This window comes from Roseicella sp. DB1501, assembly GCF_013112485.1.
Lineage (GTDB): Bacteria > Pseudomonadota > Alphaproteobacteria > Acetobacterales > Acetobacteraceae > Paracraurococcus.
Genome location: NZ_JABFHG010000002.1, coordinates 54,598 through 110,207, shown reverse-complemented (window position 1 = coordinate 110,207; position 55,610 = coordinate 54,598). Strand labels below are relative to the sequence as shown.

Sequence of the window (55,610 nt, the reverse complement as noted above, 5' to 3'; positions counted from 1 at the left end):
CATGCGCCGCCGCACAATCGGCGAGGGGATAGCTGCCGGCGATGCGGTGCAGCCGCGGCGCCTCGGCGGCCCAGCGCGTGACCTCCTCCATCGCCTGGCGCCGCGCTGCCGCCGGGGCGCTGTTCAGCACCACGCCGCGCAGGTTGACGTTCTTGCGCATCAGCACCGCCGAGACCGGCACCGCCGGCGCCAGCCCGCCGCGGCTGGCATAGCCGATGACGCTGCCGTTCAGGGCGATGGCGGCGCCCCAGATGGCCAGGTTGCCGCCGACATCCACCTCGACGATGCGGTCGACGCCGGCGCCACCGGTCGCCGCCAGGATGCGCCCGACGCAGTCCGGCGCGCGGTAGTCGAAGACCTGCTCCGCCCCGGCGGCGGCGGCGTCCTCGCTCTTCCAGCCGCCGCTCGCCGTCGCCAGGACCTGCGCCGCGCCGCCCCAGCGGGCGAGCTGGATCGCGTAGTTGCCGACCGCGCCGCCGCCGCCCGAGACCAGCACCCGCAGGCCGCGCACCGGGCCATCGGCGAAGAGGCAGCGATGCGCGGTCATGGCCGGGATGCCGAGGCAGGCGCCGATCTCGAAGGGGAGGGTCGCGGGCAGGGGGTGGACGCAATCCGCCGGCACGCAGCTATACTCGGCGGCGGTGCCGAAGGGCCGGCCGCGCTGGGCGTTGTAAAGCCAGACCCGCTGGCCGAGCAGCGCCGGATCGGCGCCCGCGCCGAGCGCCTCGACGAGGCCGGCGCCGTCGCTGTTCGGGATGATCAGCGGCCATTCATTGGCATAGGCGGTGCCGGCACGGCGGTAGATATCGGCCGGGTTCACGCCCGAGGCGAGCAGCCGGACGCGGACCTCGCCGGGGGCGGGCTCGGGCCGCGGCCGCTCGCCGAATTGCAGGACCTCCCGGGCCGGCCCCGGGCGCTCGTACCAGATGGCGCGCATGGCGTCGTCTCCATTCCCCGTCCAGTCTGCCGGCGGTGGATGGGTTTGACATCCCCTTCGCGGCGCGGCTTGCTTGTGGCCTGAAGGAGGAAGGGTCATGTCGCTCTCGGTTGAGCAATTCGCCAAACACTGCCGCGAGGCGCTGCTGGCCGATCCCGGCCCGGCCGGGCGCGTGCACGTGGTCGAGCTGGTGCAGGAGGCGCTGAAGGATCCCGGCTTCGTCGCCGCCGCCATCCCCCAGGGCACGCCCGAGCGCAAGGTGCTCTACGAGGATCCCGATCTCGGCTTCACCATCCTCGCCCATGCCTATGAAGGGGCGAAGAACAGCAGGCCGCATGATCACGGGCCGTCCTGGGCGATCTATGGCCAGGCGGCGGGCGAGACGGTGATGACGGATTACGAATGCCTCGCCAGGCCCGAGGGCGAGACGCCCGGCAAGGCCAAGCCGGTGCGCGACTACACGCTGAAGCCGGGCGATGCCTATCTCTACGAGCCCGGCGTGCTGCACTCGCCGCGCCGCGACGGCGCGACGCGCCTGCTGCGGATCGAGGGGCTCAACATGGACAAGGTGAAGCGGCTTCCCTACGACCTGGTGGCCTAGGCCGCCACGGGCATCCGCCCTTCCGCGGCACCGACCGCGGAAGGGCAGGGGACCCGCCGCTCAGACGGCGCTGCGGACCAGGCGGCCGGGCAGGGCGCCGGTCGCCTCGCCGTGGCGATAGGTGACGGCGCCGGCGACGATGGTCGCGTCGTAGCCGCGGGCCTTCTGCATCAGCCGCCGGCCGCCGCCGGGCAGGTCGAACAGCATGCCCGGCCGCTCCAGCGCCAGGGCGTCCCAGTCGATGACGTTGATGTCGGCGCGCAGCCCGGGCTTCAGCAGCCCTCGATCCGGCAGGCCCGCCGCTCGCGCCGTGTCGCTGGTCTGGCGGCGGATCAGCTCCTCGACCGGCAGGCCGCGCTGCTTGCCCCAATAGGCCAGGACGAAGCTCGGGAAGCTGCCGTCCGAGATGAAGCCAACATGCGCGCCGCCATCCGAAAGGCCGATGATGGTGTTCGGATGCCGCAGCAGCTCGGCGCTCGCATCCAGCGTGTAGTCGGCATAGTTGGTGAGCGCGCAGAAGATGAAGCTGTTGCCGTCATCGGCGAGCAGCATGTCGTAGGCGACCTCCTCCGGCCGTCGCCCCTCGCGCGCCGCCTGGGCGGCGATGCTGCTCTCTTTCGACGGCGTGTAGTTGGGCGGGTCGCCGAAGGGGAACATGCGCTCGAAGGAGAGGCGGGCGAGCAGCGGGAAATTGCTGCCGGCGAAGCGATCCTCGGAGAGAATGCGGGCGCGGGTCTCCGGCTCGCGCATCGCCGCCACCCGTTGGTCGAGCGGCAGATGGGCGATCGCCTTGTAGCTCGACGCGCCGCTGAAGGGGTTCTGGCTGCCGAGCAGGCCCATCAGGATGCCGATGGGCCGCGGCGGGAAGACCGGACGGATCGGCACCCCCTCGCGCGCCGCCTGGTTGGAGAGGGCGAGCAGCTCCTTCCAGGCCTCGGTGCGGTCGTGCCGCGCGGTGAGCGAGAAGACCGCTGGCCGGCCGCTGCGCTCGACGACGCGGCGGATCAGGCCGAACTCGGTCGCCGGATCGGGCTGGTTGAAGTCGGAGACGAACTCCATGAAGCCCTTGCCGACGGCGCGCAGCCCCTCGGCGATGCCGGCGAGCTCCTCCTCCTGCGCCCGTAGGGTCGGGGTGAAGTCGCCCTTCAGCGTCTTGTGGCTGATGGTGCGGCTGGTGGAGAAGCCGAAGGCGCCGGCCTCCACCGCCTCCGCCACGATGCGGCGCATCTCGGCGATGTCGCCCTGGTTGGCGCTCTCAAGCGCCAGCGCCCGCTCGCCCATGACATAGACGCGGACGGCGGCGTGCGGGACCAGGGCGCAGATGTCGATGTCGCGCGGCTTCTGGTCGAGCGCCGCCATGTATTCGGCGAAGCTCTCCCAGCGGAAGTCGAGGCCCTGGGAGAGGACCGGGGCGGGGATGTCCTCCACCCCCTCCATCAGCTCGATGAGCTTGTCCTCGGTGCCGGGGCGGACGGGGGCGAAGCCGACGCCGCAATTGCCCATCACCGCCGTGGTCACGCCATGGATGGCCGAGGGGGCGAGGTGGCTGTCCCAGACCGCCTGGCCGTCGTAATGGGTGTGGATGTCGACGAAGCCGGGGGTGACGAGCTTGCCGGAGGCGTCGATCTCCTCGCGCCCGCGGGGCAGGCCCTCGCCGATGGCGGCGATGCGGCCGCCCTCGATCGCCACATCCGCCACGCGCCCGGGGGCGCCGCTGCCGTCGATCACCGTGCCGCCACGGATGACGAGATCGGCCATGGATCCGCTTCCTTCCTGCTTTGCGTAGCAAGCTAGGGGTTTTCGGCCGGGGTTCCAAGCCCGGTTTCGCCGGGATAGAGCAAGCTCTGGAGAGCGGGGACCGGGCCGCGGCGGCGCCGCATCGCCATCCGACGGACCGCTCGCCCCCAGATCGTGAGGACACCGCCATGCCGCCAGCCGCGCTCGACCGCGCCTTCGAGACCCTGCTCGTGCAGGAGCCCAGCCCGCACATCCTGCAGGTCACGCTCAACCGGCCGGAGCGCGCCAATGCCTTCACCACCCAGATGGGGCGCGAGCTGGTCGAGGTCTTCCAGGCGCTGGAGGCGGCGCCCGGCGCCTATCGCTGCGTGGTGCTGACCGGGGCGGGAGAGCGGGCCTTCTGCGCCGGGGCCGACCTGAAGGAGCGCAACGGCATGACCGACGCGCAATTCGCCGAGCAGCACTACCTGTTCGAGCGCATGGCGCGGGCCGTGCTGGCCTGTCCGGCGCCGCTGCTCGGCGCCCTCAACGGCGCCGCCTTCGCCGGCGGGCTGGAACTCGCCCTCTGCTGCGACTTCGCCTATGCCAGCGAGACGGCGCGCTTCGCGCTGACCGAGGTGACGCTCGGCATCATGCCGGGGGCCGGCGGCACGCAGAACCTGCCGCGCACCATCGGCGAGCGGCGGGCGAAGGAGGTGATCCTGACCGGCCGCCCCTTCAGCGCTCAGGATGCGCTGGCCTGGGGCATGGTGAACCGGCTCTGCCCGCCCGGGGAGGTGCTGGGCGCAGTGCTGGAGACGGCGCGCACCATCGCCGGCAACGCGCCGCTCTCGGTGCGGCAGGCCAAGAAGTCGATCACCCAGGGCCTGCAGATGGACCGTGCCTCGGGCATGCTGTTCGAGATCGAGGCCTATTACCAGCTCATCGGCACCGAGGACCGGATCGAGGGCATCCGCGCCTTCAACGAGAAGCGCAAGCCCGACTTCAAGGGCCGCTGACGCCGACATGGTCCCGGGAACGGCGCCATTGCCATATGGCGCCGCCTTTCCTAGAGATCCGAGGATGATCAGCCGACGCGCCATGATGGGGGCCGCCGCCCTGTCCGCTTCTGTCTTACCGGTGGCCCGGAGCCAGACGCCCGATTTCCCGACCCGGCCGGTTCGCATCCTGGTGCCCTACGCTCCCGGAGGGGCGGTCGATCTGACGGGGCGGTTCCTGGCCGAGCACCTCCAGCCCATCCTCGGGCAGAACGTGCTGGTGGACAACCGCGGCGGCGCTGGCGGAAACCTTGGCGCCGACGTCGTCGCCAAGGGGGAGAAGGACGGCTACACCCTGCTGCTCGGCTCGGCCTCCATCCTCTGCGCGAACAAGTTCCTGTATCGCCGCTCCATGCCGCTCGACCCGATCCGCGATCTGGCGCCCGTGACCCGGGTGACCACCGGGACGGTGCTGCTGATCGTGAACTCCGACCGCCCGTGGAAGACCTTCGCCGAGTTGATGGCCGCGGCGAAGCGCGATCCGGGCAAGCTCACCATGGGCTCCTCCGGCACCGGCACGGTCAGCCATCTTGCCATCGAATCGCTGAAGCGCGCGGCAGGGGTGGACATCACCCATGTGCCCTATCGCGGCGGCGGGCCGGCCTTCCAGGATCTGTATGCGGGCAACATCGACATGATGTTCGATGTGATCCCCGCCGCCATGCCGAATGTGCGGGAAGGCAAGTTCCGCCCGCTGGCGGTCGGCAGCGCCGAGCGGGTCACCTACGTGCCGGAGCTGCGCGACGTGCCCGGGATGAAGGAGCTGCTGCCCAACGCCAACATCGACATGCAAAGCTGGTACGCCATCAACGTGCCGGCCGGTACGCCCGAGAGCCGCGTCGCCATACTGCATCGCGCCATCACGCAGGTCGTCCGATCCGACGCCTTCCGGCAGCGCATGGAGCCGATCGGCTTCGCTCCGGTCGCCGATGAGTCCCCTGCGACCTACGGGGCCTATATGCGCGAGCAGGAGAAGGTCTGGCAGAAATTGGTGGAGATCTCGGGGGCAACACTCGACTGATCCAGGCGTGGCCCTGCTGATCGGCCAGGGTGGCATGCAGGGCCAACAGATGGCCGAGGGATCGGGTTGGCGTCCCTCGGTCAGCCGCTACAGCGGATTGCGTTCAATCCTGAACCTTGCTCCGCTGCAGCCTGTTGCTTTCAGAGCAGAGTCGCGCGTCCGGGCGGTCTAGCTCTCCCGCGACCCGCTCAATCCGGCATCGCCGCCTGCTCGAAGCCGACCGGCACCAGGCCGGCAGCGAGGCCGAGGGCGCTGCGGAGCTGGTTCAGCATCGCCAGCGCGGCATCGCCGAGCTCCTCCTCCGGCCCCGCAACATCCTCCACCGTCGCCATCGCCCGGCGCCGGTCGGCGAGCTTCGGCAGCAGCTTCGGCAGGGCGGCCAGCGCCTCGGCCGGCGCCATGCTGGCGATGACCGTCTGCTCGCGGATCAGCGCCTGCCGGGCGCTCGCCGTCATCTCGCTGAAGGGCGGTTCCTTCTGCATCACCGCATTGGAGCGGACGAGGCGCGAGCGGCGCACGCTGCCGCGCGCCTGGGCGAGCAGGATCATCATGCGGACCACCGCCTCGGCATAGCCGCCGGCGGTGATGCGGGCGAGCGCCTGGCGCACCTCCGGCGCATCGGCGAGCGCCGAGGCCGAGCCCGGCTCCTCCGGCGTCTCGCCGCCGGCGACGCCGACCGCGGCGAGCATGCCGTAGACCCCGTGGAAGGCGATCTCGGTCCAGGCATCGCGCCAGTCGCGCCAGGTGTCGATGCTGCGCTCGACGCTGTCGGCCCAGAGCCGCTCCCAGGCGAGGAAGGGGTTGTCCTGCCGCGCCGGGGCGCGATGCGTGCGCACCTGCTCGGCCAGCGCCTCGACCGACGCCATCGCCGGGTTGCGGTCGCTGATCAGCGTGCGGCGCAGGCGCAGCGGATGCATCTGGCGGCGCAGCTCGGCGCTCTCCTCCGTCGTCACCTGCCGGATCATCGGCGCGGCGAAGAGGTCGTAGAGCGACTGGTTCAGCGCCGAGATCCGGGCCACCGCCGGGAAGGCCTCGTTCTTGGCCTCGCCGCTGCGGGCGCGGATATCGGCGATCGTCCGCTCCTTCAGCTCGACCTGCCAGGCATTGCTGCCCGGCTCGCGGGTGATCAGCATCTCGTAGAGGCCGGGCGCGACGCTGTCGATCAGGGTCAGCAGCTCGGCGATCTCGCTGTGCTCCTTCAACGCCACGGCGCCGGAGACGAAGATGCCGAGATGCCCGATCTCGTCATGCATCAGGTAGACGATGGTCTGGCCGAGCGCCTTGATCTCCTGCTCGTCGCGGTAGACATCGGCGATCCAGCGCAGCGCCTGGCCGGGCGGGGTGATGTTGTCGCCGGCCGAGGCGAAGACGACGACCGGCGAGCGGACGGCGCGCATGTTGAAGGTGGCGCCGCCGCCGGCCGAGATCTCGCCGCGGGCGAAGCGGTCGCCGATAAACAGATTCTCGACGATCCAGCGGATCTCGTCGCGGTTCATCAGGAAGTAGCCGCCCCACCAGCGTTCGAATTCCAGGAAGCGCGGCGCCTCCGTGTCGGCGTTGGCGAAGAGGTTGTAGTACTTCTTGAACCAGGTGTTGCCCGGCGACAGGCTCTCGAAGTTCAGCACCAGGTTGGCGCCGTCGAACTTGCCGTTGCCGAGATCGGCCAGCATCGCCGCCGGCCAGGAGCCGCCGGCGAGGCCGCCGAGATAGCGCATCGGGTTGCGGCCGCGCTCGCCCGCCCAGTAGGAGAGCGGCGCGCCGTTCAGCACCAGCGCCCCGGTCAGCTCGGGCTGGCTGGCGCCGAGCATCATCACCGCCCAGCCGCCCTGGCAGTTGCCGATCACCACCGGCTTCGGCGCCGTCGGATGCGCCTCGGCCACCTTGCGCAGGAAGATGCCCTCCGCCTGGGTGATGTCGAGGATGGTCTGCCCCGGCTCGGGGTCGCGGAAGAAGATGACGAAATAGACCGGATGGCCACGGCGCAACGCGACGCCGACCTGGCTGTCCGACTTGAAGCCGCCGATGCCGGCGCCGTGGCCGGCGCGCGGGTCGATGATGACGAAGGGCCGCAGGCTGGAATCGGTGGGCGGGCAGCCCGCCGGCACCGTGATCCGGACGAGGGCGTAGTTGCAGGGGCGCGAGAGGTTGCGGCCATCGACCACCATCTCGTGCTCGAAGAACAGCACCGGCGGGCAGCCGGCGAGCTCGTGCTCGGTGAAGGTGTTGCCGGCCTGGCGCATGGTGTCCCAGAACAGGACGGCGCGCTGCGCCGCATCCACCGCGTATTCGGCGGCGTCGCGGGCGAGGGTGAAGGGGTCGCTCGGCGCCGGGGGCAGCCGCGGCGCCACGAAATCCGGCCGCAGCGCCTCGGCCTGCCGGCGCGTGACATCGGCCAGGGCCCTGGCCTGGTCCATCACGCGCGACATGGTCTCGGCGCCGCGGAGCATCAGCTCGCGTGCCGGCAGGGGGGTGACCACGGTCATCGGGCTGGGTTTCCTTATCGTGGGCTTATGTTGCATTGCAGCATAGCGCTGGTCCAGGCATTCGGGCAGGCGGCGATTGCGGCGTCGTGTCGCAACGCAACATTCGGCGGATGGCTCCGTCCAGCCCCCTGTGCCTCATCGTCGGATGATATGCCAGCTCACCGTCAGGTCGACGACGGCGCCATTGGGATCAACCGGGCCGGTAAAGGCGGGCAGCACCGCATTGCGGAACGGTCCTTCGAGCCCAGCATCCAGCCAGACCGAGCCGGAGCGCCGCACCAGCCGGAAGGCCGTCACCCGGCCATCGGCGGCGACGCGCACCTCGATGCGGTTCACGCCCTCGTCGCCGACCACGGCCGCACTCTGCGGATAGCGGATGTTCTCGTCGAGCCAACGCCGGAAGGCCCGCTCCCAGTCGGTGCCGACCTGGGCGCCGCGGACGCTCACCTGCGGCGCGGTGGGCGCCGCCCGGCCCATCACCGCGAGCGAGCCGAGCGAGAGATCGAGCGGCCGCCGGTTCCCCATCTGCTGCCGAGGCGCCGGGGCCAGCCGCGCCGCATCGGGCAGCCAGAGGCCGGGCAGGCGCTCATGCGGGGGCTGCGAGGGCCGCGGCGGCGCGATCACCGCCGCCTCCTGCTGCGGCGGCTGCGGCTGGGGCGCCGGCGGGGCGGGCGGCGGCAGGGGCAGGGCATCGGCGAGCGGCGAGGGGGCGGGCGGCGTCGGCGCCGGGCTCGGCGTGGCCAGCCGGGTATTGGCCGGGGGTGGCGCCGGCGGCGCCTGCGGCCGCGGCGGCGCGGCGGGCGGCGGCGGCACCGCCTCGCGCGGCAGCTCGGCCTGGGGCGTCGGCGGGCGAGGCGGGGTGGGGGGCACCGGCTGCGGCTCGGGTGCCGGGGGCGCGGGCGGGACCGGCTGACCCTGCGGCGCCGGCGGCTCCTCCTGGCCCACCTCGCCCTCGCGATAAACCAGGTCGTAGCTGAGGGGGGAGGGCGGCTCGGGCGGCTTCGGCCGCATCAGCGCCGCCAGCACCACCAGCGCCGCGAGGCCGCCATGCAGCAGCAGCGAGGCGACGAGGCCCGGCCGCAGGCTGCGGCGCCGCAGCGGCCGGAAGCGGGCGCGCACCGCCGGATCGGCGACCAATCCGGGCGCGGCGGCAGGGCGCTGCCCCCAATCGGCAGGCCGGAGCAGCAGCGGCGGCGGATCGGAGAGACGCACGCCGCCGGGTCAGCCCTTGCCGGACCTGCCGCCGGACGCGCCGGAACCTGACATGCCAGAGCCTGACATGCCGGAGCCTGGGGTGAACATGCGGAACATGGCCGCCATGGCCTCGCGCATCTGCTCGGGCGTCTGCGGCGCGAGGGGCATCCAGGTCTTCAACAGCGTCTCGGGCGAGAGGGCGTCCACCGCGTCCAGCATCTGCTGCTGGACCTTGGCCATCACCGCATCCTGCATCGGCCGCAGATCGGGCAGGCCGAGGAAGCGACGGGCCTCCTCCGGGGTGCAATCGATCTCGACATTCACCTTCATGTTCCGCGCTCTCCGCGCCGCTGCGGCCGATGCGCCCATATGGGGCCATGGGGCCCGCAACGCCAGCGCGACGTCGGGACGGGCCTGGCCACCGGCTGCTCGTCGGCGACCCGGAGAGGCTTGAGACGGGCGCCGCCGGGAGGCGGTGCGGCGCGTCGGCCCGGGCTTGGCGGGGCCGTCTCGGGGCAACCTCCGGTGGGGCCGTCAGTCGTGGAGGGCCGTCGCCCGCCGGGCCAGCAGGTCAGGCCGGCGTCTTGCCCGGCGCGTGGCCGCCATGGCTGTGCTGCCCGCCCTTGCGGCCGGCCTCGGCCGCCTTCTGGCGGTTGTTGGCGAAATTACCTGGATTGTTCGCCTTGCCCTGATGCGTGCCGCCGGCGCGCCCCGCCTCGCGGGCCTTCTCGCGGTTATTGGCGAAATTGCCGGGATTCTTGTGGCCGCCGCCGCCGTTCGACTGCTCCATGGCCATGGTCGTTTCCGTTCGTCTTGCTTGTATGGAACCGCCGCCATGACGGCTCCATGCGCCGGAACGCGCGGTGCCGCCGGCGTTTCCCCTTCTCCCGGCAAAATGCCGACGGTACTAGAACGGTTCTGGCGACGGCGGCCCTACCGGGCCGAGCCGATTCACGCCTGCGGGCGATACCTCCCTCCGGCGATCGGCGCGGCTACGCCGCCCTGTCTGGATCGAGCCGATTCACGCCTGCGGGCGATACCGCCCTCCGGCGATCGGCTCTAGGCTACCCGCCTTCACAGGAGGGATGAATGGCCGAGCCGACGCCGCGCGAGATCCTCGACGCACTCTGGCAGGGGGCAGGCCTCGCCGGTGCGGCGCCGGCGCGGCTCACCGGGGCGGAGCCGGCCCTGCCATCCTCCTTCCGGATCGGTGCCGTGGCCCAGGCCAGCATCGCGGCGGCAACCGCCGCGGTGGCCGAGCTCCATCGCCGCCGCGGCGGCCCGGCGCAGCAGGCCGAGATCGACATGCGCCATGCCGCGCTGGAATTCAGCTCGGAGCGCTACCTGCGGCTCGATGGCGAAGCGTCCCCCGCGCGCTGGGACAGCGTCGCCGGGGCCTATCGCTGCGGCGACGGGCGCTTCGTGCGGCTGCACACCAACTTCCCGCACCACCGCGCCGGCGTGCTGCGCCTGCTTGGCTGCGACGGCACGCGCGAGGCGGTGTGCGCGGCGCTGCGCGACTGGGAGGGCTTCGCCTTCGAGCAGGCCGCGGCCGAGGCCGGGCTCTGCGTCGCCGCCATGCGCAGCCAGGCGGAATGGGACGCGCATCCCCAGGGCCAGGCGGTCGCCGCCCTGCCGCCGCTCCGCATCGAGCGCATCGGCGAGGCGCCGCCGACGCCCCTGCCGCCGCTCGCCGCGCGGCCGCTTCAGGGGCTGCGGGTGCTCGATCTCACCCGCGTCATCGCCGGGCCGGTCTGCGGCCGCACCCTCGCCGCACATGGCGCCGACGTGCTGCATGTCAGCGCCGCGCATCTGCCGAGCTTCGACGACCTGCTGCCCGATACCGGCCGCGGCAAGCGGAGCGCCGCGCTCGACCTGCGCGACGAGGCCGGGCGGGCGGCGCTGCGGGGGCTGGCGGCGGAGGCGGATGTCTTCCTGCAGGGCTACCGGCCCGGCGCGATCGCGCAGCACGGCTTCGCGCCGCAGGATCTGGCGGCGCTGCGGCCCGGCATCGTCTGCACCTCGCTCTCGGCCTATGGCGAGGCGGGGCCCTGGGGCGGGCGGCGCGGCTTCGACTCGCTGGTGCAGACGGCGAGCGGCTTCAACCATGCCGAGGCTGTGGCCGCCGGCGCCGATCCCGCCGAGGCCGCGCCCCGCGTGCTGCCCTGCCAGGCGCTCGACCACGCCTCCGGCTTCCTGCTCGCCTTCGGGACACTGGCGGCACTGCTGCGGCGGGCGGAGGAGGGCGGCTCCTGGCTGGTGCGGGTCTCGCTGGCCGGCACCGGGCACTGGCTGCGCCGGCTCGGCCGTGTCCAGGGCGCCTTCGGCCTGCCGGTGCCGGAGATGGCGGCGCTCGAGGACCTGCTGGAGGAGGGGCCGAGCGGCTTCGGCCGCCTGACCGCGCTCCGCCATGCCGGGCATCTGCCGGCGACGCCGCCGCATTGGGCGCTGCCGGCGGTGCCGCTCGGGACGCATGCCGCGGCCTGGGTGTGAGGCGCGCCCCGGCCCGCCGGGGCGGTAGGCACCGGCGGCTCGTGCCGCTATCGTGACGGTCGGACCGTTGCCGCGCCGCGGCCGGCCCCAAGCCGGGAGGAACCCCATGCTCCGTCATCTCGTCCCGGGCCTGCTGGCCCTGTTGCTCGGCGTCGCGCCCGCCGCCGCGCAATCCCCGCCGCCCGCCTGGCCGGACCGGCCGCTGCGCCTCGTCGTGCCCTATTCCGCCGGCGGCGCCACCGATGTCGGCGCGCGGGTGCTGGCCGAGGCGCTGGGCCAGGTGCTGCCGCAGCCGGTGCTGGTGGAGAACCGGGTCGGCGGCGCCGGCATGATCGCCGCCGAATTCGTCGCCCGCGCCCCGGCCGACGGCCATACCATCCTGTTCAACAACACCAGCCACGCCGTGCTGCGCGTCGTCGTGCCGAATGCGGCGATCGACCCGATCCGCCAGCTCGCGCCGGTCGCCATCCTCTCCGAGATGCCGATGGTCATGCTGGTCGGCAACGCCTTCCCGGCGGCGGATGGCAAGGCCTTCCTCGAGCGCATCCGCGCCGAGCCGGGGCGCCATGACTATGGCAGCACCGGCGGCGGCGGCACGCTCGGCATGGCGGCGCTGCTGTTCCTCAAGACCACCGGCCTCTCGATGAACGAGATCCCCTATCGCGGCGGCGCGCCGGCGACGCTCGACCTCGCGGCCGGGCGGATCGCCCTCGTCTTCGACATCGCGCTCACCGGGCTGCAGACCGCCAAGGGCGGGCAGGCGCGCGCCTTCGCCGTCACCTCGCCGCAGCGCAGCGCCGCGGCGCCGGAGGTGCCGACCTGGCGCGAGATCGGCGTTGATGCCGAGATGGTGGTCTGGCAGGCGGTCTTCGTGCCGAGCGCCACCCCGGCCCCGGTGCAGGCGGCGCTGCATGCCGCGATCGCCCGGGTGCAGCAGACCGAGGCGATCCGGCGCAAATGGACCGAGCTCGGCGTCGACCGCGTCCTCGCCCTGCCACCGGCCGAGGCCGTGCCCTATGTCGCCCGCGACGTGGAGCGCTGGGAGGGGCTGATGGCCTCGGCGCAGCCGCCCCGCTGACCCGGCGCGTCGCCGCTCACTCCGCCCGGATCCGGGCCGTCCCGACCAGCACCTGCATCGCGGCGCGTTCCCGCTGCAGGAAGGCGCGGAACTCCTCAGGCGTACCGAGGATGCTCGCGGCGCCGCTGGCCGCGAGGCGCCGTTGCATCTCGGCGGTCCCGAGCGCCTCCCGGCAGGCGGCGTTCAGCGCCCCGATGGCCGCCGCCGACAGCCCCGCCGGGCCGAAGAGGCCGCTCCAGGAGGACTGGTCGTAGCCGGGGAAACCCTGCTCCGCCACGGTCGGCACGGCGGGCAGCACCGGCGAGCGCGCGGCGGTCGAGATGGCGAGGGCTCGCAGCCGCCCCTGGCGCAGCGGCGCCAGCGCGGCGGCCAGGATGGCGAAGCCGAAATCCGCCTCGCCGGACAGGATCGCCTGCAGCGCCGGCGCGCCGCCGCGGAACGGGCTGTGGGTGACGCTGACCCCGGCCCGGCTCGCCAGCAGCGCTGCCGCGACATGGTTGGCGACGGCATTGCCGGAGGAGGCGTAGCTGAAGCGGCCGGGCTGCATCCTGGCCCGGTCGAGCAGCGCGGCGAGGCTGTCGAAGCGGGACTCCGCGCGGAGGACGAGAAGCAGCGGCGTCAGGACGAGCCGGCTGATCGGGGCGAAGGCGTCGCGGTAGTCGAGCCCGGCCTGGCGCAGCAGGAAGGGGGCCGTCACCTGGTTGGCGCCATCGACCAGCAGGGTGGTGCCGTCCGGCGCCGCCCGCGCCACGATGCCGGCGCCGAGCGTGCCGGAGGCGCCGGAGTGGTTCTCCACCATGACCGGCTGGCCAAGCGCCGCGCCGAGGCCGGGCGCGATGAGGCGGGCGGCGCGGTCGTTGCCGCCGCCGGCGGCGAAGGGAACGATGAGGCGGATGCGGTCTGCGGGCGCCCAGTCCGCCGGCATCGCCGCCGATCCGGTGGCTTGCCCGGCCATCGGGAGGAGCGCCCCGCTCGCGGCGAGGAGGCTGCGGCGTCGCAGCGGGCGTCCTGGACGGGCCATCATCCCCTCCACATCGCCGGGTAACGCGCCAGCCGCGGGATGGGTCGCGCCGCCGGCGATTATCGGCCGAGCCGCCGGTCCAGCATCTCGAGCAGCATGGCGTTGAAGGCAGCCGCCGCCTCATAGGCCACCCAATGGCCGGCGCCCGGGATGATGCCGGACCAGGCCTCAGGCTGCACCTCGCGCAGCGCCTGGAAGCGCAGCTCCACCTCCGGCCAGGCGATGGCGTCGCGCTCGCCATAGAGCAGCGCGACCGGGCAGCGGGCACGCGCGATCGAGTCGCGGAGCGAGGTGCTGCTGGCGAAGCCGCGGCTCTGGAAGCGGGCGCGCCGCGTGTTCCATTCCTGGATCGCCAGGGCGAGCGGGTCGATGTTGCGCGGCTCGGCGAACATCAGCGCGGCGAGATTGTGCCGGTGCGCCGCGACCCGCGCCTCGCCCTCCAGGCTGCGGACCTTGGTGAGCTCCGTCACCTGCCGCTTCGGGCCGAGCGCGCCGGCCCCGACCAGGGTGACGCTGCGCAGCTCGCCGCCGGATTGCGCCGCGACATGGCCGGAGAGCAGGGCGCCGAAGGAGAAGCCGCAAAGATCGTAAGCGCGGGGGCCGCCCCGGGGCCCGCCCGCGCCGGCGCCGAGGATGGCGAGCAGCCCCTCCCGGACGATGGCGGCGACCGAGGCCGGGTCGGCGGCCGGCGGCGGCATGGCGCTCTCGCCGAGGCCGGGCAGGTCGGGGCAGATCACGCGGCGGCGCTGGGCGAGGGTCTCGACATTGCGCGCCCAATGCCGCCAGGAGCCGCTGCCGCCATGCAGGAGCACCAGCGGCTCGGCCGCCTCATCGCCCCAGATGTGCCAGACCATGCGGCCCTCGCCGCAGGGCGTCTCGACGCGCCGCGCCGCGCCCTCCAGCCGCGCCAGCACCGCCTCCGGCGCCTCCCCGCCCGCCTGCATCACCTGCGACGCCGCCATGCCATGCCGTCCACCTTGCCTGCCCGCCCATTTCTCGGCGCAGGCGCCGAAGCGGGCAAGGGGGGCGGGCAAGGGGGCAGGCGGTCAGCCGTGGCGGTTGGTGAAGCAGGCATTGCCGAGGCCGGTGCCGATGGTCAGCACGCCCCAGTGCTTCACCTCGGTCATCCAGGGCACCTGGCTCAGCCCCTGCACCACCGCGTCGTTGTGCATGACGACGATGGTCTCATGCCCGTCGATCTCCGGCAGGATCTCGCGCAGCCGGCGCGGCAGGTTGAAGCGGCTGCTCTCCCAATTGCCGGGCAGGTTCTGCGCCCCCTTGGCGATGCTGCCATCCGCCTCGATATGGCCGGGGCAGCCGACGCCGATGAAGGGCGCGAGATGCAGGCCGCGCTTCTCCGCCTTGCGCACCAGGTCGCTGACCATCTCGCCCAACCGGTCGATCGCCGCCTCGCGCGCCGGCCGCTCCTCGCGGTGCTGCCAGATCTCGCTCTCCCAGATGCAGGCGGCGGAGAGGTCGGAGGCCTTCTTCAGATGTGGCCGCACCAGGCCAGCGCGCATGTTGGAGCCGCCGATATCGATGCCGATCAGCGCGTCATGCCCCTTGAAGATCCAGGGCGGGGCGAGCTGCACCGCGCCGATCATCCCCGCCTCGTCCGGGTCGTGGCGGATCGGGTGCAGCGTGACCGGGATATCCTCGGCCTTGAGCAGCATCCCGGCGCGGCCGATCGCCAGCTCGCCGATGCGGCTGCCGCGCATGCCGCCGCCGACCACGATGCGTTCGGTGCGGCGCCATTCCTTCAGCTTCAGCAGCGCGCGCACCACCTCGGCGAGGGACTGGGCGAACTCCTCGACCGCGCCATGCACCAGCGCCGCGGCCTCGCTGTCGCCGCTCTCGATCATGGCGTCGAGCTCCTTGCGCGAGATGTCCTTGGTCGGCGCCGGGCCGAGCGGATCCTCCTCGCCCTCGGTGCGCACCTGCTTGCGCCACCAGTCGAGGATCGCCTTGAAGGCGCGGCTGCTGGCGCGGTCGCCGAGGAAGCCCTCCGGCGTGCGCAGCTCGGCATTGTAGGCATCGACGGTCACGGCCGGCAGCACGGCCGAGCCATGATCCTGGAAGTGCGGGGGCAGGGGGCGGGCGACCGGTTCGCTCATGATACGGGCAACGCAGCGACAGCGTTGCCGTTGCCGGCGGTCGGACGCATCGCCGGGGCGGCGAGGTCACGCTTCCGGATAGCGGATCGCCAGCACCTCGATGCTCTCGGTGCCCTGCGGCCGGCGCAGCCGCACCAGGTCGCCTATGCGGGCGCCGAGCAGGGCGCGGGCCACCGGCGAGACCCAGGATATGCGGCCGGCGCCGCTCTCGGCCTCGTCCACGCCGACGATCGTCACCATGACCTCGCTGTCATCCTCGCGGGCATAGGTGACGGTGGCGCCGAAGAAGACCTGGTCGCGCCTTGTCTGCGCCACCGGGTCGACGACCTGCACCCGTTCCAGGCGCTTGCGCAGGAAGCGGACGCGGCGGTCGATCTCGCGCAGGCGGCGCTTGCCGTACTGGTAGTCGGCATTCTCCGAGCGGTCGCCGAGCCCGGCGGCCCAGGAGACCACCTCGACCACCTTCGGCCGCTCCTCGCTCCAGAGGCGGCGCAGCTCGGCGGCGAGCGCGGCCTGGCCGGCGGGGGTCATGTAGAAGGGGGTGCCCGGCGGCAGGCCCGGCGGGCCGGCCTCGTCCTCGTCGTCATCGGCTGCCATCGCGGCGGTGTAGCGCGGATGCAGCCAGGGCTGAACGGGCCAGGGTCGAATGGGCCAGGGTTGAATGAGCCAGGGTTGAATGGGCCAGGGTTGAACGGTTGGGGTGCTCAGGCGTCGAGCCGGGTGCGGCCATCGGCGATCCGCTCCAGCGCCTCGGGGCCGAGGGCGACGGACAGGTCGGGCGCGGCGGCCCGGGGCAGGCGGAGGTCCTGCCCGGACCACCGCCCCGGGGCGGTGCCCGCCTCCGCGCCGAGCGCCTGGATGCGCAACGTCACATGCCGGGCGATCGCCGCATGCGTCGGGGCGCTCAGCCCCTCGCCGCGGCGGGGCATCGGCAGGCCAGCCACCGCCGCCCAGGCGCGCTCCGGCGCCGCCGCGAGGCCGTCCGGGCGGTCAGCCGGCCGGACATGCGCCAGCAGGGCGGGCACCAGGCCGCACAGCGCCATGCAGGCGGCGAGCAGGGCGAGATCCCATTCCACGGTCCAGGTCCACATCGGTCTATCCTCCGGTGACGTGCCGAAGGCCGGTATGGCAGGCCGTGCCTGAACCCGTGCTGAACCCCTCGTTCAGCCAGGGTTCAGGTGGCGCGCATTAGGGAGTTCGGATGTTACGGACGCTGCGACCCCTGACCTTCCTCGGCCTTGCCCTGCTGCCGCTCGCCGGCGCTCCGGCGCTCGCCCGCGACGAGGACGACCACGATCGGGCGCGCGCCGCCATGCAGGCGGGGCAGATCCGCCCGCTCGCCGAGCTGCTCGCCATCGTCGAGAAGCGCTATGTCGGGCAGGTGGTGGAGACCGAGCTTGATCATGACGACGGCCGCTGGACCTATGAGTTCAAGCTGATGCCGCCGACCGGACGCATGTACAAGATCGAGCTCGACGCGGCGACGGCCGAGGTGGTGGACACCGACGGGCCGGTTCAGGAACGCCGCTGATGCGCGTCCTCCTCGTCGAGGACCATGCGGCGCTCGCCGGCCAGCTCGCCGAGGCGCTGCAGGCGGCGCATTTCGTGGTGGACCGCGCGGCGGATGGCGAGGAGGGGCTCTTCCTCGGCGAGACCGAGCCCTATGACGCGGTGGTGCTCGATCTCGGCCTGCCGCGTCTCGACGGGCTCTCGGTGCTGCGCCGCTGGCGCGCCGGCGGCCGCCGCATGCCGGTGCTGATCCTCACCGCGCGCGACGCCTGGACCGAGAAGGTCGAGGGGCTGAATGCCGGCGCCGACGACTACCTCGCCAAGCCCTTCGCCATGGGCGAGCTGATCGCCCGGCTGCAGGCGCTGATCCGCCGGGCGCACGGGCTGGCGCGGCCGGAGATCGCGCTCGGCCGGCTGGTGATCGACACCGCCGCGGCGCGGGCGATGCTGGACGGCGCGCCGGTGCGACTGACGGGGCTGGAATTCCGCCTGCTCGCCTATCTGGCGCATCGCCGCGGCGAGGTGGTCTCGAAGACCGAGCTGACCGAGCATCTCTACGGCCAGGATTTCGACCGCGACAGCAACACGCTGGAGGTCGTCATCGGCCGGCTGCGCCGCAAGCTGGGCGAGGGGCTGATCGAGACGCTGCGCGGCCAGGGCTACCGGCTGGTCGACCCGCTGCCCGCCGCCGGCGGATGATCCGCGCGGCGCGCGCCTCGCTCACCCTCCGCCTCGCCCTGGCGAGCGCGCTCTGGGTCGCCGGCGGGCTGACGCTGGTCGGCTGGTACGTGACCGATCTCGTCATCGACCAGGTGGAGGCGGCCTTCGATGCCCGCACCGCCGGGCTGCTCGACGCCGTGGCCGCGGCGACCGGCCTCGATGCCGATGGCCGGCCGCGGCTGGCCCGGCCGCTGCCCGACCCCGATCTCGAGCGGCCGTTGTCCGGCCGCTACTGGCAGCTCACCGGGCCGGACGGCGCCACGGCGCGCTCCCGCTCGCTCTGGGATTCCGGCCTGCCCGCGCCGCAGGATGGCGGGGAGGCCGGCGCGGTCGCCGTCTCCGACATCCTCGGCCCGCGCGGCGAGCGGCTGCGGCTGGTGCAGCGGGAGGTGGTGCCGCTGCGGGCCAGCGCGCCGGTGCATGTGCAGGTGGCGGTGGCGCGCGGGCCGGTGGATGCCGAGCTGGCGCATCTCCGGCGCAACCTGGTGCTGGCCTTCGCCCTGTTTGGCCTCGGCCTGGTCGGGCTGGTGGTCGGGCAGGTGGTGCTCGGCCTGGCGCCGCTGCGCCGGCTGCGCCAGGCCCTGGCCGAGGTGCGGGCCGGCCGGCGCGACCGGCTGGGCGAGGTGCCGGCGCCGGCCGAGGTGGCGCCGCTGGTCGCCGAGATCGACGCGTTGGTGGCGCAGAACCATGCCACGGTGGAGCGGGCGCGGGCGCATCTCGGCAATCTCGCGCATGCGCTGAAGACGCCGATCGCGGTGCTGCGCAACGCCCTCGGCCCCGAGGCGAGCGGGCCGGTGGCGGCGCCGGAGGAGGCGCGGCGGCAGTCCGAGGCGCTCGACCGGCTGGTGCGGCATCATCTGGCGCGCGCCCGGGCCAGCGCCGCGCCCGGCCCGGCGCGCGGCGCCGAGGTGGCGCCGCTCGAGGTGGCGGAGGAGATCGCCCGCGCCCTGGCCCGCCTCTTCGCCGAGGATGGCGTCGCCATCGAGGCCGGCGGCGACGCCGCGGCGCGGGTGCGGATGGACCGCCAGGACCTCGCCGAGATGCTCGGCAACCTGCTGGAGAATGCCTGCAAATGGGCGACCCGGCGGGTGACGGTCACGGTCGGCGCCGAGGCGGGCCAAGTGGTGATCGAGGTCGGGGATGACGGGCCGGGCGTGCCGGAGGCGAGCCGCGCCGCGGCGCTCGGCCGCGGGGTACGGCTGGACGAGGCGGCGCCGGGCACCGGCCTCGGCCTCGCCATCGTCGCCGACCTGGCGGGGCTGCATGGCGGGGCGCTGACCCTCGGGCGCAGTCGGGAGGGCGGGCTGCTGGCGCGGCTGGCACTGCCTGGGCGGGGGAGCTCGGCGCGAGGCTGAGGTCCCCGGCCTGCGTCTCAGGCGACCGGGACCGGCAGCACGGCGGGGGCGGGCGCTGGCGTCGCGGCAGGGGCCTCGCCGGCGGCCAGCGCCGCATGCAGCGCCAGCACGCGCTCGGCCGAGGCGCCCCAGGTCGCCACCCGCTCCATGCTGGTCACCGGCCAGGTCAGCGCCGCGGCGAGTTGCTGGAAGGCCTGCGCCCCCTGCATCAGCCCGCCGAGCGAGACCACGCCCTGGAAGTAGCCCGGCAACCCGGCGAGGATCGGGAACGTGGTGGTCAGCCTGCCATGCCCGGCATTGTAGCCCGAGAGCCGCCCCATGCTGCGCGTCTGGCCATCCCAGGTGCGGGCGATGCCGGCGAAGAGCGGCCGCAGCCGGGCCAGCCCGCCATGCCGCTCCGCCGGCCGGCTGTCCCGCAGATGCACCAGCGCGACGCGGAACTCCGCCTCCGCCGCCTGCCGCCGGTCGGTCGCCGGCACCAGCGGCCGGCCGAGCACGAAGGCGGCGACGCCGCTGACCAGGGCGTAGAGCAGGGCCAGCCAGACCATGTAGCCGGCGATGCGGACATCCTGGCCGAGGATGTGGAAGCTCGGGCTGCCGGAGATCTCCCAGAGCAGCCCGCCGAAGACGATCAGCAGCAGCGTCGCCTGCCAGAGCGAGCCGCAGAGCTCCACCGCCTCCTCGGTCGCGATGCGGATGTCCTCGGCGATGCGGCCGTCGATATTGGCCGCGCCGGCATGGCCCTCGACCGCCTCGGCGCGGTGCAGCCAAGCGCCGGCGACGCGCTCGGTCAGCCAGCCGCGCCAGCGGAGCTGCAGCGCCCGGCGGCAGGTGAGGTGCAGCCCGGCCTGGAGCGCGAAGCCGAGGATCAGCGCGGCGAAGACCAGGCATTGCGCCGCCAGCTCGCCGGCGGCGCGGCGCTCGAGCAGGCTGAACAGGTCGCCGAGCCAGGTGTTGAACCGCACCGAGAGGGCGATCTCGGCGCCGGTCAGGCTGAACAGGATGCCGGTCAGCGCCAGGGCCTGCCAGCGCGTCGGGCCCTGCCAGAAGCCGCCCGCGAGCCGGGCGAAGCGCAGCGGCAGCGGTCGCAGCCTGGCGAGATCCTCGGTCTCGGTCATGCGGTCGCTCCCCCTGCTGCCGGCGGGGCGGCAGACCGCCCCCGCATGGAACAATGCGGACCCGCCCCGGGTTGCTCCGGGTCGTTGCCGCGGTGCAGCGTGCACGGCCTTCTGAGGCGTGGAGGCCGGGCCGGCTGGCACCGGCGCCCGTCCCGCGCCATATGCTGCGGTGATGGAATGGCAGGCCCCCGCCGTGGTGCTCGATGCCCGCCCGCTCGGCGAGAGCGGCGCGGTGGTGTCGCTGCTGACCGAGGTGCATGGGCGGCATGCCGGCCTCGCCAAGGGCGGCGCCTCGCGCGCCCAGGCGCCGGTCTGGCAACGCGGCAACCTGGTCGAGGCGCGCTGGGTGGCGCGGCTGCCGGAGCAGCTCGGCAGCCTCACCGGCGAGCTGGTGCATCCGGCGGCGGCGCTGGCGATGGAGGAGCCGCTGGCGCTGGCGCTGCTCTCGGCCGCCTGCGCCGTGGCCGAGGCGGCGCTGCCGGAGCGGGCGCCGCATCGCCGCTGCTTCCAGGGCCTCGTCTCGCTCATCGGTCGCCTGTCGCAAGGGGGTGGGGCAGGGGCCGGGGCGCTGCTACCGGACTATGTGCGCTGGGAGGCCGAGCTGCTCGGCGAGCTCGGCTACGGGCTCGATCTCAGCCGCTGCGCCGTGACCGGGGGGGTGGAGGACCTCACCTGGGTCTCGCCCCGCACCGGCCGCGCCGTCAGCGCCGAGGCCGGCGCGCCCTGGCGGGACCGGCTGTTGCCGCTGCCGCCCTATCTGCTCGGCCAGTCGGGCGGCGAGGGGCCGGCCGCTTGGCTGGCGGGGCTGCGGCTGACAGGGCATTTCCTCGCCCGCGACGTGTTCGGCGAGCGGCCGGGCGGGCTGCCGCAGGCGCGGGCGATGCTGGAGGACCGGGTGGCGCAGCGCGCCGCTGTGGCGCCGACGGCCAGGACCGGCTAGAACACCAGGAACGAAGCGCGAATCCCGGAGCTCAATGCCCGACGACATCAAGGCCCCGCCGGCCGCGCCGGATGGCGGCAACATCAGGGACGCCCGCCTCGCGGATGCCCTGTCCGAACGCTACCTCGCCTATGCCCTCTCGACCATCATGGCGCGCTCGCTGCCGGATGTGCGGGACGGGCTGAAGCCGGTGCACCGCCGGCTGCTCTGGGCGATGCACCAGCTCAAGCTGGACCCGGCGGCGGGCTTCAAGAAATGCGCCCGCATCGTCGGCGACGTCATGGGCAAGTACCACCCGCATGGCGACGCCGCGATCTACGACGCCATGGTGCGCCTCGCCCAGGATTTCGCCGCCCGCTACCCGCTGGTCGAGGGGCAGGGGAATTTTGGCAATATCGACGGCGATAACGCCGCGGCCATGCGTTACACCGAGGCCCGCCTGACCGAGGTGGCGCAGGCCATGCTCCAGGGGATCGACGAGGACACCGTCGATTTCCGCGCCACCTATGACGGCGAGGAGCAGGAGCCGGTGGTGCTGCCGGCCGCCTTCCCGAACCTGCTGGCGAACGGCGCCAACGGCATCGCGGTCGGCATGGCGACGTCGATCCCGCCGCACAATGCCGGCGAGCTCTGCGACGCGGCGCTGGCGCAGCTCGCCCTGTTCCGCGAGCGCCGGCTGACGCTCGACCAGGTGCGGCTGACCGCGCCGGCGCTGGCCGAGGGCGCCGCCCCCTCGCAGCGCGCCGAGTTCCTCGCCGCCTCGCTCGCGCCGATGCTGGCGGTGCTGCCGGGGCCGGACTTCCCGACCGGCGGCGTGCTGGTCGAACCGCCGGAGGCGGTGCGCGAGGCCTATGCCAGCGGCCGCGGCGGCTTCCGGGTGCGGGCGCGCTGGGAGAAGGTGGCGGGCAAGAACGGCACCTGGGGCGTGGTGGTGAGCGAGATCCCCTACCAGGTGCAGAAGGCGAAGCTCATCGAGCAGATCGCCCAGCTCATGGAGGAGAAGAAGCTCCCGCTGCTCGGCGACATCCGCGACGAGAGCACCGATGTCGTCCGCATCGTGCTCGAGCCGAAGAGCCGCACGGTCGATCCCGGCGTGATGATGGAGACGCTGTTCCGCGCGACCGGGCTCGAGGCGCGCATCCCGCTCAACATGAACGTGCTCGATGCCGACCGCACGCCGCGGGTCATGGGCCTGCCGGAGGTGGTCTGGTCCTGGCTGGAGCACCGGCACGTGGTGCTGGTGCGGCGGAGCGAGCATCGCCTCGCCGCCATCGCCCGGCGGCTCGAGATCCTCGACGGCTACCTCATCGTCTATCTCAACCTCGACGAGGTGATCCGCATCGTCCGCGAGGAGGACAAGCCGAAGGAGGCGCTGATGGCCGCCTTCGGGCTGACCGAGGTGCAGGCCAACGCCATCCTCGACATGCGGCTGCGGGCGCTCCGCAGGCTCGAGGAAATGGAGATCCGCAAGGAGCACAAGAAGCTCTCGGCGGAGCAGAAGGCGCTGCAGGGGCTGATGAAGTCCGAGGGCAGGCGCTGGGAGACGATCGAGGCCGAGCTGCAGGCGACGCGAGCGAAGTTCGGCGGCGGGGCGCCCGTGAAGGGCGTCGAGGCCGGCGCCCATCCTTGGGTGCGCGATCCGCATGCCCGCCGCACCGAGACCGGCCGGCTGCTGCCGGCGGTGCTGGTGGACGAGACCGCCTTCGTCGAGCGCGAGCCGATCACCGTCATCCTCTCGGAGAAGGGCTGGATCCGCGCCCAGAAGGGGCACATCGCCGAGGATGCCGAGTTGCGCTTCAAGGAGGGCGACAGCCTGCACACCTGGGTGCATGCGCAGAGCACCGACCGTCTCGTCCTCTTCGCCACCAACGGCAAGGCCTATACGCTGAAGGCCGAGGCGGTGCCGCGCGGCCGCGGCGACGGCCAGCCGGTGCGGCTGATGGTCGAGCTGACCAACGAGGACGCCATCCTCTGCCTCTTCGTGCATGAGGACGGGCGGCGCTACCTCGTCGCCGGCGCCGACGGCAAGGGCTTCGTCGTCAAGGGCGAGGACCTGCTGGCCGAGCGCCGCACCGGCAAGCAGGTGTTGGTGCTGGAGCCGGGGCGCGAGGCGGCGGTCTGCGCGCCGGTCGAGGGCGACACCGTCGCCGTCATCGGCAGCAACCGCAAGCTGCTGCTCTTCCCGCTCGACCAGGTGCCGGAGATGGCGCGCGGCCGCGGCGTGCAGCTGCAATCCTACAAGGATGGCGAGCTCTCGGACCTGAAGGTCTTCGCCCGCAAGGAGGGGCTGAGCTGGATGCTCGGCGACCGGCAGCGGGTCGAGACCGACCTCACCGCCTGGCGCGGCAACCGCGCCGGGGCGGGGAAGATGCCGCCGAACGGCTTCCCGAAGAGCAACCGCTTCGGCTGAGCCGCCCCGACTGTCCCGCGCCGGGAGGCGCGGGATGGATGGACCGCGCCGGGGGGCCTGGACGGAGGGCCCCCGGCCCGCGACCATGCGGCGGCCAACCAGGGGAGAGGGCCACCATGGCGGCCAGCAAGGACGAGATCTTCGCCGGACTGCGCAAGATCGACACGCCGACCATCACCAATGTCGTCGCGACCTATCCGAAGAACCCGCTCTGCCTCGGGCTGTACAACCCGTGGACCGAGAACTGGTACACCGACACCTCGATCCGCTGCATCTATCCGGAGATGGGGCCGATCGTCGGCCATGCCGTCACCTGCGTCTATGGCCTGCCCGATCCGAACTACAGCGGCCGGCTCAGCTTCATGGACGTGATCGACGCGCTCGATGCCATGCCGAAGCCGACGGTCCTGATCATCCAGCAGAAATGGCCGGACGGGCTGATGGCGAAGGCCGGGCTGGCCGGCGAGATCATGGTCACCTCCATGCTCTCGGTCGGCTGCGTCGGCATGCTGTCGAACGGCCCCTCGCGCGACGTCGACGCGATCCGCAAGCTCGGCTTCCAGATGCTGCTCGGCGGCGTCACGGCCGGGCATGGCGAGATGGCGGTGCAGGCGGTGAACGTGCCCGTCTCGGTCGGCGGCATGGATGTGGCGCCGGGCGAGCTGGTCCACATGGACGAGAATGGCGCGGTGAAGTTCCCCGCCGACCGCGCCGCCCAGGTGCTGGAGAATGCCGAGAAGATGCTGGCCGGCGAGGCCGAGCACCTGGCGCGGCTGCGCGCCGCGAAGACCGCCGCCGAGGTGCGGGCGGCTGGCGGCGCCTATTCGGCCAAGCCGAAGAGCTGATCGCTACCCGTCGCCCTGCCGCGGCTTCGCCGCGGCTGGCTGTGACGACTCTTGGACCAGACGGGCTCCGGGACCCCCGCGACGGCGCGCAGCGACGTCGCGGGGAGTAACTAAAATGCGTAGCGCACCTGGCAGTAGGGCATGCGCGCTGCCAGCAGGTCCCGGAAGCGCTGCAGCCAGCGGCCCTTCCAGCTGGTGCGGTAGCGGAGATTCGCCGCGCCGCTCTCGCTCCGCTTCTCCTCCTGGATGTCGGGGCGCCAGAGCACTTCCTCGGCCTTCGGATGCCAGGCGAGGTTCACCTCGTGCAACGCGGCATTGTGGGTGAGCATGATCACCTCCGCCGCCAGCCCCGTCTTCACCGCATCGGGCAGTGCGTCGTCGAGCATGCGGAACAGCGCGTCCCATTCCGCCTCCCAGCCCTCGCGCAGCACGACGGGGGAGAAGTTCACCTGCACCTCGTAGCCGGCGCGGTGCAGCTCGGGGATGGCGGCGATCCGCGCCTCCACCGGCGCAGCGCGGATATCGAGCAGCCGCGCCAGCCCCGGCGGCATCAGCGACATGCGGATGCGGGTATGGCCTTGCGGGTCGTAGCCGAGCAGCGCCGGGTTCACCCATTTGGTGGCGAAGCTGCCCTTGGCATGGGGCAGGGTGCGGAACAGGGCGACGAGGTCGCGGACATTGTCGGAGATCAGCGCATCGACCGAGAGGTCGCCATTCTCGCCGAGATCGTAGACCCAGGCCGCCGGGTCGACCTGGTTCGGCGCCGGCTTCGGGCCGAGCTTCGCCGCATGCCGCGCCGTCGCCGCCAGGATCGCCTCGATATTGGCGAAGACGGTGATCGGGTTGGCATGGCCCTTCCGGCGCGCGACGTAGCAATAGGCGCAGGCCATGGCGCAGCCATTCGAGCTCGAGGGCGCGATGAAGTCGGCGCTGCGCCCATTGGGTCGGAAGGCGAGGCCCTGCTTCACGCCGAGCACCAGCGTCTCCCGCTTCGGCCGCAGGAAATCGCCCGGATCGCCCTCTCGCAGGGCCGGGATGCGCCAGTGCGATTGGACCGGGATGCGCTCGGCATCCGGGAAGCGCGCCAGGACGGCGGCGCCGCGCGGCAGGGCGGCGGCCGCGGGCTCGCAATAGATCCGGCGGATGTCGAGGAGCGGGGTGGCGACGCCGGTCATGCGGGGAAGAGATGGGAAGGCTGGCCCGGTGCACCAGCCCTGGCCCATCGTCACGGCGCCAAGCCGAATGTCGTGCGCTGCACCCTATCGCCGCCCGGTGCCCTTCGGGGGCTTAGAGCAGATCCCGTTCGAGTGGAAACACTCGAGCGGGTGAAGATGCGCGGATCATGGTCCAGGCCATTGTTTGATCGCGTGATCCACGCTTTTCGGTGATTCACCGAGGACAGCATCGGAGCCGCCGCAAAGCCGCGCAGCGGTTTTGTGGGGACTTACCCCGCCGTCTCCGGCACCACCGCCGGCTCGGGCGCCGCGGCGCTCTCCTCCAGCACCCGCCAGACGCCGCCCATCAGCACCTCGCTCGGGCGGAAGCGGCTCTTGTAGGACATCTTCCGGCTCTCAGGCACCCAGTAGCCGAGATAGACATAGGGCAGGCCGAGCGCCACCGCCCGCTGCACCAGCCAGAGGATGGCCCAACTGCCGAGGCTGCGCCGCGCCTCGGCCGGATCGAAGAAGGAATAGACCGCCGAGAGCCCGTCCGAGAGCCAGTCGGTCAGGCAGGCGCCGAGCAGCCGGTCCTGGCCGTCGCGGAACTCCACCATGCCGGTGGTGATCGGCGTGTCCTCGACCATGGCGCGGTAGTCGTAGAAGCCCATCGCCGCCATGTCGCCCTCGCCATGCCGGGCCTGCTGGTAGCGCTGGAAGAGCTGGAACTGCTCGGCCGTCGCCCGGGCCGGCATCTCGAAGCCGGCGACCCCGGCATTGATCCGCTGCAGCTTGCGCTGCGCCCGGTTGGGCTCGAATTGCGGGGCGAGGATGCGGATGGGGATGCAGGCGGTGCAGCCCGGGCAGACCGGCGAATAGGCGATGTTGTGGCTGCGGCGGAAGCCGGCGCGGGAGAGCCGGTCGTGCAGCGCCTCCGCATCCGGGCCGGTCAGCTCGGTCACGATCTTGCGCTCCGTCCTGCCCGCCAGATAGGGGCAGGGCAGGGGGGCGGTGGTATAGAAGAACTGCGGTCGGCGGGTGGGGCGGTGCAGCATCGGCAGCTGCTAGTTTCGGCGCGACGGGCCGCGGAATCAACCACTTCCCTGCAACGGGCGGCATTGCCTGCAGGGATTGCCCGCAACCATGGGCCTCAGGGGTTCAGGGTGATCCGGCCGCGCGGCCGTCCCGGCAGCCGGCCCAGGGTGACCATCCCGCCATCGCGCCAGAGCGGCAGCAGGTCCCCCCAATGGGCCGCGAGCGGGTGCCCGGACTGGCCGGTGGCGATGACCGCCAGCGTCCGGTCCGGCTCGGCGAGGTCGGCGACCAGGCGCAGCCCGGGGCCGTGGATGTCGGTGAAGGGCGCCGGCCCGGCACCGCGGATGCCGGCGCGCGCCACGGTCCATTCGTCGCCGCCCACCGGGGCCGAGAGCGTCGTCCATCGCCCGAGCAGCGGCAGGCTGCGCAGCACCGGATGCTCGAAGCGCGCCACATGCACGGACCCCCAGCGCCAAGCGGCGGGATCCGGGCCGAAGGCTGCCGCCAGCCCGGTCACGGCCGCCTCCAGCGCCCGCGCCGCGAGGCCCGCGCAGTCGCCCCCGCACCAGGCCGCGCCGCGATTGTCGGCGGCCAGCACCAGGGCGAGGAAGCCGGCGCGCGGCGTCACGCTGTCGGCCGGCACGCCGCCCGCGGCGAGCGCCAGCTCGCCCAGGCGGAGCAGCCAGGCATTGAGGATCAGCCCCTCCGGCCGGTCGGCACGGACATCGCCGTCCCAGGCGCGCAGCAGGTCGAGCGCGCTGCCCACCGCCCCGGCCGGGCGCGGCAGGTGGCGGAGCAGCGAGTCCGGGCCGAGCAGGCTGCGGGCGAAGGTCGAGACGGTGTCACGCTGGATCGCAGCGAAGCCCTCGGCATCGTGCCGCGGCACCGCCCGCAGCCGCTCGCCGATGCGGCGGAGGCGCCAGTCCTCCGGCCAGTCGCGGCCGAGGAAGACCGGGCCGTCGGGCGGCGCCGGCCGGTTGTTGGCATTGGCGATGAGGCCGCTCGCCGGGTCCTGCAGATGCGGCAGGGCGTCGAAGGGCACCCAGCCGGTCCAGTCATGGCTGCCGTCCCAGCCCGGCACCGGCAGCGTGCCGTCGCCGGCGCGGCGCAGCGGCACGCGGCCGGTCAGCACCATGCCGATATGCCCGGCGCGGTCGGCGAGCATCAGGTTCTGCGGCGGGCTGGTGATGAGGGCGGCGGCGCTGCGGGCCTCGGCCACCGAATGGGCGCGGTTGAGCGCCAGCAGCCCGGCCGCGGCGCTGTCCCCCGGCGCCAGATTGGCCATGGCGACGGCGAGGAGGCGGTCCGGCGGCGGCGTCTCGTCGAGGTCGGAGATCACCGGCCCGTGCCGGGTCTCGCGCACCCGCAGCGTCACCGGCGCCGCCCCGCGCACCCGGATCACCTCCTCGCGCGTGAGGAAGGGCCGCGGCCCTTCCGGCGTCTCATAGGCGTCCGGGCCGGCCGGGCGCTCGATGAAGACGTCCTGGGTGTCGGAGCCGGTGGTGGTGAAGCCCCAGGCGAGATCGGCGTTGCGGCCGATCACCAGCAGCGGCACGCCGGGGCTGGTGGCGCCGGCCAGCATCCGCCCGCCCGGCATGTCGATGCGAACCAGGTACCAGAGGATCGGCGCCTGGAAGCCGAGATGCGGGTCGGAGGCGAGGAGCGGCGCGCCGGAGGCGGAGCGGGCCGGCCCCACCGTCCAGGCATTGCTTGCCGAGGCGGGCAGGGTGCCCGGGCCGGGGAAGCGCGGCAGGGCGGCGGCGAGCCGCGCCAGATGGCCAGGGTCGAGGCCCGCGAGGTCGAGCCGGCCGGCGCTGGCATCCTCCGGCCAGAGCTCGCGCAGCCGGGCCTCGGGCAGGATCGCGGCCAGCCGGGCGCGCTCGATCTCGCCGCGCCAATTGCCGGAGAGCCAGAGGCCCATGACCTTGGCCCAGAGCAGGCTGTCCGCCGGGCGCCAGGGCTCGGGCGCGCCGAGGGCGAGGAATTCCGGCGCGGCGAAGCGACCCTTCGCGGCGATCCAGGCATTCACCCCGGCCGCATAGGCCGTGAGCAATCCGCGAGTCTCCGGGGGCAGGGCGGCGAAATCCGCCTCGGCCCGATGCGCCAGGCCGAGGGTGCGCGTGAAGCGGTCCGAGCGAAGCGTCGCCGGCCCGGCGATCTCGGAAAGGCGGCCCGCCGCGCCGCGACGCATCAGCTCCATGGCGAAGAGCCGGTCGCGGGCATGCAGCCAGCCGAGCGCCATGGCGGCATCGGCCTCGGTCAGCGCGGCGATGCGGGGGATGCCGTGCTCGTCGAGGGTGACGGTGACGGGGGCGGAGAGGCCGTCGAGACGCAGCGTCGCGTCGCTCGCCGGCAGCGTCGCCCAGAGCAGCCCGCCGACCCCGGCGGCGAGCAGGACGAGAAGCAGAAGAAGGCCGCGCAGCAGGCGCGCGATCCGGCGGCGCGGCGGCCTCCCAGGCGGGTGGCGCCGGTCGCCGGCCGTCCCGGCACCGCCCGACAAGGTGTCCGGCATCATTGAGAGGACCATGCCCCGGCCCGCGGCCGGCGTCCACCTGCGCTGCGGGTCACGCTGGCGCCACCGCCCGGCAAGTTGACGGGAGACTTGACGGGCGCGCGGCCATGCGGAAGCCATGCCCTGGCCAGGAGGTCCCGTCGCGGCCTGCGACGCCGGGGCCGTGCGTCGGAGGAAGCAGCATGTCGAGGCCCGCCGTCTACCGGGGCGTCTTCCCGGTGGTGCCTACCATCTTCGACGAGCGCGGCGCGCTTGACCTCGACGGCCAGCGCCGCTGCGTCGACTTCATGATCGATGCCGGCTCGCAGGGGCTCTGCATTCTGGCCAATTTCTCCGAGCAATTCGTGCTCACCGATGCCGAGCGGGAGCAGGTGATGCAGGCCGTGCTGGCGCATGTCGCCGGCCGCGTGCCGGTGATCGTCACCACCACGCATTTCGGCAGCGAGGCCTGCGCCAGCCGCAGCCGGCAGGCGCAGGAGGCGGGCGCCGCCATGGTCATGGTGATGCCGCCCTATCACGGCGCCACCATCCGCCTCGGCGAGGCGGCGATCTTCGAGTTCTTCCGCCGCGTCTCGGATGCGATCGACATCCCGATCATGATCCAGGACGCGCCGGTCAGCGGCACCACCCTCTCGGCGCCCTTCCTCGCCCGCATGGCGCGCGAGATCCCGCAGGTCGCCTATTTCAAGATCGAGGTGCCGCAGGCGGCCGCGAAGCTGCGCGAGCTGATCGCCCTCGGCGGCGAGGCGGTGGTCGGGCCCTGGGATGGCGAGGAGGCCATCACCCTGCTCGCCGATCTCGATGCCGGCGCCACCGGCTCGATGACCGGCGGCGGCTTCCCGGGCGGCATCCGGCAGATCACCGATCCCTATCTCGCCGGCGACCGCGAGGCGGCGGTCGCCGCCTATGGCCGCTGGCTGCCGCTGATCAATTACGAGAACCGGCAATGCGGGCTGCTGGCGGCGAAGGCGCTGATGCAGGCGGGCGGCGTCATCCGCTGCGGCCTGCCGCGGCACCCGCTGCCGCCGCTGCATCCGGCGGCGCGGGAGAGGCTGCTGGATGCGGCGCAGCGGCTCGACCCGCTGGTGCTGCGCTGGGGGCGGTAGATGTCTCCGCTTCGCCAAGCGATTTCCCCCGGCCAGGTTCTGCTCTAGCCTTCGCCGCAACGCAGGAAGACGGAGGAAGCGCATGCGCGGCGTTGTGTTCCCGGGGGACCGGGAGCTGGAGATCATGACCTTCCCGGACCCGACGCCCGGCCCGGGCGAGGTGGTGCTGGAGATGAAGGCCTCCGGCATGTGCGGCAGCGACCTGAAGCAGTATCGTCGGCCGAAAGGCGTGCGGCAGGGCATGGGCCTCGCCGCCGCCGAGGGGCCGGTGATCGTTGGGCACGAGCCCTGCGGCGTCGTCGCCGCCATCGGCCCCGGCGTCGATCCGCGCCAGGCGCAGGTCGGGCAGCGGGTGATGGTGCACCACTACCAGGGCTGCACCACCTGCGGCCATTGCCGCACCGGCTGGCAGCAGCTCTGCCAGAAGACGGCGGTGAAGGTCTACGGCAACAACGCCCATGGCGGCCACGCGCCCTATCTCTGCGTGCCGGCGAACACGCTGGTGCCGCTGCACGAGGCGCTGAGCTTCAAGGCCGGCGCGGCCATTTCCTGCGGCACCGGCACCGCCTGGGGCGCGCTGCGGCGGCTGAACGTCTCGGGCAACGACACCATCGCCATCTTCGGCCAGGGGCCAGTCGGCCTCTCGGCGACGCAGCTCGCGGCCGCCATGGGCGCGCGGGTCATCGCCCTCGACATCTCGCCGCAGCGGCTGGAGCGGGCGCGGGCCTTCGGCGCGGCGGAGACGATCAACCCCTCGAACGTCGATCCGGTGATGGCGATCCGCGAGCTGACGCACGGGCTCGGCGCCGAGCTGAGCCTCGACACCTCCTCCTCGCCGCAGGCGCGCGTGCAGGCGATCCGCGCGCTGAAGGTCTGGGGCACCTGCTGCTTCGTCGGCGAGGGCGGCGAGGTGACGATCGACGTCTCGCCCGACATGCTGCGCCGGCAGGCGAGCGTCGTCGCCTCCTGGACCTTCTCGACGGTCGGCCAGGAGGAATGCGCGCAGTTCATCGTCGACCGCGGCATCAAGGTGGACGACCTCTTCACCGAGACCTGGACGCTCGACCAAGCCGAGGAGGCCTACAAGCTGTTCGACACCCAGACGAGCGGCAAGGGCGTGTTCCTGATGTGAGAGCGGCGGGCACCGGTGCCGCGGCATCGGTGCCCTCCATCGCCGGCGCCCAGCCGGCCCCGCGCCGGCTCAGGAGACGACGGGCTCAGGGCGTCAGGATGATGCTGCCCAGCACCAGCAGCCAGGCGCCGACCGCCAGGGCCACGAGCAGCCGCGGCAGCATCAGCCGATGATGCTCCGGCGCCTGCGTCACCATGTTCTCCTTCGTGTCGTCCCGTCTCACCGCCGCAGGATGCAGCCAGCGGGAGCGGCCAGGATGTGCGCCAGCGCACATTGAGGCAGCCCGGCGCGAGCCGCGCAGTGGTGACGGTCGGCTAGCGCGCGATCGCTCGAGGTGGACTTACCGAAAAGCGTGAATCACGCGATCAAACAACGAGCTGGACCATGGCCCGTGAACCAGGGTGAACGGATCATGGTCCGGGGCGGCGTCACGCCGCCCGGCCTTCGCGCTCCCCCGCGGCCCGCTCCAGCGCGGCGCGGCCGAGGCGGCTGGCGACGACGCCGGACCAGGGATCGCGCGCCGGCCTAGCCGCGTCATCGGGCGGCCCGGCGGGCGGGGCGGCGGCTGGCGGTATGGGGGCCGTCCTGTCCTCGCGCCGGTCGGTGACCATGGCGGCGAGGCCGGGGATGCAGGCGAGGACGCTCGCGGTGATCGACATTGCTCGTCTCCGTCGGGCCGCGGCGCGCGACGGGGCGAGTGCGGGAGGCTTCGGCGCCGGCCCGTGGGCCTTGGTGCCGCTGCGGCCTCCGCTTAGGGCCGCACGCCTCGTGCTCCAGGACGTGGCCCGGGCGAGGCCCCACCTCCGCCATCGCCCGGCCGTGTCGCGCCGGGGGCTTCGGCCCTTGCTGTCAGGCGCGGCGCCGAGGCTCCCGCAGGGCGGATGAGCCGGACGGCGCCACGGCTAGGGTGGCAGTCCATTTCTCTCTCGGGTTGTCGTAGGGCCGGGGCGAGCCGCCGGCGCGGAGGCCATAAGTCCTCTGCGCCGGCCGCGTCAAGGTGGCGGCGTCGCGTCACGCGCCGCGATCAGACATCGACCTCCTCGACATCGAGCTTCGCGGCATTGTCCTGGATGAATTTGAAGCGCAGCTCCGGCCGGCGGCCCATCAGCGCCTCCATCAGCTCCGAGGTCCGCGCCCGCTCCTCGGGCGGCAGCACCACGCGCAGCAACGTCCGCCGCTTCGGGTCCATGGTGGTTTCCTTCAGCGTCGCCGGCGGCATCTCGCCGAGGCCCTTGAAGCGGCTGACCTCGACCCGCTGGCCCGCCTTGAACTCGCGCCGCTGCAGCCGCTCCCGGTCCCGGTCGTCCATGGCGTAGACCGACTTGCCGCCGGCCTGCAGCCGGTAGAGCGGTGGCTGCGCCAGATGCACCCGGCCCTGCCGCACCAGCTCCGGCAGCTCCTTGTAGAAGAACGTCATCAGCAGCGCGGCGATATGCGCGCCGTCGACATCGGCATCGGTCATGATGACGACGCGGCCGTAGCGCAGCCGGGCGAGGTCGAAGCGCTCGCCGGCGCCGCAGCCCAGCGCCTCGATCAGGTCCTTCAACTCCTGGTTCTGCCGCAGCTTGTCGGCGCTGGCCGAGGCGACGTTCAGGATCTTGCCGCGCAGCGGCAGCACCGCCTGGGTCTCGCGGTCGCGCGCCTGCTTGGCGGAGCCGCCGGCGCTGTCGCCCTCGACGAGGAAGAGCTCGGTGCCCTCGGCGCTCTCCCGCGCGCAATCGGCGAGCTTGCCGGGCAGGCGCAGCTTGCGCGTCGCGCTCTTGCGCGGCGTGTCCTTCTGCTCGCGGCGGCGGATGCGCTCCTCGGCCCGCTCGATCGCCCAGGCGAGCAGGTTGTCGGCGGTCTGGGTGTCGCCGGCCAGCCAATGGTCGAAATGGTCGCGCAGCGCCGCCTCGACCAGCCGCGCCGCCTCCGGGCTGGTCAGCTTCTCCTTGGTCTGGCCCTGGAATTGCGGGTCGCGGACGAAGACCGAGAGCATGCCGGCCATGCCGCCGAACAGGTCCTCGGCGGTGACGCTGGCGGCGCGCCGCTCCTTCTTCAGCTCGCCATAGGCGCGCAACCCCTTGACCAGGGCGGCGCGCAGCCCTGCCTCATGCGTGCCGCCCTGCGGCGTCGGGATGGTGTTGGCATAGGTCGAGAGGAAGCCATCGCCCTGCTCGAGCCAGGTGATGGCCCATTCGCAGCGTCCCTGGCTGTCGGGGAAGCCGGCCTCCCCGGCATAGGCCGCGGGGACCACTTGGCCGCGGCCTTCGATGGCGGAAGCGAGGAAGTCGGCGAGGCCACCGGGGAAGTGCAGCACCGCCGCGGTCGGGGTCTCGCCGTCCTTCACCAGCGAGGCGTCGCAGGCCCAGCGAATCTCGACGCCGCGATAGAGATAGGCCTTGGAGCGGCAGAGCCGGTAGAGCCGCGCTGCCTGGAATTCCAGCTTGCCGAAGATCTCGGGATCGGGGCGGAAGCGGATGGAGGTGCCGCGCCGGTTGTGCACCGGGCCGGCATTCTTCAGCTTCCCGAGCGGCTTGCCGCGGGCATAGGCCTGGGTGAAGAGGGTGCGGTCGCGCGCCACCTCCACCTCCAGCCGCTCGGCGAGGGCATTGACCACGCTGCTGCCGACGCCGTGCAGCCCGCCCGAGGTGTCATAGGCCTTGCCGGAGAACTTGCCCCCCGAATGCAGGGTGGTGAAGATGACCTCAAGCGCCGAGAGCTTGGGGAATTTCGGGTGCGGGTCGGTCGGGATGCCGCGGCCGTTGTCCCGCACCGTCAGCCAGTTGCCCGGCTCCAGCGTCACCTCGATGAAATTGGCATGCCCGGCCACCGCCTCGTCCATGGCGTTGTCGAGGATCTCGGCCGCCAGGTGGTGCAGCGCGTTCTCGTCGGTGCCGCCGATATACATGCCGGGCCGGCGCCGCACCGGCTCCAGCCCCTCGAGGACCTCGATATCCTTGGCGGAATAGGAGGCGGCCTCGGCTGCGCCGCCCTTCGGGGGGCGCCGGCCGCCGAACAGGTCGTTCATGTCTTGTTCCCCTACTGCCGCCAAGATAGCCTCCGCGCCATCCCCATACAATGCGCCGGGCGAGTCGCTTCCGGCCGAGTTCCGACCCTTGCGCCGCCGGCACGGTGCGCGGCGGCACCCGGCAGGGGAAGCGCAATCCCATGACCCGATGATGGATGGGCGGGGGCGCCGGCGACGCTGGCCCGACGCCATGAAAAAGGGCGGCGGGATATCCCGCCGCCCCTGTTCCGACCCGGGGCCGGTCCGGATGCCGGCCGTCCCGCTGGCGCGGGCCTGGATCAGGCCGCCTTGTCGCCGCCCAGATGCGCCTCGATCATCCAGAGCATCTTGTCGGTGGCGCGGGACTGCTCGGTGAGCAGATCGGCGGTGTCGGCGTCCCCGGCCTCGTCGGTCTGGTCGATGCCCTCGCGCAGCGTCTTGGCCACGGCGGCATAGCGGTCGGCCAGCGCCTTCACATGGTCCATGCCGGCATGGAGGTCGGTCGGGTAGGGCTGCAGCCGGGTGGTCTTCTCCAGCACCTGGGTGGTTCCGCAAGCGGTGCCGCCAAGCTGGACGATGCGCTCGGCCAGGTCGTCCGTGCTGGTCTGCAGGGCTTGGTAGAACTCCTCGAACAGCTTGTGCAGCTCGCCGAAATGCGGGCCCTTGACGTTCCAATGGGCCTGGCGCGTGGCGTTGTAGAGGTCGATGCCATCGACCAGGCAACCCTGCAGCACGCCGATCGAGACCTGCTTGGCGTTGTTCGGAACGTCGTTGCGGGTGGGAAGGGTAGCGGATTTGGCCATGCTTGTTCTCCTCAAGCTGTTGCCGGGTGGATGTGGGCAGTGCCGGCCGCAGGGTCAGCCCCTGCACCCTTGATGCCTGCCATGCGGCAGCGCATGAGCCGCGTTCCGGCGGCATGACAAGAGCGTGCGCCGGCCGCCTGTGCCAGAGGGAGTTTTGCCGGCGCGACTTTCGCCGGCCATGCCCATCCCGACCTGCCTGGATCCCTCACCGCCAGGGTTGTTTATTACGCAAAAATATCCATACCGCGTGAGGCATGGTCACGTTCAGGTGTCCAAAGAGTTCGAACTTATCAGAAAGATTGCGCCAGGTTCAGCCGGACGGCGAGATTCTGACACGGTGGAATCCTCCCCGCGAGACTGGCATTGGAGCAGGATATTCATGATCATTAATGGAACAGCGGCCAGCGAATCGCTTGCGGGCACGCCGCAGGACGACGTGATCACCGGCTTCGGCGGCAACGACACGCTCAGCGGCGGCGACGGCAACGACATCTATGTTTTCTCCGGCGCCTTCGGCCGGGATCAGATCCGCGACACCTCGGGCCTCGACCAGATCCAGTTCGGCCTGGACTACACCGACGCCAATTTCCGCCTCGTGCGGGACGGCGCCGACCTGCTCATCCGCCAGAATGGCGGCGACAACCTGATCGAGCTGAACAACTACTTCGGCAGCACGACGCCACGCGGCGCGGTCGAAACCGTCTACTTCCCAGCCAGCAACGTCACCTGGAACCTCGCCGACGGCTCGGCCTTCCGCACCGTTGGCTTCGTCGGCACCAGCGCGAGCGAGACGGTGGCCGGCTCGCCGGGCGCGGATGTCCTGATCGGGCTCGGCGGCAACGACACGATGCTTGGCTATGATGGCGACGACATCTATGTCGTCTCCGGCGCTTTCGGGCGCGACACGATCACCGATAGTTCGGGCACCGACCTCCTGATCGTCGGGCGCGACTGGACGGAAGCCGCCTTCCAGTTCACCCGGCCGAACAACGGCGCAGACCTGGTGATGCAGACGCCGGGGGGCGTGAATTCGATCAATTTCAACAACTACTTCTCAACCTCGCAGAGCGCCCAGAAGGTCGAACTGGTCTACTTCCAGGCAACCGGCACGGCATGGGATCTCTCCTCCGGCTCCTTGGTCATCCGCCCGGGCTATTTCGACTATGGAGGATACAACGCCGCCTATCCCGAGATCCGCCGCGCCGGTGTCGATGGCTTCAGCCACTACATGAATTTCGGCTGGAAGGAGGGACGCGATCCCTCCGCCGCCTTCGATACCACGCTGTACCTGCTGCAGAATCCCGACGTGGCACGGTCCGGCATCAATCCGTTGCAGCACTTCCTCGACTACGGCCAGTACGAGGGGCGTGCCGCTCATGCGGCGGTCGGCTTTGACATCCGCAGCGGCTTCGACGCGGAATACTACCTGCTGACCAACCCCTCGGTCGGCAATGCCGGCATGGACGCGCTGCAGCACTGGCATGCCTATGGCTGGCAAGCGGGCGTCAATCCGAACTATCTTTTCGACACGAAATACTACTTGGCCCAGAATCCGGGCGTCGCCGCCGCCGGGATCGATCCGCTGATGCATTACGAGATGTTCGGCTGGCGCGCCGGGATCGATCCCTCCGCCGCCTTCCATACCAACGCCTATCTCGCGGCCAATCCGGACGTTGCAGCGGCTGGCATCAACCCGATGCAGCATTACCTGCAATTCGGCGTCTATGAGGGCCGGCCCCTCGGCTAGGTCACGGTTGATGCGGGCGGCCGTTGCTCGAACTGCACGCCCATCGCCCGGGGCAGCCGGCGCGACATCAGCCGTGATGCGGTGCGCCGGAACGTCTGCGGTGATGCGCACGTTGCCGATGCCTCGCGTCAAGGGAGGCTTTCGTGCCGCGTACCATCACTGCCGATTTCGATATCCGCCGGGAGGCCGAGATGGCCGTCGAGCGGCTCGTGCAGGAATACGGGATCGACCGCTCGGCGGTGCAGGTGCGCCCGGTCAGCGACGACAACACCGTCGGCACCCGGCCCTCGGGCGCGGACCAGGACAGCGAGACGGGCGATGCCGGGGCGAGCCCGACCCATGGCCGGATCCGCGTTTCGGTGACCATCGACGACGCCGTCGCCGACCGGGCCCAGGAGGCCCTGCGCCAGGCGCGGAACTAGGGCGCTTCCCGTGAATCGGTGTTCACGGTAAGTGCCCTAACCCATTGTTTTCAGCGCGTCTTTAGCCGATCAGGTGATTTCACCTGATCAGGACACTAGGATTGGGGCCCAAGCCCACCAGTGGTGCCGTCGTCACGGCACCACGTTGAGGAAGCGCGCCGCATCGGGCGGTCCATCGGCCCGGTGCAGCGCCGCCGCCCGAGCCAGCGCGGCGCGGTCCCAATCGGTCCGCCGCGTCTCCTCGCGCAGATGCTCGGTCCAGCTTTCCACCGCCCAGAGCTCCACCCAGCGGTCGGGATGCGCGACATCCTCGTAGAGCCGCCAGCTCACCGCGCCGGAGCGCAGCCGCACCCGCCGCACCTCCTGCATGGCGGCGAGGAAGGCGGCGCGCTGGGCGGGGTCGATGCGGTAGCGCACCGCCTCGAGGATGCGGCCCGAACGCTCGCCGAGCTGGGCCTGCAGTGATTCCGCCGGCGCCTCGGGCTGCGGCTCGGGGACAGGCGCCGGCTTCGGCTCGCTGGTCGCGGCTGGCGGGCCCTCGATCAGCGCGACGCTGTCGATCCGCCAGCCCCGGACCAGGATGGCTGCCAGCGCGCCGCCGATCGCCGCGGCGCCGAGCGCCGGCGGCACGCCGAAGCGGCCGCCGATCCAGCCGGCCAGGGCCGAGCCGAGCGCCATCACCCCGAAGAAGCTGAGCTGGTAGATGGCGATCGCCCGCGCCCGCACCCAGGCCGGCGCCGCGAGCTGCGCCGAGGCCGACAGCGTGCTGCCCGCGGCGATCCAGGCGGCGCCGTAGATCAGCATGCCGAGCGCCGCCGGCAGCCAGTGATGCGACAGCGCCAGGATGCCCATCGCCAGGCAAATGGCGAGCGAGGCCCAGAACACCGTGCTGCTGCGGTCGAGCCGGTTGCGCAGCGCCGGCAGGGCGAAGCCGGCCGCCACCGCCGAGCCGCCCATGACGCCGAGCATGAGGCCGAAGGCCTCCGGCCCGAGGTTGAGCCGTTCGCGCACGAAGAGCGGCAGCAGGCCCCAGACCGCGGCGCTGAACAGGAAGAAGGTGCAGGCGCGCAGGATGGCGGCGCGCATGGCGGGGCTGGCCGAGACGAAGCGAACCCCGGCGCGCATGGCCGAGACGAGGTTCTCCTTCGGCACCCGGCCGCGCGGCACCGCCGGCCGCCGCCAGAAGACCAGCGCCAGGATCAGCACCAGGAAGGAGACGGCGTTGAGCGCGAAGGCGGCCTGCGCGCCGGCGGCGGCGATGGCGAAGCCGCCGATCGCCGGGCCGAGGGCGCGGGCCAGGTTGAAGCCGATGCCGTTGAGCGCGATGGCGCCGACCAGGTCCTCGCGCGGGACCAGCTCGTTGGTGGTGGCGGCCCAGGCCGGGAAATTCATCGCGCTGCCCGCGCCGATGCCGAAGGTCAGCAGCAGCAGGCCCCAGGGGCCGAGCGCGCCGGTCGCGGTCAGCCCCGAGAGGATCAGTGCCATCACCAGGATCCAGGCCTGGGCGCCGAGCAGGAAGGCGCGCCGGTCGATGATGTCGGCGAGCGCCCCGGCCGGCAGCGCCAGCAGGAAGACCGGCAGCATGGAGGCGACCTGCACCATGGAGACCATCAGCGGCGCCGGGTCGAGGCTCGTCATCAGCCAGCCGGCGCCGGTGTTCTGCACCCACATGCCGATGTTGCTGGCGAGCGTCGCCAGCCAGAGCGTGCGGAAGGTGGCGTGGCGAAGGGGCAGGAAGGCGCGCGGAGTCGAAAGGCGGAGCGGCATGGCCGGCACAGTGGCCCGGCCGGGGCGGGACCGGAAGCGAAACTCCCGCGACCGGGCGCCGGCGACCGGGCCTGCAATCCGGCCTTGTGGCGGCGGTGGCGCGCGCCCACCATGCCCGGCCATGGACGCGTCCTTCGGCAGCTTCGCCGCCTTCTGGCCCTTCTATCTGCGTGAGCATGCGCGGCCGGCGACGCGCGTGATCCATGTCGCCGGCACCTGGGGCGGCGTGCTGCTGCTGCTCGCCGGCCTCACCCTCGGCCCCTGGTGGCTGGTGCTGCTCGCGCCGCTGCTCGGCTATGGCTGCGCCTGGCTGTCGCACCTGCTCGTCGAGCGCAACCGGCCGGCCACCTTCCGGCATCCCGCCTGGTCGCTGCGCGGCGACCTGCGCATGGCCTGGCTGGCGGCGACGGGCCGGCTCGGCGCCGAGCTGCGGCGGCACGGCTTGTAGCGGCGGCCGGGGCCGGGCATCGGCCGCGCCAGCGGGGCCGCCGGGCGGCATCCCTTCCATTTGCCCCTTGTCACCGACCGGGAATGGCGATCCCATGGATCGGGGAGAAAAGACCGAAAGACTTGGGAAGAACGTCCATTACCGCCCGCAATGGCGATCGCTGTCGCATGCGCGGCAGGCAGGGCCGCGGGCGGCATGCCGCGCCGGTGCCGCCCGGCCGTCGTCCTTCCCTCCGCAAACCCGCCTGCCGGGAGGTCATCCCCGGCTGGCGGCACGACGCCAGCCTCCGGGATCCCGGGCCGGGACTGGCGCGCACGGGCCGGGTCCGCAGAAGACCACGCCGGGGGGAGAGGAGGACAGGAATGAAAGCGATCCTGGTGGCGGCCGCATTGGCCGTTCTGGCGCCGGCCGCGGGGCTGGCGCAATCGGCCGCCGAGCTGCAGCGCGGCGTGGCCGATACGAAGAACGTGCTGAACTACGGCATGAGCTACGACCTGCAGCGCTACAGCCCGCTGGCGCAGATCGACAAGCAGTCGGTCAAGCGGCTGGTGCCGGTCTGGAACTACAGCTACGACGACAACCGCGCCCAGGAATCGCAGCCGCTCGTCTATAACGGCGTGCTCTACGTCACGACGCACAACGCCACCATGGCGGTGGACGCCAAGACCGGGCGGCAGATCTGGAAGTCGAAGATCGAGTATCCGCCGGAGACGCCGCGCATCGTCTGCTGCGGCATCATCAGCCGCGGCGCCGCGCTGTTCGACGGCAAGCTCTTCCGCACCACGCTCGACGCCAACGTCATCGCGCTCGACATGAAGACCGGCAAGGAGCTCTGGCGCTCCAACGTCATCGACTGGAAGGCCGGCTACTCGCAGACCGTGGCGCCGCTGGTCGCCGACGGCGTGGTGATCACCGGCATCTCCGGCGCCGAATACGGCATCCGCGGCTTCATCGATGGCTGGGACCCGGCGACCGGCAAGCATCTCTGGCGCACCTACACCACCGCGGGGCCGGGTGAGCCGGGGGCGGAGACCTGGCCGGGCGACACCTGGAAGCGCGGCGGCGGCTCGACCTGGATCACCGGCTCCTACGATCCGGAGCAGAACACCGTCTACTGGGGCACTGGCAATGCCGGTTCCTGGAACTCCAACACCCGCAAGGGCGACAATCTCTATACCTGCTCGGTCCTCGCGCTCGACCCGAAGACCGGCAAGATCAAGTGGCACTACCAGTTCTCGCCGAACGACTTCTTCGATTACGACAGCGTCGCCGAGATGGTGCTGGCCGACATCCCGGTGGACGGCAAGCCGGTCAAGGCGCTGATGAACGCCAACCGCAACGGCTTCTTCTACGTGCTGGACCGCACCAACGGCAAGCTGCTCGCCGCCAACCAGTACGGCACGAAGGTGACCTGGGCGGACGGCATCGACGCCAAGACCGGCCGGCCCATCGATTCCGAGGTGACGCAGAACCTGCGGGCGACGGAGAAGACCGTCGAGGTCTGGCCGAGCACCCTCGGCTCGAAGAATTGGAGCCCGACCTCCTTCAGCCCGAAGACCGGGCTGGTCTACGCCAACACCCTCGACATCGGCATGAAGTACACGCCGACGCGCGAGGACTACAAGGCCGGCGCGACCTATTGGGGCGCCGATATCGAATGGGTCTGGCCCGAGGGGCCGCGCGGCTATCTCAAGGCGATCGACCCGGTGACGGGCAAGTCGAAATGGGAGGCGCCGAGCGACATCCCGCGCTTCGCGGGCACGCTCTCGACCGGCGGAGGCGTCGTCTTCACCGGCAAGCTGACCGGCGAGTTCGAGGCCTTCGACGCCGAGACCGGCGAGAAGCTCTGGCAGTTCCAGACCGGCTCGGGGATCGAGGGGCAGCCCGTCACCTGGGAGCAGGACGGCACGCAATATGTCGCGGTCTCGGTCGGAATCGGTGGCGTCTACGCCATCTTCTCGGGCGACGAGCGCCTGGCCTCGGTGCCGGCGGGCGGCTCGCTCTGGGTCTTCGCGCTGCAGAAGTAGGGCAGATCGCGGGAGGGCGTGAGCGCCCGGACGCGTGACTCTGCTCTGGAAACAACAGGCTACAGCGGAGCAGCGTTCAATCCTGAATGCAATCCGCTGTAGCCGATCCGCCCTGACGCGGGGTGCCGCCCCGCGCCCCGTCCGGCGCATGCGCCGCCTGATTTCGGGACCATGAGATGCAGCTTTCGCGTTGGCTTGTCGCGGCCCTTCTCGGCCTTGGCCTCGGCTGGATGATCGAGACGGCGGGCGCCGCCGCCCAGGCTGCCGGGGAGGCGGCGCCGTCGCCGGAAATGGCGGTCCAGGGCCGCCGGCTCTACACGCGGCACTGCTCGCACTGCCACGGCATCCGGATGGTCAATCCCGGCAACTCCTCCTTCGACCTGCGGAAATTCCCGCATGACGACAAGGCCCGGTTCCTGGCCTCGGTGACCAAGGGCAAGAACACCATGCCGGCCTGGGGCGACATGCTGACGCCGGAGGAGATCGAGCAGATCTGGGCCTATGTGCTGACCGGGGGCAGGACGTGACGCGGCGCGCCGCGGCGCTGCTGCTCGGCCTCGCCGTCCTCCTGCCCAGCCTCGCCGCGGCGGCGGAGACGCCGGCGCTCACCATCTGCCTCGAGGAGAATGTCCCGCCGCTCTCGCTCCGCCGCGGCGGCGGTAGCGGCTTCGACCTCGACGTGGCGCGGGCCGTGGCGGACCGCCTCGGCCGGCCGCTCGCCGTGCAGTGGTTCGAGACCGAGGCCGATCCGGACAGCAGCCCCGCCCGGCATCTCAACGCACTGCTCGCCGATGGGCGCTGCGACCTGGTAGGCGGCTACCCGCTGACCGAGCGCCGGCTGGAGCCGCCGGCCTCGCCGCGCGGCCGGCTGCCGGATTTCGCCGGCGCCCGGCCGGAGGACCGGCGCCGCTGGGTGACGCTCGGCAGGCTCATCCCGACGCAGCCCTATCGCCGCGACACCCTGGCGCTGGTGGTCGGCCCGGCGGCGGCGGGGCTCGAGATCCAGCATCTCGCCGAGCTGCGGGGCCGGCGGCTCGGCGTCGAGGAGCGCACCTTCGCCGATGCCATCCTGACCAGCTACCGCGACGGCATGCTGCTCGGCGAGGTCACGCATGTCCCGGCCGGCCCGGCCCTGTTCGAGGGGCTGGAGCGCGGCGAGACCGAGGCTGCGCTGGTCGAGGCGCACCGCTTCGACGCCTGGCGCGCCGCGCATCCCGAGACGCCGCTGCGCCTCGCCGCCTATCGCCACCCGCTCGGCTTCAATATCGGCTTCGTCGCCCTGTCGACGGCGGCGCCGCTGGTCGCGCAGGTGGATGCGGCCCTCGACGCGCTGCTGGCAGCGGGCAGCCTGCCGCGCCTCGCGGCGGCCACCGGGCTGACCTATGCGCCGCCGCAGCCGCCCGCCATCGGCGCGCCGATCCGCCGCGCCATGCTGCAGGAGGACTGACGCGGCGGGGCCGGCTCAGAACTCCGCCTCGAGGTCGAGCTCGGCGATCGGCGGCTCCGGCTCCCGCTTCGCCGCCTCGATCCATTCCGCGACATCGGGCCAGGCAAGGATGCCGCGGGCATAGGCCTCGCACGACCCGTCCAGCGCGACGTCGTAGCTGCGGAAACGGGTGACGACGGGGGCGTACATCGCATCCGCGACGCTGCGCTCGGCGCCGAGCAGCCAGGGCCCGCCCCAGCGCTCCAGGCAGTCGCGCCAGATCCAGAGGATGCGCGCGATATCGGCGCGCGCGCCGGACCAGAGCGTGAAGTTCGGCACCACGCTGCGCAGGTTCATCGGCAGGGTGGAGCGCAGCGCCGCGAAGCCGGCATGCATCTCGCCGCTGATGGCGCGGCAGCGGGCGCGGGCGATCCGCTCCTCCGGCAGCATCCGCGCCTCGGGCCGCTGCTCGTTCAGGTATTCGGCGATGGCGAGCGTGTCCCAGAGCTCGGCGCCCTCGTGCCGCAGCGAGGGGATGAGGATGGAGGAGGATTGCAGCAGCAGCTCGGCGCGGGAGCCGGGATCGTCGGGCGAGACCACCTCCGTCTCGAAGGGCAGGCCCGACATCCGGCAGAGCAGCCAGCCGCGCATCGACCAGGAGGAGTAGTTGCGGCTGCTGATGCGGAGCACGGCCGTGCCGGCTGGCTCGGTCCCGCTGCGGCTCGGCCTGGCCATCGCATCCTCCTCGGTATGCCCGGGACCGCAGCCTAGCAGCGCATTCGCAGTTGCGAAAAGACGCTGTGCTGGCACGATGCGACGATCGCCGCCGGGCGGGCAGGAAGGGCGTGGTCCCGATGATCTACCAGATGCTGCAGGCCGGCCAGGATCTGCTCACCCCGATGCGGCAGCTGGCGCGCCAGCAGGGCGGCCTGCTCCGCCTGGCCGAGCCGCATCCCGCGCTCCATCCGCTGCGGCCCTGGCGCGCGGCGCTCGAGGTCTTCGGCCATGCCGGCATCGGCCATGCGCGGCCGGCCTATGCCATCGGCCCCGTGCGCGTCGGCAACCGCATGGTGGAGGTCGAGGAGGTGGCGGTGGCGGCGACGCCCTTCGCCACCCTGCTGCATTTCCGCAAGGATGTGGAGATCCGCCTGCCGCGCCTGCTGGTGGTGGCGCCGATGTCGGGGCATTTCGCCACCCTGCTGCGCAACACCGTGCAGGTGCTGCTGCAGGACCACGACGTCTACATCACCGACTGGCACAATGCCCGCGACGTGCCGCTCGCTGCCGGGCGCTTCGGCCTCGACGAGTTCACCGCGCATGTCATGGATTTCCTGCGGGCGATCGGCCGCGGCGCGCATGTGCTCGCAGTCTGCCAGCCGGTGGTCGCGGCGCTGGCCGCCGTCGCGCTCATGGCCGAGGAGCGCGATCCCTGCTCGCCGCGCAGCCTGTCGCTGCTGGCCGGGCCGATCGACACGCGGGTGCGGCCGACCCGGGTCAACGCGCTGGCGCAGTCGAAGCCGATCGAGTGGTTCGAGCGGCGGATGATCTCGACCGTGCCCTGGCGGTACCGGGGCGGCGGCCGGCGCGTCTATCCCGGCGCCCTGCAGCTCGCCGCCTTCATGAGCCTCAATCTCGAGCGGCACGTGAAGGCGCATCGCGACCAGTTCTGGGCGCTGCACGACGGCGATGCCGAGCGCGCCGCCCTGCACCGACGCTTCTACGACGAGTACCTGGCGGTGATGGACCTGCCGGCCGAGTTCTATCTCGAGACGGTGCACCGGGTGTTCCAGGCGCATGCCCTGCCGCTCGGGCAGCTCACCTGGCGGGGGCGGCGGGTGCGGCCGGAGGCGATCCGCCGCACCGCGATCCTGACGGTCGAGGGCGAGAAGGACGATATCTGCGCCATCGGCCAGACCATAGCGGCGCTCGATCTCTGCCGCGGCGTGCCGGTGACGATGAAGCGGCACCACCTGCAGACCGGCGTCGGCCACTACGGCGTCTTCAGCGGCCGTCGCTGGGCGCAGCAGGTCTATCCGCGGGTGCGGGAGATGATCCAGGTGAACGAGGGCTGAGCTGCGTAAGCGCCGGGCGGCCTTCCTGCCCGCCGGGGTAAGGTTTCCCGCTTTTTCATTCGAGGCATCCCAAAACCACGGGATCGTGATGCTGGCCTGACGCCGGCCTCGGTTCATCCTCCGGGTGGTGATCGCGGCGGAACCGCAACGCCCAAATAATGTCGAGGTCGTCAAATCGGCAATGAACCGAGGAATGTCGAAAACGCGGGCGAAGCACGCCGGCGCGCAAGAATTTATGCCATCCAATCTCCTGGCAGGCGACGTCGCCGAGGCGAAGGATGAGTCGGCCCCGGCAAGGCGCGAGGTCATCCTGGGCGGTGTCGCGGCGGCGATGGCCGGCTTTTGCTGCGGCGAGGCGGCGGCGCAATCGGGCGATGCCGCGGCGCGGGGCCGGCCCGAGCCGGGCGACCAGCTCATCCTCGCCGAGGCCGAGAAGGAGCCGAAGCCCCTCGCGCCGGGTGACCTGGCGGTGAATGGCGAGCAGGTCCTGGCCTGGGCCATGCAGCCCGGCAGCGGCACGGTACGGAACGGCTCGCGCCTCAACCAGGTGCTGCTGATCCGGCTCGATCCCGCGGAGCTCGATGAGGCCACGCGCAAGCGCGCGGCGGATGGCGTCGTCGCCTATTCGGCCATCTGCACGCATCAGCAATGCCCGGTGACCGAGTGGAAGCCGGAGAAGAACGCCCTGCATTGCGCCTGCCACGGCTCGGAATTCGATCCGCGCCGGTCCGGCCAGGTGGTGAACGGCCCGGCGATCCGGCCGCTCGCCGCCCTGCCGGTGCGGGTCGAGAACGGCCTCCTCGTCGTGGGCGGACGCTTCGTCGGGCGGGTCGGCGCGCCGCAGCCGGGCTGAAGGCCGGGACGGGCCGCCGCCCGTCGGCCGAGGTGAGAGGGCGCCGCCGCCTCGCAACGGCGGGGCGAGGGAATTGCGGACCGCGTCGCGCCCGCGCCGCGGGTTTGGGAGGGAAGGAAATGGCGAGGCACATGCTCAAGACCATGCTGCTGGCGGCGGTCGCCTCCGGCGCGCTGGCCGCGACGGCGATGGCGCAGAAGGCGCAGAACCAGACAACGCCGGTCAGCCCACCGACCGCGCCCTCGCAGCGCGCCGCCGGCACGCAGGAGGAGCGCAAGGCACCGGCCTTCACCGCGGTCACCGACCAGCGGCTGGCGAATCCCGAGCCGCGCAACTGGCTCATGTATCGCGGCACCTATGACGGCCACGGCTTCAGCCCGCTCAACCAGATCAATGCCGGCAACGTCGCCGAGCTGGTGCCGGTCTGGACCTTCTCGACGGGCGTGATCGAGGGGCACCAGTCGCCGCCGATCGTTAATGACGGGGTGATGTACGTCACCACGCCGCAGGCCCAGGTGATCGCCCTCGATGCCCGCACCGGCGACGTGATCTGGCGCTACCGCCGCGAGCTGCCCGAGGACCTGACGCAGCTGCACCCGACCAATCGCGGCGTCGCCCTCTACGGTGACCGCGTCTATGTCGCGACCGTCGACTGCTTCCTCGTCGCCCTGGACGCCAAGACCGGCAAGGAGGTCTGGGCGCAGAAGGTCGAAGACTACCAGAAGGGCCACTACATGACGCTGGCGCCGCTGGTCGCCCGCGGCAAGGTCATGGTGGGCGGCTCCGGCGGCGAGTTCGGCGTGCGCGGCTTCATCGCCGGCTTCGACGCCGACAGCGGCAAGGAGGCCTGGCGCACCTACACCATTCCCGGTCCGGGCGAGCCGGGGCACGAGACCTGGAAGCAAGGCGGCTGGCAGACCGGCGGCGGCTCGATCTGGATCACCGGCTCCTATGATCCGCAGCTCAACCTGGCCTATTGGGGCACCGGCAATGCCGCGCCCTGGATGGGCGATGCGCGGCCCGGCGACAACCTCCACACCACCTCGGTGATTGCGATCAACCCCGATGACGGCAAGATCCGCACGCATCACCAGTATCACTGGAACGACAGCTGGGACTGGGACGAGGTCTCGGCGCCGATCCTGATCAATGTCGAGCATAACGGCCGCAACATCCCCTCGCTGGTCCATCCGGCCCGCAACGGCTATCTCTGGCAGCTCGAGCGGCGCGCCGACAGCATCCGCTTCGTCTCCGGCGTGCCCTTCGTGAAGCAGGACGTCTTCGCCAAGCTCGACCCCGAGACCGGGCGCCCCACCTACAACGAGGCTCGCAAGCCGCGTCTCGACAACAAGGTGGAGTTCTGCCCCTCGCTCTGGGGCGGCAAGGACTGGCCGCCGGCGGCCTACAACCCGCAGACCAAGCTGCTCTACGTGCCGGCCAACGAGAATCTTTGCGGCTCGCTGACCGGGCACCGCATGGACCACGTGCCGGGGCAGCTCTTCCTCGGCGCCGGGCTCGAGGATATCGGCATGAGCCTGCGGCCGGGCGCCGACCATATCGGCGAGCTGCAGGCCTGGGACCTCAGCACCAACAAGAAGGTCTGGTCGCATCCCTTCAAGGAGTCGCAGCTCTGGGGGCCGGTGCTGACCACGGCCGGCGGGCTGGTCTTCATGGGCGGCACGAATGACCGGATGTTCCGGGCCTTCGACGCCAAGACCGGCAAGCCGCTCTGGCAGATCCGCACCAACTCCGGCGTCACCGGCGTGCCGAGCTCCTTTGAGGTGGACGGCACGCAGTACATCGCCGTGCAGTCGGGCTGGGGCGTCGATGCGCAACGCATGCAGGACTCGCTGAAGAACATCGATCCCGTCCGCTTCAAGAGCGACGTGCCGCAGGGCGGCGTCGTCTGGGTCTTCGCGCTGCGCCAGCGGGCGCAGCAGGCCCTTCGCTGAGGGCCGCGGCGATGGCGTCGGACGCGCGGCGCATGGCGGGGGGCACGGCGTCAGGCCGTGCCCCGGCTCGGGTCGGGCCGGCGGCGGGGCTGGCCGGTCTCCTCCTGGCCGCTCTGCTGCCCGGCGCGGCGCGGGCGGGAGAGGCGGAATGCGCCGCGATTGCCGCCGCGATGCAGGCGCTCGGCGCCGCCGAGCAATTCCACTCCCTGCTCACGGTGCAGACGCCTGGGCGGCGGCGGCCGGTGCGGGAGGAGCGCTTCGTCCTCGGCGACGTGGTCTATGCCAATTCGCCGGGAGCCGGGCGCTGGGTGAAGCTGCCGATGACGGCCGCCGAGCGCCAAGCGCTGGGCGCCGGCCTCGTCGCCTACCCGCCTCAGGACTGCCGCGAGGAGGCCGGGACGGCGCCCGACGGCGCGGCGGCGCGGCTCTACAGCTTCCGCCAGATGCTGCCGGGAACGACAGGCAAGGACACCAGCTCGGAGGCGCCCGGGCGGCTCTGGGTCGCCGCCGATGGCCGGCCGCGGCGCTACGAGGGGCAGCATGGCGAGGTCCAGGTGACGCTCACCATCGACTACGATGGGGTGACGCCACCCTACGGCCACTGACCGGCGCCAGAGCGGATCGCGGGAGGGCGTGAACGCCCGGACGCGTGAATCCGCTCTGCAAACAACAGGCTGGAGCGGATCGCGGGAGGGCGTGAACGCCTGGACGCGTGAATCCGCTCTGCAAACAACAGGCTGGAGCGGATCGCGGGAGGGCGTGAACGCCTGGACGCGTGAATCCGCTCTGCAAACAACAGGCTGGAGCGGATCGCGGGAGGGCGTGAGCGGCCGAGCGCGGGAATCCGCCCTGGAAACAAGGAACTACAGCGGAGCGGCGTTCAGTATCGAACGCAATCCGCTGTAGTGGGCGGGGCGCGGCGGGCCCCGTTCCCGCCGCCCTTCGCCCCGGAGCCGATTCGCATGCAGCCGCTTTGCCTCAGCTTCGACAACGGGCCGGAGCCGGAGGTCACGCCGGATGTCCTCGCCATCCTGCGGCGGCGGCGGATTCCGGCGATGTTCTTCGTGGTGGGCGAGAAGCTGCGCGACCCGGCGCGCCGGACGCTGGCCGAGCGGGCGCGGGCCGAGGGCTTCCCGGTCGGCAACCACACGCTGAGCCATGGCACGCCGCTCGGCCGGCGCGGCGCCGCCGAGGCGGTCGAGGAGATCGCCGCCTGCGACGCGCTGCTCGGGCCGCTGCGCGAGCCGGAGCGGCTGTTCCGGCCGAATGGCGGCGGCGGCGCGCTCGGGCCGCATCTGCTGAATGCCTCGGCGGCGCGGCACCTGCGGGCGGGCGGCCATACCGTCGTGCTCTGGAACGCCATCCCGCGCGACTTCGCCGATCCGGAGGGCTGGCCGGAGCGGGCGCTCGCGCAGCATGCCGCGGCGACAGAGCCGGTGCTGATGGTGCTGCACGACCTGCCGAACGGCGCGATGCGGCATCTCGACCGCCTGCTCGGCACATGGCAGGAGCGCGGCGTGGAATTCCTCGCCGCGCCGCCCGCGTCCTGCCTGCCGATCCGTGCCGGCCAAGCCATGCCGGGCCTCGCCGACTGCGTTTCGGCGGACCCGGCGTAAGCCGATATCACACCCGTTTCACGCCCCAGAAGGCGAGGACCTCCGAGATCGGCTCGGTGATTGTCCGGCGATAGGCGGTGTTGGCGAAATACTGGCCGGTCGGCAGGTAGGGCGCCTCCTCGAAGACCACGCGCTGGAGGTCGGCGGCGATCGCCTTCTGCGCCGCGAGATCGGGCGCGTCGAACCAGGATTGCCGCAGCGCTTCGAGGCGCGGCACGCTTGGCCAGCCGAACCAGGCCTGCGGCCCGTTGGCGCGCAGCCAGGTCATGACGCCGGGATTGACGCCGTCGAGCCCGTTCCAGGTGGTGTGGAACATGCTCCAGCCGCCCTTCTCGACCGGCTCGCGGCTCGCCCGCCGCTGCACCAGCGTGCCCCAGTCGGAGACGCGGTAATCGACCGTCATGCCGAGCTTCCTGAACAGGTCGAGCTGCACCTCGGCGAGGGCCGAGAGCACCGGCTGGTCGGAGGGGGCGAGTAGCACCACGGTCTCGCCCTTGTAGCCGGCCTCCTGCAATTCCCCGCGCGAGCGGGCGAGGTCGCGCGGGCCGGTGATCGCCTCCATGCCGGCCTCGCTGGCGAGCGGCGAGCCGGGGGTGAAGACGCCGGCCCTGGCGTTCCAGAGCGACGGGTCGGCGCCCGCCGCGGCGCTCATGAAATCCTCCTGGCTCATGGCGCGCAGCACGGCGCGGCGGATCGCCGGCTTGTCGAAGGGCGGGTGCAGCGTGTTGAAGATGCCGGTGCCGATGGTGCCGAGCGGGCTGCCGCGCTTGATCACCACGTCGCGCGAGCGCTTCAGCATCGGGGCGAGGTCGTTCGGCGGGTTCTCCCACCAGTCCACCTCGCCGCTCTGCAGCGCCGCCGCGGCGGTGCCGGGATCGGGCATCACCGTCCACTCGACCCGGTCGAAGAAGACCTGCTTGCCGCCGGCGGCCCAGCTCGGCGCCTCCGGCCGCGGCACATAGGCGGCGTTGCGCTCATAGACCACGCGCGCGCCGACGACGCGCTCATCCGCCTTGAAGCGGAAGGGGCCGCTGCCGATGGTCTCGCGGATCTGGGTGTTGGCATCGGTCGCGGCGATCCGCTCCGGCATGATGAAGAGGGCGCTCGGGCCGATCTTCGCCAGGGCGTCGAGCATCGGGCCGAAGCGGCGGGTGAGCCGGATCACGAAGCTCCGGTCGTCCGGCGCCGTCATCTCGGCGGTGCGGGAGAGCAGCATCTGGCCGAGCGCGTCGCGCTGCGCCCAGCGGCGGATGGAGGCGATGCAGTCGCGCCCGCGCACCGGCTCGCCATCGTGGAATGCCAGCCCCTCGCGCAGGCGGAAGCGCCAGATCAGGCCGTCGGCCTCCGTCTCGTGGCCCTCGACCATCTGCGGCTGCGGCCGGAGCTGCGCGTCGAAGCCGTAGAGCTGGTCGTAGATCATCAGCGCGTGGTGGCGGGTGATATAGGCCGTGGTGAAGACCGGATCGAGCACGGTGAGATCGGCCTGCGGCACGTAGCGCAGCAGGCTGGCGGCGGAGGATTGCGCGAGCGCCGGCGCGACGATGGCGCTGGCGAGCCCGGTGAGGAGGGTTCGGCGGAGCATGGCGATGTTCCCGGTCTGAGCGTATCGCGTCTGAGCGTGTCGCTGAGCGGCGCCCCTCCCGCCGGGAGGCATGCCGCGCCGGGCGAGGCGATGCAAGAGCCGGGCACCGCGCCCTCACCGCGCCCTCAGGGCAGCAGCGCCTCGGCCTCGCTCCAGAGCCGCTGCACCAGCGCGCCGGCCGGCTCCGCCGTGGCGAGCGCCGCGCCCTGGCCGGCCCAGGCCTGCATGCGCCCGATCTCCCCGGCAGCCTCGGCCGCGGCCCGCACCTTCACCATCAGCGCCCGCTGCACCGGATAGGGCGCCGGCCGCAGCGCCTCGCCGAAGAGCTCGGTCACCTGGTTGCGGATGCCGCGCCCGAGCCGGCCGGAGAAGCCGCGGGTCGGCACGGTATCCTCCGGCCGCGTCTGCGGCAGGGCGTCGCGCCAGGCGGGGTGGATCGCCGTCTCCGGGCAGCAGAGGAAGGCGGTGCCCATCTGCACGGCGCTGGCGCCGAGGGTCAGCGCCGCGGCGATGCCGCGCCCGTCCATGATGCCGCCGGTGGCGATCACCGGGATCCGCACCGCATCCACCACCTGCGGCAGCAGGGCGAAGAGGCCGATCTGCGAGGCTTCCGCCGCCGCATCCTCGAAGCTGCCGCGATGGCCGCCGGCCTCGGCGCCCTGCGCGACGACCGCCGCGGCGCCGGCGGCCTCGGCGAGGCGGGCCTCGGCGACGGTGGTCACGTTGCAGATCCAGGCGATGCCGCGCTCGCGCAGCCGCGCCGCGACCTCCGGCGGGAAGACGCCCATGATGCTCGAGGCGATGGCCGGGCCGATCTCGGCCAGCGCCTCGCACTGGGCGGCGAAATCCTGCACGAAGGGGCCGGGTCCGGGCTCCGGGATGGCGATGCCGGCGAGGGATTGCAGGGCGTCGCGCACCGCCGCCTCCCGCACCGGGTCGCGCTGCGGGGCGGGGTCGGGGATCCAGAGATTGATCTGGAAGGCGCCGTTGCTGGCGGCGCGGAATTGCGTGGCCCAGTCGCGCATCTGCGCCGGCGAAGACATCAGCGCGCCGAAGCCGCCGAGGCCGCCGGCGGTGGCGACGGCCGCGGCCAGGGCCGGCGGGCAGGCCCCGGCCATCGGCGCCTGCAGGATCGGCAGGCGAAGGCCAAAGCGGTCGCAGAACTCCTGGGCGCGGCGGCGTGCGGTCATGGCGGTCCTCCTCGGCGGCAAGGCTGCGCCAGCCGGGGCGAAACCGGAAGCGGACCGGTCGCGGGGGCGCCATGCGTCGCGTGGCGGGGGGACGGCCGATGGTGGAACCTTGTCCCAGGGCGGGCATTCTTGGCCGTCATCCATCAGGGAGAAAGCGCATGCCCGTCGACGTGAAGTACCGGACCAGCGCGACCGCGACCGGTGGCCGCGACGGCTCGGCGCGAACCGAGGATGGCAGCCTGGAGCTACGGCTGGCGACGCCGAAGGAGCTCGGCGGCGGCGGTGGCCCGGGCAACAATCCGGAGCAGCTCTTCGCCGCCGGCTATGCCGCCTGCTTCATCGGCGCGATGAAATTCGCCGCCTCGCAGGACGGCACGGCGAAGGTGCCGGACGATGCGACGGTGAAGGCGACGGTCGGCATCGGCCCGCGCAGCGAAGGCGGCTTCGGCCTCGATATCGGGCTGGACGTGACGCTGCCCGGCGTGCCGCGCGACCAGGCCGAGGCGTTGGTCGAGAAGGCGCACCAGATCTGCCCCTATTCCAATGCCACCCGCAACAATATCCCCGTGCGGCTGAAGGTCGTTTGATACCGATGGACCAGTCCGTCGATCGATCCGAGGCCCCAAACGAGTTCCCTCGCGCGGTCACGCATCAGGGGCGTTGATGGAAGGGCGCCGCGGGGCTCAGCCCGCGGCGAGCCGCGCCGGGAGTTCGGCGATCGCCTCTTCCCCGGCATTGGCGAAGGCGAGGCGCAAATGCCGCTCCTGGCCCGGCCCGAAGAAGGGGCCGGGCAGGCCGAGCAGCCCGCGCTCCACCGCCAGGCGCTCGGCAACCGTCAGGGCGGCCGGCCCTTCCTCCGGCACGCGGAGATAGGCGAAGTAGGCGCCGAGCGCGTCCAGCCGCCAGCCGGGCAGTTGCGCGACCGCGGCGCGGAACTGTTCGGCGCGTCCGGCCATCAGCGCGCGGTTGCCGGCGCGCCATTCCGCCAACGCCGGCACCGCCCAGGCGAGGGCGGCCTGCGCCGGCCGCGGCGCGCAGATCTGCCAGGTATCGAGCGCCTTCATCAGCGCCGTGCGCAGTCGCGGCCCGGCCAGGACGGCGCCGAGGCGATGCCCCGGCACGCAATAGGCCTTCGAGAAGCTGTAGAGATGCACCACCCTGTCGCGCCAGCCGGGATCCTGGAACAACCGGTGCGGCGGCAGCGCCGAGGCGGGCAGGAAGTCGCGATAGGTCTCGTCGATCACCAGCCAGGCGCCATGCCGCCGGCAGAGCGCGGCGCAGGTCTCGATCATCGCCGGGGGATAGATCGCGCCGGTCGGATTGTTGGGCGTGACCAGCACCAGGGCGCGCGCCCCACCGGCGAGCAGCGGCGCCAGCCGGTCGGGATCGGGCACGAAGCCGTCCTCGGCGCGGCAGGGCAGGGGCACGGCCGGGATGCCCTGCATCGCCAGCGCCATGCGGTGGTTAAAGTACCAAGGCGTTGGCAAGATGACGCCGCCCTCGCCGCCCGCCGCCAGCACCGCCATCACCATGGAGAAGGCGAGGTTGCAGCCGGCGGTGATCGCCACATCCGCCGCGGCCAGCGGGGCGCCGTAGACGGCGGCGGCATCGGCGGCCAGGGCGTCGCGCAGCGCCGGATCGCCGTCGATCGGGCCGTAGGTGGCGGCGGCGCGGCTGCCGCCGGCCTCGGCCAGGCGTTCGAGCAGCGAGGCGGGCGGCGGGTAGCCTGGCACGGCCTGGGTCAGGTCGATGGCCGGCCCGGCGCCGCCGGCATAGCGCGTCGCCCAGGCGCGGGCGGCGGGGATGGGGGGCGCGTCGGTGGCCTCTATGCGGGGCGAGAGGGGCAGGGGCGCTGGCATGGCCGGACCCTTCCATCCGGGGCGAGGCGCGTCCAGCGGCAGGGCCAGCGAATCGGCGCGTCAGGCCCCGGCGATCAGCGGCTGGGCTTGTGGCCGGGCCTCCTCAGCCGCGCCCGGCAATGCGGGCATGGGCGGCGGCGAGGCTGCGCGAGCCGATGGTGCTGCCGCCCCGCATGTAGTGGCGCTCGGGACGGTAGCGCCGGGGCTGCACCCAACCGGAGAGGAGCAGGAGGCACCGGCGGAGCGGGGAAGGCCGGGCCGGCGCCCCCTGCGGCAGGGTTGAAATGCCAGAGGCGTATGATGAAGCCGCGAGCATCCGAGACCTCAAATCCAATGCTTTATACATTGAACAATCCGTGAGCCCTGTCAACACGGAAACGTGAGTTCCCTGCCTTCGCTTCTTGGCGCCAATCGCCTCGATGTCGCAACGATATAGCGCGCGTCGGGCTGGCGCGCTGTGCGATTCCGCATCAAGAGCGGGGCGCGGGTGCACAAAAACAGTCGAGGTCGATGCGATGTCGGATCGTGCGCGCGCTGTGGATGCAGCGGTGGTGCGGCGGCCTGCCGGAGGAAAGAAGGGGGCGGCGGGCCATCCCCCTCCTCGGTGCGGCCTCAGCCTCGCCGGATGACGCGGCGCTCGGCCAGGGCGGCGATCTCCTCCGGGGCGTAGCCGAGTTCGGCCAGCACCTCATCGGTATGCTCGCCGAGTCGCGGCGGATGCCGGCGGATGCTGGCCGGCGTCGCGGCGAAGCGGGTCGGCGGCCGGGCCATGCGCAGCTCCCCCTCGCTCGGATGCTGCAGCGGCTGGAACAGGCCGACGCCCGCGATCTGCGGATGCGCCGGCAGGTCCTCGATGGTCGAGAAGGCGGTCGCCGGGATGTCGTGCTCCTCGCAGAGCGCCAGCCATTCCGCAGTGGTGCGGCCGGGGGCGATCGCGGCCACCGCGGCATAGACTCGGTCGATCTGGGCATTGCGCTTCACCGGGTCCTCGACCGAGAGCTCCTCGATCAGCTCCTCCCGCCCCGCCGCGCGGAAGAAGGCGCACCAATTGGCCGAGCTGTAGGGCAGCAGGGTCATCCAGCCATCCTTGGTCGGGACCGGCTTGCGGTGCTGCAGGCGCTTGTAGCCGGGCTCGCCGATCGGCGGCGTGAAGGCATGGCCGCCCTGGTGCTCGACCGCGACGAAGGCGGCCATGGTCTCGAGCATCGGCACCTCGACGAGCTGCGCCTCGCCGGTGCGCTCGCGGTGCAGCAGCGCCGCCAGCACGGCCGAGACCAGCGCCATGCCGGTGATCTTGTCGGC

50 protein-coding genes (2 of these 50 only partly in view) are annotated in these 55,610 nt (G+C 72.3%); 25 read left to right on the top strand and 25 right to left on the bottom strand.

Annotation, left to right across the window (positions count from 1 at the left end; genetic code table 11):
• Positions 1-937: the 5' portion of an NADPH:quinone reductase gene (locus tag HJG45_RS03875; RefSeq protein WP_171610783.1), read on the bottom strand. The gene continues 56 nt to the left of window position 1, outside the view; the window shows 937 of its 993 coding nt (coding positions 1-937); it begins with the start codon at positions 935-937; its stop codon lies beyond the left edge, outside the window.
• A 97-nt stretch (positions 938-1,034) separates the two neighbouring features.
• Between HJG45_RS03875 and HJG45_RS03870 the strand changes: the two genes are divergently transcribed.
• Entirely contained in the window at positions 1,035-1,538 is a 504-nt protein-coding gene (locus HJG45_RS03870) for a hypothetical protein (protein WP_171610782.1), read from the top strand.
• Between the two features lie 60 nt (positions 1,539-1,598).
• On the opposite strand, the gene HJG45_RS03865 is transcribed toward HJG45_RS03870, so the two are convergent.
• Positions 1,599-3,296, bottom strand: a complete 1,698-nt coding sequence (locus HJG45_RS03865; protein WP_171610781.1) for an amidohydrolase family protein — start codon at positions 3,294-3,296, stop codon at positions 1,599-1,601.
• A gap of 167 nt (positions 3,297-3,463) precedes the next feature.
• Between HJG45_RS03865 and HJG45_RS03860 the strand changes: the two genes are divergently transcribed.
• Positions 3,464-4,273 (top strand): enoyl-CoA hydratase-related protein, encoded by an 810-nt coding sequence (locus tag HJG45_RS03860; protein ID WP_171610780.1) that lies wholly within the window; start codon positions 3,464-3,466, stop codon positions 4,271-4,273.
• A 64-nt stretch (positions 4,274-4,337) separates the two neighbouring features.
• Positions 4,338-5,333: a tripartite tricarboxylate transporter substrate binding protein gene (locus tag HJG45_RS03855; RefSeq protein ID WP_171610779.1), complete on the top strand. Its 996-nt coding sequence runs from the start codon at positions 4,338-4,340 to the stop codon at positions 5,331-5,333.
• A 188-nt stretch (positions 5,334-5,521) separates the two neighbouring features.
• Here the strand turns inward: HJG45_RS03855 and HJG45_RS03850 are convergent, their stop codons facing one another.
• The 4 genes from HJG45_RS03850 to HJG45_RS03835 all read right to left on the bottom strand — a co-directional run bounded on the left by HJG45_RS03850 (position 5,522) and on the right by HJG45_RS03835 (position 9,806).
• Entirely contained in the window at positions 5,522-7,816 is a 2,295-nt protein-coding gene (locus tag HJG45_RS03850; protein ID WP_171610778.1) for a DUF3141 domain-containing protein, read from the bottom strand.
• A 135-nt stretch (positions 7,817-7,951) separates the two neighbouring features.
• Positions 7,952-9,028, bottom strand: a complete 1,077-nt coding sequence (locus tag HJG45_RS29150) for a hypothetical protein (protein WP_171610777.1) — start codon at positions 9,026-9,028, stop codon at positions 7,952-7,954.
• A 9-nt stretch (positions 9,029-9,037) separates the two neighbouring features.
• On the bottom strand, positions 9,038-9,340 hold the full coding sequence (locus tag HJG45_RS03840; RefSeq protein WP_254452274.1) for a DUF6489 family protein: 303 nt from the start codon (positions 9,338-9,340) through the stop codon (positions 9,038-9,040).
• A 241-nt stretch (positions 9,341-9,581) separates the two neighbouring features.
• Positions 9,582-9,806, bottom strand: coding sequence for a general stress protein (locus tag HJG45_RS03835; RefSeq protein WP_171610776.1), 225 nt, complete (start codon positions 9,804-9,806; stop codon positions 9,582-9,584).
• Between the two features lie 293 nt (positions 9,807-10,099).
• Here HJG45_RS03835 and HJG45_RS03830 point away from each other — a divergent pair, with 293 nt between their 5' ends.
• Together HJG45_RS03830 and HJG45_RS03825 are read left to right on the top strand one after the other, a co-directional pair.
• Positions 10,100-11,503, top strand: a complete 1,404-nt coding sequence (locus HJG45_RS03830; protein ID WP_171610775.1) for a CoA transferase — start codon at positions 10,100-10,102, stop codon at positions 11,501-11,503.
• A 106-nt stretch (positions 11,504-11,609) separates the two neighbouring features.
• A complete protein-coding gene (locus HJG45_RS03825; protein ID WP_171610774.1) occupies positions 11,610-12,581 on the top strand; it encodes a tripartite tricarboxylate transporter substrate binding protein in 972 nt (323 codons plus the stop codon).
• 16 nt (positions 12,582-12,597) lie between these two features.
• Here HJG45_RS03825 and HJG45_RS03820 read toward each other — a convergent pair whose 3' ends face one another.
• From HJG45_RS03820 to HJG45_RS03800, 5 genes are all read right to left on the bottom strand, one after another.
• Positions 12,598-13,506: a tripartite tricarboxylate transporter substrate-binding protein gene (locus tag HJG45_RS03820; RefSeq protein WP_171610773.1), complete on the bottom strand. Its 909-nt coding sequence runs from the start codon at positions 13,504-13,506 to the stop codon at positions 12,598-12,600.
• 155 nt (positions 13,507-13,661) lie between these two features.
• On the bottom strand, positions 13,662-14,564 hold the full coding sequence (locus HJG45_RS03815) for an alpha/beta fold hydrolase (RefSeq protein ID WP_171610772.1): 903 nt from the start codon (positions 14,562-14,564) through the stop codon (positions 13,662-13,664).
• A gap of 84 nt (positions 14,565-14,648) precedes the next feature.
• On the bottom strand, positions 14,649-15,716 hold the full coding sequence (locus HJG45_RS03810) for an ROK family protein (RefSeq protein ID WP_171610771.1): 1,068 nt from the start codon (positions 15,714-15,716) through the stop codon (positions 14,649-14,651).
• Between the two features lie 66 nt (positions 15,717-15,782).
• Complete coding sequence (greB, locus tag HJG45_RS03805) at positions 15,783-16,313, bottom strand: transcription elongation factor GreB (protein ID WP_171610770.1); 531 nt, start codon at positions 16,311-16,313, stop codon at positions 15,783-15,785.
• A 107-nt stretch (positions 16,314-16,420) separates the two neighbouring features.
• Entirely contained in the window at positions 16,421-16,807 is a 387-nt protein-coding gene (locus tag HJG45_RS03800) for a hypothetical protein (protein ID WP_171610769.1), read from the bottom strand.
• A gap of 110 nt (positions 16,808-16,917) precedes the next feature.
• Between HJG45_RS03800 and HJG45_RS03795 the strand changes: the two genes are divergently transcribed.
• Genes HJG45_RS03795 through HJG45_RS03785 form a run of 3 tightly spaced genes read left to right on the top strand, consistent with a single transcriptional unit; the run spans position 16,918 to position 19,300 of the window.
• A complete protein-coding gene (locus HJG45_RS03795) occupies positions 16,918-17,247 on the top strand; it encodes a PepSY domain-containing protein (RefSeq protein ID WP_171610768.1) in 330 nt (109 codons plus the stop codon).
• The gene (locus HJG45_RS03790; RefSeq protein WP_171610767.1) at positions 17,247-17,924 is read left to right on the top strand and encodes a response regulator transcription factor; all 678 of its coding nucleotides are present in this window, start codon (positions 17,247-17,249) and stop codon (positions 17,922-17,924) included. Before HJG45_RS03795 ends, HJG45_RS03790 begins: the two co-directional genes overlap by 1 nt.
• Positions 17,921-19,300, top strand: a complete 1,380-nt coding sequence (locus HJG45_RS03785; RefSeq protein WP_171610766.1) for a sensor histidine kinase — start codon at positions 17,921-17,923, stop codon at positions 19,298-19,300. The genes HJG45_RS03790 and HJG45_RS03785 overlap by 4 nt, the downstream gene beginning before the upstream one ends.
• 17 nt (positions 19,301-19,317) lie before the next feature.
• Here the strand turns inward: HJG45_RS03785 and HJG45_RS03780 are convergent, their stop codons facing one another.
• Entirely contained in the window at positions 19,318-20,418 is a 1,101-nt protein-coding gene (locus HJG45_RS03780) for an SbmA/BacA-like family transporter (RefSeq protein WP_171610765.1), read from the bottom strand.
• 172 nt (positions 20,419-20,590) lie between these two features.
• On the opposite strand from HJG45_RS03780, the gene recO reads away from it, so the two are divergent.
• The 3 genes from recO to HJG45_RS03765 all read left to right on the top strand — a co-directional run bounded on the left by recO (position 20,591) and on the right by HJG45_RS03765 (position 24,613).
• Positions 20,591-21,358 carry a DNA repair protein RecO gene (gene recO / locus HJG45_RS03775; RefSeq protein ID WP_171610764.1) on the top strand — a complete coding sequence of 256 codons (768 nt, stop codon included), beginning with the start codon at positions 20,591-20,593 and terminating at the stop codon, positions 21,356-21,358.
• Positions 21,359-21,392: 34 nt separating this feature from the next.
• Complete coding sequence (locus HJG45_RS03770) at positions 21,393-23,768, top strand: DNA topoisomerase IV subunit A (protein WP_171610763.1); 2,376 nt, start codon at positions 21,393-21,395, stop codon at positions 23,766-23,768.
• Between the two features lie 116 nt (positions 23,769-23,884).
• Positions 23,885-24,613 (top strand): RraA family protein, encoded by a 729-nt coding sequence (locus tag HJG45_RS03765; protein ID WP_171610762.1) that lies wholly within the window; start codon positions 23,885-23,887, stop codon positions 24,611-24,613.
• Between the two features lie 110 nt (positions 24,614-24,723).
• Here the strand turns inward: HJG45_RS03765 and HJG45_RS03760 are convergent, their stop codons facing one another.
• The 3 genes from HJG45_RS03760 to HJG45_RS03750 form a co-directional block, all read right to left on the bottom strand.
• The gene (locus tag HJG45_RS03760; protein ID WP_254452302.1) at positions 24,724-25,836 is read right to left on the bottom strand and encodes a spore photoproduct lyase family protein; all 1,113 of its coding nucleotides are present in this window, start codon (positions 25,834-25,836) and stop codon (positions 24,724-24,726) included.
• A gap of 221 nt (positions 25,837-26,057) precedes the next feature.
• Positions 26,058-26,825 carry an arginyltransferase gene (locus tag HJG45_RS03755; RefSeq protein ID WP_171610761.1) on the bottom strand — a complete coding sequence of 256 codons (768 nt, stop codon included), beginning with the start codon at positions 26,823-26,825 and terminating at the stop codon, positions 26,058-26,060.
• Between the two features lie 95 nt (positions 26,826-26,920).
• On the bottom strand, positions 26,921-29,317 hold the full coding sequence (locus HJG45_RS03750; RefSeq protein ID WP_171610760.1) for a penicillin acylase family protein: 2,397 nt from the start codon (positions 29,315-29,317) through the stop codon (positions 26,921-26,923).
• 182 nt (positions 29,318-29,499) lie between these two features.
• On the opposite strand from HJG45_RS03750, the gene HJG45_RS03745 reads away from it, so the two are divergent.
• Together HJG45_RS03745 and HJG45_RS03740 are read left to right on the top strand one after the other, a co-directional pair.
• Positions 29,500-30,423 carry a dihydrodipicolinate synthase family protein gene (locus tag HJG45_RS03745; RefSeq protein ID WP_171610759.1) on the top strand — a complete coding sequence of 308 codons (924 nt, stop codon included), beginning with the start codon at positions 29,500-29,502 and terminating at the stop codon, positions 30,421-30,423.
• 82 nt (positions 30,424-30,505) lie between these two features.
• The gene (locus HJG45_RS03740) at positions 30,506-31,555 is read left to right on the top strand and encodes a zinc-binding dehydrogenase (protein ID WP_171610758.1); all 1,050 of its coding nucleotides are present in this window, start codon (positions 30,506-30,508) and stop codon (positions 31,553-31,555) included.
• Between the two features lie 85 nt (positions 31,556-31,640).
• Here the strand turns inward: HJG45_RS03740 and HJG45_RS03735 are convergent, their stop codons facing one another.
• The 4 genes from HJG45_RS03735 to dps all read right to left on the bottom strand — a co-directional run bounded on the left by HJG45_RS03735 (position 31,641) and on the right by dps (position 35,347).
• Positions 31,641-31,778, bottom strand: a complete 138-nt coding sequence (locus HJG45_RS03735) for a hypothetical protein (protein ID WP_171610757.1) — start codon at positions 31,776-31,778, stop codon at positions 31,641-31,643.
• Between the two features lie 205 nt (positions 31,779-31,983).
• A complete protein-coding gene (locus HJG45_RS03730; RefSeq protein ID WP_171610756.1) occupies positions 31,984-32,214 on the bottom strand; it encodes a hypothetical protein in 231 nt (76 codons plus the stop codon).
• 365 nt (positions 32,215-32,579) lie between these two features.
• Entirely contained in the window at positions 32,580-34,565 is a 1,986-nt protein-coding gene (gene parE, locus HJG45_RS03725) for a DNA topoisomerase IV subunit B (RefSeq protein WP_171610755.1), read from the bottom strand.
• A gap of 278 nt (positions 34,566-34,843) precedes the next feature.
• The gene (gene dps / locus HJG45_RS03720) at positions 34,844-35,347 is read right to left on the bottom strand and encodes a DNA starvation/stationary phase protection protein Dps (protein ID WP_111469769.1); all 504 of its coding nucleotides are present in this window, start codon (positions 35,345-35,347) and stop codon (positions 34,844-34,846) included.
• 268 nt (positions 35,348-35,615) lie between these two features.
• On the opposite strand from dps, the gene HJG45_RS03715 reads away from it, so the two are divergent.
• Both HJG45_RS03715 and HJG45_RS03710 read left to right on the top strand, forming a co-directional pair.
• Positions 35,616-37,094: a calcium-binding protein gene (locus tag HJG45_RS03715; protein WP_171610754.1), complete on the top strand. Its 1,479-nt coding sequence runs from the start codon at positions 35,616-35,618 to the stop codon at positions 37,092-37,094.
• Between the two features lie 143 nt (positions 37,095-37,237).
• On the top strand, positions 37,238-37,516 hold the full coding sequence (locus HJG45_RS03710; RefSeq protein ID WP_171610753.1) for a hypothetical protein: 279 nt from the start codon (positions 37,238-37,240) through the stop codon (positions 37,514-37,516).
• A gap of 132 nt (positions 37,517-37,648) precedes the next feature.
• On the opposite strand, the gene HJG45_RS03705 is transcribed toward HJG45_RS03710, so the two are convergent.
• Entirely contained in the window at positions 37,649-39,283 is a 1,635-nt protein-coding gene (locus HJG45_RS03705; RefSeq protein ID WP_171610752.1) for an MFS transporter, read from the bottom strand.
• Between the two features lie 121 nt (positions 39,284-39,404).
• On the opposite strand from HJG45_RS03705, the gene HJG45_RS03700 reads away from it, so the two are divergent.
• From HJG45_RS03700 to HJG45_RS03685, 4 genes are all read left to right on the top strand, one after another.
• Positions 39,405-39,731, top strand: a complete 327-nt coding sequence (locus tag HJG45_RS03700; protein ID WP_171610751.1) for a DUF962 domain-containing protein — start codon at positions 39,405-39,407, stop codon at positions 39,729-39,731.
• 362 nt (positions 39,732-40,093) lie between these two features.
• On the top strand, positions 40,094-41,758 hold the full coding sequence (locus HJG45_RS03695; RefSeq protein WP_171610750.1) for a methanol/ethanol family PQQ-dependent dehydrogenase: 1,665 nt from the start codon (positions 40,094-40,096) through the stop codon (positions 41,756-41,758).
• 176 nt (positions 41,759-41,934) lie between these two features.
• Entirely contained in the window at positions 41,935-42,285 is a 351-nt protein-coding gene (locus HJG45_RS03690) for a c-type cytochrome (protein ID WP_171610749.1), read from the top strand.
• Entirely contained in the window at positions 42,282-43,205 is a 924-nt protein-coding gene (locus HJG45_RS03685; RefSeq protein ID WP_171610748.1) for a transporter substrate-binding domain-containing protein, read from the top strand. The genes HJG45_RS03690 and HJG45_RS03685 overlap by 4 nt, the downstream gene beginning before the upstream one ends.
• Positions 43,206-43,220: 15 nt before the next feature.
• Here the strand turns inward: HJG45_RS03685 and HJG45_RS03680 are convergent, their stop codons facing one another.
• A complete protein-coding gene (locus HJG45_RS03680; protein WP_171610747.1) occupies positions 43,221-43,919 on the bottom strand; it encodes a glutathione S-transferase in 699 nt (232 codons plus the stop codon).
• 119 nt (positions 43,920-44,038) lie between these two features.
• Here HJG45_RS03680 and HJG45_RS03675 point away from each other — a divergent pair, with 119 nt between their 5' ends.
• The 5 genes from HJG45_RS03675 to HJG45_RS03655 all read left to right on the top strand — a co-directional run bounded on the left by HJG45_RS03675 (position 44,039) and on the right by HJG45_RS03655 (position 49,677).
• Positions 44,039-45,256, top strand: a complete 1,218-nt coding sequence (locus tag HJG45_RS03675; protein WP_171610746.1) for a polyhydroxyalkanoate depolymerase — start codon at positions 44,039-44,041, stop codon at positions 45,254-45,256.
• A gap of 235 nt (positions 45,257-45,491) precedes the next feature.
• A complete protein-coding gene (locus HJG45_RS03670) occupies positions 45,492-46,109 on the top strand; it encodes a ubiquinol-cytochrome c reductase iron-sulfur subunit (RefSeq protein WP_171610745.1) in 618 nt (205 codons plus the stop codon).
• Positions 46,110-46,240: 131 nt separating this feature from the next.
• On the top strand, positions 46,241-48,061 hold the full coding sequence (locus HJG45_RS03665) for a methanol/ethanol family PQQ-dependent dehydrogenase (protein WP_217362813.1): 1,821 nt from the start codon (positions 46,241-46,243) through the stop codon (positions 48,059-48,061).
• A 32-nt stretch (positions 48,062-48,093) separates the two neighbouring features.
• The gene (locus HJG45_RS03660) at positions 48,094-48,666 is read left to right on the top strand and encodes a hypothetical protein (RefSeq protein WP_171610744.1); all 573 of its coding nucleotides are present in this window, start codon (positions 48,094-48,096) and stop codon (positions 48,664-48,666) included.
• 357 nt (positions 48,667-49,023) lie between these two features.
• Positions 49,024-49,677 carry a polysaccharide deacetylase family protein gene (locus HJG45_RS03655; protein WP_171610743.1) on the top strand — a complete coding sequence of 218 codons (654 nt, stop codon included), beginning with the start codon at positions 49,024-49,026 and terminating at the stop codon, positions 49,675-49,677.
• Positions 49,678-49,684: 7 nt separating this feature from the next.
• Here HJG45_RS03655 and HJG45_RS03650 read toward each other — a convergent pair whose 3' ends face one another.
• Positions 49,685-51,259 carry an ABC transporter substrate-binding protein gene (locus HJG45_RS03650; protein WP_171610742.1) on the bottom strand — a complete coding sequence of 525 codons (1,575 nt, stop codon included), beginning with the start codon at positions 51,257-51,259 and terminating at the stop codon, positions 49,685-49,687.
• Between the two features lie 125 nt (positions 51,260-51,384).
• Complete coding sequence (locus tag HJG45_RS03645) at positions 51,385-52,449, bottom strand: nitronate monooxygenase family protein (RefSeq protein WP_171610741.1); 1,065 nt, start codon at positions 52,447-52,449, stop codon at positions 51,385-51,387.
• A 158-nt stretch (positions 52,450-52,607) separates the two neighbouring features.
• Between HJG45_RS03645 and HJG45_RS03640 the strand changes: the two genes are divergently transcribed.
• On the top strand, positions 52,608-53,036 hold the full coding sequence (locus HJG45_RS03640) for an organic hydroperoxide resistance protein (protein WP_171610740.1): 429 nt from the start codon (positions 52,608-52,610) through the stop codon (positions 53,034-53,036).
• A gap of 96 nt (positions 53,037-53,132) precedes the next feature.
• On the opposite strand, the gene HJG45_RS03635 is transcribed toward HJG45_RS03640, so the two are convergent.
• Positions 53,133-54,308: an aminotransferase gene (locus HJG45_RS03635; RefSeq protein ID WP_171610739.1), complete on the bottom strand. Its 1,176-nt coding sequence runs from the start codon at positions 54,306-54,308 to the stop codon at positions 53,133-53,135.
• A gap of 612 nt (positions 54,309-54,920) precedes the next feature.
• Positions 54,921-55,610, bottom strand: the 3' portion of a protein-coding gene (locus tag HJG45_RS03630; protein WP_171610738.1) for a CaiB/BaiF CoA-transferase family protein. 549 nt of this gene lie beyond the right edge of the window; only the last 690 of its 1,239 coding nucleotides appear in the window; its start codon lies beyond the right edge, outside the window; it ends in the stop codon at positions 54,921-54,923.

Excerpts from the sequence above, each read along its gene's own strand:
- HJG45_RS03870 (WP_171610782.1), top strand. The coding sequence starts at position 1,035 with ATGTCGCTCTCGGTTGAGCAATTCGCCAAACACTGCCGCGAGGCGCTG.
- HJG45_RS03865 (WP_171610781.1), bottom strand. The coding sequence starts at position 3,296 with ATGGCCGATCTCGTCATCCGTGGCGGCACGGTGATCGACGGCAGCGGC.
- HJG45_RS03860 (WP_171610780.1), top strand. The coding sequence starts at position 3,464 with ATGCCGCCAGCCGCGCTCGACCGCGCCTTCGAGACCCTGCTCGTGCAG.
- HJG45_RS03855 (WP_171610779.1), top strand. The coding sequence starts at position 4,338 with ATGATCAGCCGACGCGCCATGATGGGGGCCGCCGCCCTGTCCGCTTCT.
- HJG45_RS03850 (WP_171610778.1), bottom strand. The coding sequence starts at position 7,816 with ATGACCGTGGTCACCCCCCTGCCGGCACGCGAGCTGATGCTCCGCGGC.
- HJG45_RS03840 (WP_254452274.1), bottom strand. The coding sequence starts at position 9,340 with ATGAAGGTGAATGTCGAGATCGATTGCACCCCGGAGGAGGCCCGTCGC.
- HJG45_RS03835 (WP_171610776.1), bottom strand. The coding sequence starts at position 9,806 with ATGGCCATGGAGCAGTCGAACGGCGGCGGCGGCCACAAGAATCCCGGC.
- HJG45_RS03830 (WP_171610775.1), top strand. The coding sequence starts at position 10,100 with ATGGCCGAGCCGACGCCGCGCGAGATCCTCGACGCACTCTGGCAGGGG.
- HJG45_RS03825 (WP_171610774.1), top strand. The coding sequence starts at position 11,610 with ATGCTCCGTCATCTCGTCCCGGGCCTGCTGGCCCTGTTGCTCGGCGTC.
- HJG45_RS03820 (WP_171610773.1), bottom strand. The coding sequence starts at position 13,506 with ATGCCGGCGGACTGGGCGCCCGCAGACCGCATCCGCCTCATCGTTCCC.
- HJG45_RS03815 (WP_171610772.1), bottom strand. The coding sequence starts at position 14,564 with ATGGCGGCGTCGCAGGTGATGCAGGCGGGCGGGGAGGCGCCGGAGGCG.
- HJG45_RS03810 (WP_171610771.1), bottom strand. The coding sequence starts at position 15,716 with ATGAGCGAACCGGTCGCCCGCCCCCTGCCCCCGCACTTCCAGGATCAT.
- greB (WP_171610770.1), bottom strand. The coding sequence starts at position 16,313 with ATGGCAGCCGATGACGACGAGGACGAGGCCGGCCCGCCGGGCCTGCCG.
- HJG45_RS03800 (WP_171610769.1), bottom strand. The coding sequence starts at position 16,807 with ATGTGGACCTGGACCGTGGAATGGGATCTCGCCCTGCTCGCCGCCTGC.
- HJG45_RS03795 (WP_171610768.1), top strand. The coding sequence starts at position 16,918 with ATGTTACGGACGCTGCGACCCCTGACCTTCCTCGGCCTTGCCCTGCTG.
- HJG45_RS03790 (WP_171610767.1), top strand. The coding sequence starts at position 17,247 with ATGCGCGTCCTCCTCGTCGAGGACCATGCGGCGCTCGCCGGCCAGCTC.
- HJG45_RS03785 (WP_171610766.1), top strand. The coding sequence starts at position 17,921 with ATGATCCGCGCGGCGCGCGCCTCGCTCACCCTCCGCCTCGCCCTGGCG.
- HJG45_RS03780 (WP_171610765.1), bottom strand. The coding sequence starts at position 20,418 with ATGACCGAGACCGAGGATCTCGCCAGGCTGCGACCGCTGCCGCTGCGC.
- recO (WP_171610764.1), top strand. The coding sequence starts at position 20,591 with ATGGAATGGCAGGCCCCCGCCGTGGTGCTCGATGCCCGCCCGCTCGGC.
- HJG45_RS03770 (WP_171610763.1), top strand. The coding sequence starts at position 21,393 with ATGCCCGACGACATCAAGGCCCCGCCGGCCGCGCCGGATGGCGGCAAC.
- HJG45_RS03765 (WP_171610762.1), top strand. The coding sequence starts at position 23,885 with ATGGCGGCCAGCAAGGACGAGATCTTCGCCGGACTGCGCAAGATCGAC.
- HJG45_RS03760 (WP_254452302.1), bottom strand. The coding sequence starts at position 25,836 with ATGGGCCAGGGCTGGTGCACCGGGCCAGCCTTCCCATCTCTTCCCCGC.
- HJG45_RS03755 (WP_171610761.1), bottom strand. The coding sequence starts at position 26,825 with ATGCTGCACCGCCCCACCCGCCGACCGCAGTTCTTCTATACCACCGCC.
- HJG45_RS03750 (WP_171610760.1), bottom strand. The coding sequence starts at position 29,317 with ATGCCGGACACCTTGTCGGGCGGTGCCGGGACGGCCGGCGACCGGCGC.
- HJG45_RS03745 (WP_171610759.1), top strand. The coding sequence starts at position 29,500 with ATGTCGAGGCCCGCCGTCTACCGGGGCGTCTTCCCGGTGGTGCCTACC.
- HJG45_RS03740 (WP_171610758.1), top strand. The coding sequence starts at position 30,506 with ATGCGCGGCGTTGTGTTCCCGGGGGACCGGGAGCTGGAGATCATGACC.
- HJG45_RS03730 (WP_171610756.1), bottom strand. The coding sequence starts at position 32,214 with ATGTCGATCACCGCGAGCGTCCTCGCCTGCATCCCCGGCCTCGCCGCC.
- parE (WP_171610755.1), bottom strand. The coding sequence starts at position 34,565 with ATGAACGACCTGTTCGGCGGCCGGCGCCCCCCGAAGGGCGGCGCAGCC.
- dps (WP_111469769.1), bottom strand. The coding sequence starts at position 35,347 with ATGGCCAAATCCGCTACCCTTCCCACCCGCAACGACGTTCCGAACAAC.
- HJG45_RS03705 (WP_171610752.1), bottom strand. The coding sequence starts at position 39,283 with ATGCCGCTCCGCCTTTCGACTCCGCGCGCCTTCCTGCCCCTTCGCCAC.
- HJG45_RS03700 (WP_171610751.1), top strand. The coding sequence starts at position 39,405 with ATGGACGCGTCCTTCGGCAGCTTCGCCGCCTTCTGGCCCTTCTATCTG.
- HJG45_RS03695 (WP_171610750.1), top strand. The coding sequence starts at position 40,094 with ATGAAAGCGATCCTGGTGGCGGCCGCATTGGCCGTTCTGGCGCCGGCC.
- HJG45_RS03690 (WP_171610749.1), top strand. The coding sequence starts at position 41,935 with ATGCAGCTTTCGCGTTGGCTTGTCGCGGCCCTTCTCGGCCTTGGCCTC.
- HJG45_RS03680 (WP_171610747.1), bottom strand. The coding sequence starts at position 43,919 with ATGGCCAGGCCGAGCCGCAGCGGGACCGAGCCAGCCGGCACGGCCGTG.
- HJG45_RS03675 (WP_171610746.1), top strand. The coding sequence starts at position 44,039 with ATGATCTACCAGATGCTGCAGGCCGGCCAGGATCTGCTCACCCCGATG.
- HJG45_RS03670 (WP_171610745.1), top strand. The coding sequence starts at position 45,492 with ATGCCATCCAATCTCCTGGCAGGCGACGTCGCCGAGGCGAAGGATGAG.
- HJG45_RS03665 (WP_217362813.1), top strand. The coding sequence starts at position 46,241 with ATGCTCAAGACCATGCTGCTGGCGGCGGTCGCCTCCGGCGCGCTGGCC.
- HJG45_RS03660 (WP_171610744.1), top strand. The coding sequence starts at position 48,094 with ATGGCGGGGGGCACGGCGTCAGGCCGTGCCCCGGCTCGGGTCGGGCCG.
- HJG45_RS03655 (WP_171610743.1), top strand. The coding sequence starts at position 49,024 with ATGCAGCCGCTTTGCCTCAGCTTCGACAACGGGCCGGAGCCGGAGGTC.
- HJG45_RS03650 (WP_171610742.1), bottom strand. The coding sequence starts at position 51,259 with ATGCTCCGCCGAACCCTCCTCACCGGGCTCGCCAGCGCCATCGTCGCG.
- HJG45_RS03645 (WP_171610741.1), bottom strand. The coding sequence starts at position 52,449 with ATGACCGCACGCCGCCGCGCCCAGGAGTTCTGCGACCGCTTTGGCCTT.
- HJG45_RS03640 (WP_171610740.1), top strand. The coding sequence starts at position 52,608 with ATGCCCGTCGACGTGAAGTACCGGACCAGCGCGACCGCGACCGGTGGC.
- HJG45_RS03635 (WP_171610739.1), bottom strand. The coding sequence starts at position 54,308 with ATGCCAGCGCCCCTGCCCCTCTCGCCCCGCATAGAGGCCACCGACGCG.